This window comes from Acidobacteriota bacterium, from assembly GCA_003225175.1.
Classification (GTDB): domain Bacteria; phylum Acidobacteriota; class Terriglobia; order Terriglobales; family Acidobacteriaceae; genus Gp1-AA112.
In genome coordinates this window covers 1-57,671 of record QIBA01000034.1, presented here as the reverse complement: position 1 = coordinate 57,671, position 57,671 = coordinate 1, and the positions used below count along the sequence as shown (strand labels likewise).

Sequence of the window (57,671 nt, the reverse complement as noted above, 5' to 3'; positions counted from 1 at the left end):
TTTGAGAGCCACGCCGCAGAAGTGAATAGCTGCTGGTGCTCTCAATCTTGGTTTGCGCTATTCATAATCAGAAGAATCGGCAGGACCAACAACTGGTAAACCTGTCAGTGATGAACTGGAGCATCCTTGCTTCGCAGTTTCAAAAGGGGACAAAGCAGTCCCACGCGCAGGCAGAGCTCAGCCAAGCCACCCCTCCCGCAAGTTACTCTCGACCTGCTTCGGAAGATCTCCCGTATCTGTGCCTAAGCAGCAGAACTCCGCGCCACGCGCTTTGGCTGTTCAATACCTTTGCCGCGACCGCCGGCAGCTTCGAGATACGCTGGCGTGAGCAGTTTCAAGCCAAGCGCCGCAGCGAATCCGTGGATTTCTTTGACGTCCAGCTTGCGCATAAACTCGATCGTTTCCCGATTGATCACTTGGCCGGGAACCATGATCGGAAATCCAGGCGGGTAGGGAATCACAAAGTTGGCAGAGACCAGCTCGGGACCCTCCTTCAGACGCCGATCGATTTCCGCACTCGAGAGCTTCACATGCTCACACTGTTCCTCGCGATATGCTCCGAAGAAAGCAGAGCGCATGTCGCCCTCGCTGGTTGTGCTCGCCGGATTTTGTCGGAACGTGTTGTGAAAGCTAGTGAAATTTGGAAGATCAGGCACATCCTCCATCAGAGACTTTACGCGTGCCGCGAAGGCTTGCTGTGCCTGTTTGCCGCCACGCTGAAGTTTCACGTCTATCTGTTGCGAAATTCCGACGAGGACTTTGATTAAATGTGCAATGTCGCTGCGAGTGTTATTGATGTTGGTTTGCAGCAGCACGCTATTGCGGGAGGTTTTGTTTAGCTGAATATCGTAATCTGCGGCGAGTATGTTCTTGAATTGCGTGCCGTCGAAACCGGCACTTCCACACACTAACGTCAGCCGCGTCACGTCGAGCGCAACTTCATCGTCGCGCAGGCATTTCAGACTGGTGGACCAGTTTGTGCCAGGAACCAGGTAATCCACGAATCCGGAAGCGCGGAATTCTTCCGGAATCATCTCGTCCGCTCCGGCAACATGGAAATATTTTGAAACCAACGGGTGCGAATTAACTTCACGGCGCACGTCAAGAGCCAATTGAATCGCTCGATTTACCAGCTCGTATCCCTCCAACTCCATTTGGCGGCGTGCCACATCGATCGATGCAATGATCTGGAGGTTGGGCGAAGTAGAGGCATGAGTGAACACCGCTTCATGGAACTGCTCTTCTACAGTGTGATAATCCTGATCTTTGACCAGGACCATCGACCCTTGACGCAAGCAAGACATTGATTTGTGTGTCGAGTTCGTCTGGTACACTCGCAGCCGTACTTTGTCAGGATCGGCCAAGAGACGCGTCTTTAGTACCTCTGGATTCGAGAGGTCGAGGTTATCTCCCAACTTTTTCTTTTGCTCCTCATAGGCCCTGTGATACGCGGGATCTTTAAACTTACGCTCCAGAATGGCTGCAGCTCCCATCGCCGTGCGCCGGCGATAGAACGGAGTCCATCTGGCAAATCCAAACCATGCTTCGTCCCACAGGAAAATCAGGTCAGGTTTGATGGCCAGGCATTCTTCCATCACGCGTTCAACGTTGTAGATATGTCCGTCGAAAGTGCAGTTGGTGAGGACAAGAAGTCGAGCACGGTCCAGTTTTCCTTCGGCTTTCAGTTCGAGTAGGGCTTGTTTTATGGAGGCCAAAGGAACTGCTCCATACATCGAGAATTTCCTCAGAGGATAGGCTTCAAGATAAAGAGGAAGTGCTCCAGAAAGAACCGCACCATAGTGATGTGATTTGTGGCAGTTTCGATCGACGAGCATGATATCGTCGGGACCCAGCAACGCCTGCTCAACCATCTTGTTCGACGTTGAAGTGCCGTTCGTGACGAAGAATACATGGTCCGCCCCAAAGGCTCGAGCGGCCTTCTCCTGGGCGACCTTTACGTTCCCGGTGGGTTCCAGCAGACTGTCGAGACCGCCTGTGGTAGCGGATGATTCCGCGAGGAACAGGTTCATGCCGTAGAACCTGCCCATATCTCGAATCCAATTCGACTTGAAAATCGATTTCCCGCGCGCTACCGGCAGCGCATGAAAGGTGCCCATGGGACGTTGGGCATATTTCTGTAGATTGTCAAAATAAGGAGTTTCAAATCGGTCCGCAATTGCATCCAGGATGCTGAGATGCAGCTCCAGCGGTTCTTCGACTTGATAGAAAATCCGTCGGATATATTCCGCAGCGGTGGCATCGCCTGCGATCTTTTCCACTTCGCTTCCGCTGAGAAGAAAAATGTCGAGCTCCGGACGAATCTGCTTCAGCGCTCTTGCGAGCTCCAGAGTCTGCTCGCCAGAACGCGTACTGAACGCATGAGAGGGCAGATTCGCCAGCAGAAACTCACGTAAAACCGGTGCATCATGAGAGGAGGCGAACGGAACGCCATCGGATGCGATTACCGACTCGATATTGCCGTTCACAATCGATGCGAGTACTGCGTCTTCAAAGCTCCCGACAAAGACCAATTCGTAAATGAACCTGTCCTGCGGACGACGGAGCTTTTTATACTCCTGTGCCATTTCGGGCCAGGCATCCCGACGGAGAGGTGTAACGACCAGCACTTCAAAATATGGGCGGTGAGCGGCAGCGTCGTCTCCGCCGGGAAGACCCTCTCCTAACCTGACCGGCTGTTCTTCTCCGTCCCACTCAGCCGGATTACTGCGATATGAATGCGTAAGAAGAGCAACGTGGATCAACTGGACCAATCGAACGGTTCGTCTCAGATCACCAGAGGCGATGCTTTCCTCCAGACTGCGCATCAGAATGGGACCGGGATAAGCGAAGTAATCCTCCCATTGTTTCAATTCCTGGAGGGCAGCAAACGTCGAACTTGAATCTTTCTCTTTTCCTGCCTCCCAGGCGCGCGCTGCGTCCAACAGTGTCCGCCACCGGTCAAACCGGGCTTCTGCTGCGGTAAAGAACTGATCAACACGAGTGCCTTGTGCAGTTGCTGCAATACTCATCACCTTCCTCCAGATTGTTGCGGGTTATGGTGCTTCATGGCGCAGATTCAGCTCAGCCTAGTTCGCGGTTTTCTGAGCTTTCACAAAGTTGTATTTCGCGCTCAGCATGAGTCGGGGAACATTTCCCGTTGAGCCGTCTTTCTTCACCACCCAGCCGTACAGAAATTCTGTGCCAACATGCAACGATCCAACCACATTCCAGATAACGTTTGCGGATGTGTAGTTGCTTTGGTGGAAAACAGTGCCGGGCTGGAAATTGGTATTGTCGACTTGCACAAATCCGTACATAACAGAGGACCGCACTCTATCCATCCAGAAATGTTGATAACTTCCATAAGCGGCAACGACGGGAACGGCCTTCAAATGGGGATCCTGCGTGCTCGTTACAGCAGCGTCGATGCCCAATCCGGATGTATCGTTCAAGTATCGCTCAATGCCATGGCCATATACGCCTTGGTAGACGAAAGTATCCTTACCAAATGTCTTATGCGATCCAGTGAAGTTAAATCCCCACCCAAATACCGAATCACTAACCCCGTTTGGTAAGAAGGCTCCCACACTTCGGAATAGTCCAGATAGCTGTATGTGTCCTCTTTCCATGTCATGACGAAGAGTCGCGGTTCCGTCCGGAGCTTGGTTACTGGGTAGCGCCTTGAACTCTGGAGTCGTGAAAGCGATGTCCGATGAAGCTTTTTCGAGCGCTAGCCTAAAAGTAGTTTTTTGCCCCAACGGAATGCTGTAGCGGAACTGCGGATTACGGAGTGACACCTGCGCGTTCGGACCTTGGAAATCGAGTTGATCGGGACCGGAATCCGGATCCTGGAAATTTGAGAATGTCTGGCCGATCAGAAAGTTCTTCATTTGCGCATATGCATGCCGCATGCGTGGCGTGGTTGAACTGGAGCCGAAGAGGTCTCCTTCCACGAAGAACCGTACGCTCCCCACGTCTTCCAACGGAATTAAGAAGTCGAGGTTTAGCCGAGTCGGCCGCACCGATACCGTAGAGTTCGTTCCACCCCCGCTTGTGGGAACGGGAATACTGGAAGGGATAAAGCGCTCCGGATCGCCCGCGGGCCTGAGATCGCGGATGAAGTCGCTCTTAAAGTAGCCGCCGATCTTCAAGAGCGTTTTCGTGCCGGGTAGCCGAAAATATCCAGGGAAATTTGGATCAAGCGGCAAGTTGTCCACTCGGGGAGCCGCTTGAGGATCCTGAGAGTAGGTCTCATAAGTTGCCACGGCTTCGCCCGTTTGGTGCTTCGCCTGTTTGTTCAACTCCTCAGTTAACTCTTCTTTTTTGTCAGAGGACTGCTGAGCAGCCGGGCTACCCGATGACTGTGAGTCAGTAGTGCGTGCAGAGAGCTTGTTGAGCTGATTCTGAACATCCGCCATTTGGGTCTGCAGGCTTGCGAGTTGCTGCCGAAGTGCTTCAACCGCAGCCGCCGACGGATCTGAACTCTGCGAGCACATAGCACTCGCGTAGAGCAGCAGGACAATGAGGCAGCCCAGACATGCCTTCCCTCTATTAAAGATCATGAGTGCACCTCCAGTGTTTGTGAGCCGAGTATTCTGCTGCCAACCGTCACAACAAACTGTCAAAAGTCTCAGCGATGCAGGCAGAGTTATCGGTCATGAAGCGGGGAACTGTTACAAGGTGCCCGATGTTGAAATCTGCGGACGATAGGGTCCGGTTCTTTCTCCGGCACTTGAAACTGCCCGGTTGTGTCTGGCAGGTTTGCCAGTGCCCGCTTCAGCCTTTCACCGCCTATCATCCTGTGCAGGAAACCTCGAACGGCACCTGTCTACTCCCGTGAGTTTCAGCACATAACACTCCTCAAAGACAGGCTCGGGCTGGCATTGTTAAATCTAGAAGTGGAGAAGCGTATGTCAAGAATCACTTGTTTGTCTGCTGTGCTGCTGGTGGCAATAAGTTTTGTCGGCGCACAAGACGTTCGTTATAACTTTGATAAGACCGAAAACTTTAGCAAGTTTAAAACGTATAAGTGGGTTCTGATTAAGGGGGCGCAAACTCCCAACGATATCGTAGACAAGCAAGTTAAGTCGTCGATCGACGCGCAGTTAGCGGCGAAAGGCTTAAGCAAAGTGGATTCAGATCAGGCAGATATTTTTCTTGGATATCAAACCGCGATCGGCCAGGACAAACAATTTACTTCGTATAGCACTGACTGGGGATACGGGGGCGGATGGTATCGGGGCGGCTGGTACGGAGGGATGGGCGGATCTTCCATGACTACCGGACAAACGTCAACCATATATACCGGCCAGCTCGTGGTTGACATGTATGACTCAACAAATCACACCTTGGTTTGGCGAGGCGTCGCCAGCAAGACACTCGATCCGAAGGCCAAGCCTGAAAAGCAGGAAAAAAATCTCAATAAAGCCGTGGCTAAGCTCTTCAAGAATTATCCGCCGAAAGCGAAGACATAGTCAGTACTGACTGGGTAAGATCGGATCGGCGACCACTACCGATCCGCCACACTCTCCTGTACTGCAACTACGAAGGACTGTTCCTAAGTACGAACGACGGATGAAAATACCGTCGTTCTAACGTTTGTAAACTGCTGATTTCTGGTCAAACTTTTCACACTCTTTCTTGTTTGACTCCCGGGCTTGGTTCTGGTTGCATCGTGGTCCGAGCGCGGGCAAAATGGCAGGGACGTGTGGGATATCCACTTGCGTGCACGCCGGGAATGACAGCATTCGAGCTCAAGCGCGCGACTGCGTCGGCCGCAAAGTGTCCGTCGCTGCGAGGAACCGTGCAAAATCGACCATCGCGGCAAACGTGATCACAAGATGTTCTCATTCTAGATTCGGAAATCACAAGATGTTGACTGAGTTTGCACAAACCGGAGGGGAGGGCCACGGCGCTTTGGAGTACAAAACGAACTACAACTACCTGCAGATCCCGTGGGAGCCTTGCCAGGGAGTGCCCCCACGGAAAATGCGGTTGTCAGATCTACTGACCGTGACCGAAGTTAAAGATGACTCCAGTTGTGTACCGGAAGTTATTCTGATTGGCGTTAGAGTGCGTGAAGAAGTTCCCGAAGCGGGTTAGGACGTAATCGAGCTCCGCTGCTCTAATCGACACGGTATGGTTGATGGGAAAGTCGATTCCACCGCCAAGCATCATTGCCCATCCATTGTTTGAGGGTGAGCTCTGGGTGCCGCCGCAGCTTCCGGCAATTGGCTGGCAGAGTGTCTTAAACGCGGAGCCGTAAACATTGCTGTGTGCGGCACCGGCCAACGCTTCCGTCATCAGCTCCATATGCTGGCTGCGAAACTTAAGCTGCGGACCAAAGAGATATGTAAATAAGTTACCTGACGCAGTACCATGGGCTCCAGAAGGAAGTGCTGAAGTGGCAGGAATAACGAAAGACTCCGTAAAACTGTTGTATCCCTGCAGGTCCATCTTTACGCCAAGAATGTGGTTGAGGTTATAAACGAATGCTCCGCCACCGCCATTCAGACTCTTGTTGTTCGTGAATGCCTGGGCCGGAGCGAAATGCATGTACGAGTAGTCGAAGGAAAGCTCTGCCTTTGGGTACTCCTGCGCCATTGCAGCTACTCCGAGCAGCAGAACTGTTCCGAAGGCAAAAAGTTTTGTTAAAGTCATTGTTTTCTCCGTTTGTCTCAATGCTGTTCGGAAGGCAAGCTTTGTCACCTTCCACTCAGTTTCGATATCAACAGAGTGTCGATATCAAGTGGCACTCTAGAGACCACTGAGCGTGGGTAACACTGGCAAGAGTTACAGCCTGTTGAATAGTTATCTATGGTGAAAGGAAGACAAGATCGAAGCTTCAACGAGCTGCTGAAGCGGCGTTCAGTGGTTGGGGCAGTCGTTCCGGCAACAATAACTCAGCTGCAGAGTCGTTCTTTGTCGAATCCGTAACGAGATACGTGGTTTGCGACGGGAAGGCAAACTGGGCGCCGATCTGCTGTGCGATGGCCATTATGCCGTGTAGAAGATCTTCTTGAATTCGCAAGAACTGATTCCAATCTAATGCATACACGTATGCAAATACGTCAACATTCAGGGAAAAGCTGGCCATCTGAAACAATCGCACGCGAACTGAATCCCTGTCGATGTGTGGATGGGCTGTCAGCAGATTTTCGACGCCTTCTGTCATGGAGCTTATTTGAGCAGATGTAGTCTCGTAGCGCAGAGTGATTGTGGGGTGAAACCAGAATTTGTCGCGACAAGAGATAATCTCCAGATTCATGTTCGCAAGCTGGCCGTTGGGAATAACGAGCATTGTCCGATCAAGAGTTCGGATCCTGATCGATCTCAGGCCGATATCGTCAACGGTGCCCGTGACTTCTCCTACCTTGAGAACGTCTCCCACTCGCACCGCCTCATCCATGATTAGCGAGATGCCGCCAACTACATTTTCGAGAGTCTTCTGGGCTGCCAGCGCGATTGCAATGCCACCAACGCCGAGGCCGGCCAGTGCGCCTGTCGGGCTTATCCCGAAATGCCGGAGCATGACCAGAAAACCAACAAACACGAATACCAAGTCAACGGATCGGCGTATCAGACGCTGAACGGAAGCCCCTCCCGATGCATTTCGGCTTTGCCGGCGAGCGCGAACGTATTGCTCGCTTCCGCGGTTGATCAAAATCGAGAGCCACACAGAGGCGCAGATCGTAATGAGCGTGGCCAAGGTTGACCAGAACTGCCGCGCGATGAGGGAAAGACCCATCTCCAAGAGCAGCCAACGAATAGAGGCTGCGACAATCAGTAAACGAATCGGTTGCGGTAATACTTGTCGCGGACGTTGATCTGTCCGCCGCCGGAAACGGTTGAGAAACCAGCCAACAACCGGCAACAATAAACGATTCAACAATGCCGTCAAAAAGTAGATGAGAGGAAGGCCGACAAATACAAAAACCCATTCATAGGCAGGAATTCCTAATAGGTAATTGTTCACGAAGGCTTGTGGAAAGATATCCTCAGCTGATATTTGGTGGGTCTCCTCATAGATTGCGGGAATAGCTTCCAGGGTTGCGCGGGAGAATAGCCAAATTTGGCCGCTGTCCTCTCTCTCAAAACGCTCAAGAGTGACCTCTAGATTGGTTCCGTTGATGGTGCCGACTAGATATAGATCCGGCCGAAGCAGACTTGTGGCAGTGCCCTCGGGCCGGTCGCTAATCTCATTGAGACGTGCTGGTAGCCGCCTGTTCAGGACAACATAGAGTTCGCCGGCAAGAGCAGCGGTCGCCTTTGGGCCTTCGCGAGCGTTGAGATATTGCGCAGCGACTTGGTTGTCTTTCTTGCCGGCGGCGAGCAGGAAGCCCAGAACAGTTCCGCGAGGAGTGCTGCGTCCGAGTGGATCCTTTCGTGCCAGAGCGGAAGGTGTAGCAGGTTCTCCGCTTGGCAGTTGTGCCCACGTCGAAGTGCAAAGCAGGCAAGCCAAGAGTAAATGACGGCCGATGAACCGCACTCTTATAAGTGAGAATCTCCGCAAGAGGGTGTGGCGGACAAGATACTTCACGATCTCATTGTGGTCTCACGGAGGTAAAGCGGCACTGGTAGAACTTGCAGGCTTAGGCTGGCTCTGTGTACCTGGAATAGTGTTCACCTGTGATTCTTGCCAGTACACAATTATTGGTTGCCCTCATCTATTCATGCTTAACGCCTGTCGCCCCGCGTCGAGGCCCCAGCAGGAGTGTCTAAATGTGGTTTGTGCCTAGTCAGAAACGAGCACTATCGATACTCATATTCGTATTGTTGACCTTTGCAGCTATTGCGTATGCCCAGTCAGACGTTCAGGAACTTACACTTGTGCTAAATGGTCACAGCGGGCAAATTCTCGTTTATCGAATAAACGGAGAGGCGTTTGTTGACGTCGAGGCGCTTGCGCGCATCGGCCAAGGTTCCGCAAGTGTGCAGAAAGGTGAATTGGTTCTGACGTTTCCGACAGCAGTAGCGTCTGCTCCGGCCGGCGCACCGGTTGAAGGGATGACGAGAAATTTTAAGACAGCAGCTCTCAAAGATCTCGCCATCATCAAGGATTGGCATACAACAATCGCACATGCACTGCAACGTGGTCTACCTGGAGATGGCAGCCGCCTGGTAGTGTTTCATGATCGCGCGGCCGAAGGCCTTCACCTTGCAACGGTAGATACCTCAACTCATGCCGATCAGGAATCTCTACGATTGTTGACGAATCATTTTAACCACGTCGACCGATGGAACCGCAGGCTTGTCGATGCTCGCAAATCGATGAGTACTGGACATTATTCAATGAGTACGGACGCTCTAGAGAGAGACTCTGACTATCAAGCGATCGCACGCTGCTCCGAATTCCTCAGCGCGATGTTAGCCGGAGGCAAATATGAGGACAATGATTCTTGCCATTGACCCTGGCAACGTGATCTTTGCGCCTACCTACCACGACAACAATAGACTTCTGGCAAACTTGCCAGTTCATCTTCTGCTTGCCGCAAACCAGCATGGATGCGTTCACGAATTCAGGAAGCGGGGCAGCTGGCTATGAGATCGAAATTAGTACTTTTCCTGACACTTTGCCCGATTTTCGCAAACTCAGCACCAGCGCAAATGACCGATTCCCTCCCGTCAGTGTCTCCAGACATTCGGGACAGCCGTAAGCATCTTCATGACAAAGATGACGTCGGCCGCATTGGCCACCGGAATCTCGGCCACACAGGCTTCGGCAACTGGTACTCCCTTGATAGTGAAATTGCTCTTGGCAAGGAATATTCCGCAGTCGTCGAGCGTAACCTAAAACTCCTCGACGATCCCGGGGTCACCGAATATGTGAATCGAATCGGCCAAATGGTGGTCAGTCATTCCGATGCCAAAGTGCCGTTTACGATCAAGGTTGTTGATTCTGACGAGCTGAACGCGTTCACCCTACCAGGCGGCTTTTTGTATGTGAACCACGGGGTCATTCTGATCGCTGAAAATGAAGCTGAACTTGCGGGAGTTATGGCCCATGAGATTGCACACGTGGCCGCCCGCCACGCTACTCGCCAGATGACTCGCGCTAACATGTTGAGCCTCATGTCATTGCCGCTGGACTTGGCTGGCGGAGGACTGGTAGGCCAGGCGGTTCATCTGGTTGTCGGCTTTATGAAGCCGATGGAAATGCTCAAATTCTCTCGAGGCTTCGAGTCCGAGGCAGACTATCTTGGTTTGGAATATTTGTATGCGGCCGGCTATGACCCAGAGGCATTCATCTCATTCCTGGAGCGGGCTAGTGCTGAAGAGAACAATGTCGGCAAATGGGGAGGATTACTCTCGACCCATCCGTTAATGACGAGTCGTATCAAGAAAAGCCAAATCGAAATTGCCAGAGTCTTGCCGCAACGAGAGTCGTACATTGTGAACACTTCGCAATTTGACGAAGTAAAGGCGCATTTGCTCAAGCTCGCAGGTTCGCAGAAGCCAGAAGCACAGCAAAAGACTCATGAACCGGTGCTCAGATCACGCCCTGCCAAGCTCAGGCCCCGCGTGCAATTAGCATCTCGCCGGATGATATTTTAAGAGGTAGAGCCGCAAGTACCCAGTTCAGCAATCAGCCCAATCCTCGTAACTGCCTGTTCTAGGTGCCGCAAGGTATAGCTCTACTCGCATAACTCTCGGCATGGATCAAATCCGACATTTATATACTTAAGACTTACATGGGAATGCGCACGATTAGTACAGTCCCCTGTTTAGGCTTCGAGAGAATTGATAAGGTCCCATTGAACGCAGCAATGCGTTCCTTCATGCTCAATAAGCCTAGCCCTTCGCCTTTCGTTGCTTGATCAGGATCGAAGCCCACGCCGAAATCGCGAATTGTGAGTTGAATCTCTGCGGTTGTTCCCACCAGCTCCATTTGGAACTTCCGTACTCCACTGTGCTGCACTGCATTATGTACGCCTTCCTGAGCCACGCGAAGCAGTGCGAGCGCAATTTCTGGCGGGATTGAATCCGGAACATTTCTATCGGCGAATTCGACCTTCACCTTTTGATCACGGCCTAGATTGTTGCAGAAGCTTCTCATGGCCGCAGTAAGACCCAAGTGCTCCAAAGTCACAGAGTGCAACTCGTGTGATAACGCTTGTAGATCAAAGCTTATCTCTGTTGTACGTTTGAGCAATCGCTCGATGCGCTCGTGATGCTTTGTCTGAACCATCGGCGCCGAATCAAGTTGTCGGAGCTCAATGGCCACCATCGCCAAGCGCTGGTTGATGTCGTCGTGAAGCTCTCTCGCGATCCGTTTTCGTTCTTTCTCCTGAGCGTCAATTAATTTCCTGCTGACATTGCGCAGCACCTCTTCTGCTGCTAGCCGATCAGTCTCATCGATATAAGAGCCAATATAGCCAGCGAATGAGCCATCAGAATTGAAGGTCGGCGCACCGGTATCGACAAGGCAGCGATATTCGCCATCATGCCTCCTAATACGATACACAATCGTGAACGGTACATGTTTATCGAAGGCCTTGGTGTAAGACTCTAAGAAATTCGTGATGTCTTCCGGGTGAACTCCTTGAATCCAGCCTTGGCCGAGCTCTTCCTCGAGAGATCGCCCAGTGAAGTCAAGCCAACTACGATTGAAGTATGTGCGGAGGTTGTCGGGATCTGACATCCATATCAGTACCGGAGCTGAGTCTGCTATCGTGAAAAACCGGTCCTGAATGTCTTGCACGCTTTCCTCCAAGCCTTTGCGATATGCAACATGTGGGTTGTTCCGCGGATTCCGAGTTTCCGCCCACTCACATCGCGCTCCGCTTCGCCGCGAGTAGATCTCCAGAGTTTATTCCATCGGGGCGGATAAACTCCAGATCAGTATCGGAAATGTTTCGGTTTGCCACGCTTCTACTACACTTCTTTTAAGCTGTTCTCAACTCTCAACTGTGAACAATTGCCTTAGCCTTTGTTGTCGGGCAGGACAAGATTGGAATCGTCGGATCCGATACATTTCGTCAGACCACCGCGTAATGTTATCTGAGGAATTCCAGTTCAGCTCCCGAGTTGGGCAAGCCGTTTGCGCTTCCTTCAGTTCCGATTGTCTCTCGCGCAGCTCTCCCCGATACACTTGCACCCAGTGATATTCACAGTCTGCGAACAAATGTTATCCCCGCTTTCCGGTTCTGGAGTCGCGAATTATCGTGCGGTTAGTGTTACCGCCAGTTCTTATGGGCGAGCAACTGGTACTTCTTCTAGTGAATCATCGCTGGCCTACTAAGCATAATGTGTTTCCTCGATTAAGCCGTTGCGTAAGCTGTGCTTGTATTTGTACTAGTAGTATTAGCGAAAGTAGAGTTCTACCATGTTCAAATACCCATTTGTATGTGTCCGTTATTGCGAGAGGTTGTCTGAGGAGCAGGAAAGGAGTTTCTGCGTGGGGCGTTGCGGGATTCAAATAATGTCCGGCAACATCAGCACATCCGATTTTGACTGTGACTCATAAGAGTCACTCAAGCACAAGAGGAAGGTTCATCATGAGATTATCCGAAGCCGGTGCCGCGTTGAACGCCTTAGGTCGATTGCTCGTATTCGGGCTAATTATCACGACGCAAGGAAGCGCGCAAAGCGTGCTTTTGCGGCAGGGTCTGCTAGACGAGTTGAACAGCTCGCTCAAAGAGCTTGCGGAGCGGGTGTCGCCAGCTGTAGTTGAAGTGAAAGTGTTGGGATACGGTGTAGACGACGACCGTCAAGAGAGCGACGACGACAATGGTCGCAATCTTGTGAAGCAACGGCTATCGGGAGCAGGAGTGATACTCGATTCAAATGGCTATATCGTTACGAACGCCCATCTGGTTGAGGGTGCAAAGCGCGTGCAGGTTATCCTCAATCCGACTCGCGAGGCGGAAATGCCGATCAGGACATATCTAGAGGTTCCGGGAAGAACCTTTGATGCTGTAATTGTCGGTGTACATCACGAGACAGACCTCGCTGTGCTCAAAATTCGAGCCAGTAGGCTTCCGACTCTCCAGTTTGCGAACTACGAAAATCTGCAGCAAGGCCAAATGGTGGTGGCTTTCGGTAGTCCACTCGGGATGCGAAATGCAGCAACAATAGGCATTGTCAGTTCCGTTGCAAGACAAATTGATCCCGACAGTCCGCGCATTTATATTCAAACTGACGCGGCAATCAATCCGGGAAACAGCGGTGGTGCCCTGGTAGATACAGCCGGCAACCTGGTTGGCATCAACTCGGCGATGTTGAAGGCCGAACGGGCCGGACTTGCCATACCCAGTGACACCGTCAGCTTTGTGTACGAGCAACTCCGCAAGTCTGGTCGCGTGATTGAAGGCGACATCGGAGTGAATGTTCAAACGATCACTCCCGGCATGGCAGCCGGCCTCAAACTGCCGGAAGACACAGGGGTGATCGTGTCCGATGTGCGTCCCGGGCTCTCGGCGGAAAAAGCGGGGGTTGAATCTCAAGATGTAATTACAGGGGTGGACGACCGGCCCGTCCAGAGCTCCTTACAGTTTCTCACTTCGATATATCGACGAAAGCCAGGAGAACACGTAAGACTGCGGCTACTGCGCGGGAAAAAAAACATCGATGCCAACGTCGTTGTTGTCGAGAAAGCCCCGGACGCTGATCCGCTAGGTCAGGCAGTGGATGTGGATAGGAATCTGATAGGCATCTTGGATATCGTCGGCTTGGACGTCGATAACAATGTAGCTGAGACATTGACGGGCATCAGGATGCGGTCCGGTGTTTTGGTAACGGCAAAGTGCGAAAAGCGTGAGGGCACGGAAACATCCTTAAAGGTTGGCGATCTAATTCACGCCATCAATGGGAAAACGGTTCGAAGCGTCGCCGAGATTCGTGCGGCGTTGGCGAAGCTCTCATCTGGCTCTCCTGTCGTACTGAGGGTAGAACGCCAGAAGCAATTCCTTTACTTAGTCTCGGAAGTTGAATGAGTTGCCGATAGAGCCGATCGCAGCCTAACAGTTGGATTGAAAATCAGTCTGGTTCCAATAGCACTACTCTTCAGGATCTCCGTCCCGCTGATTGAATATGATATTGCGTCGGCGCAAGGACTCGCCCGTCACTACCTTCTAGTCTCAACAGCGGATTTTCCGCTTTGAGATCGCGGACGTGCTCGGCGTCATCAGCCCGATGAGAGATGGTTTCGGGTCTACTCGAGGAACCGCGCAATCGTGACGAGTGCGACAGAGATAAACACGACGATGCCAAGTGCTCCGTGTTCAGCAATTCCCGCCTTGATCGCTGCCCACCTAATTCGACGTTTAAACGCACCGGGGCTCCCCGGCAGAAATTCACGGTAATTTGTCGCCGAATCTAAATATGAAATCTTCACACGGATCATTCCATCGGTTAGCAGAGTTGATTGGCTGGACATAAAAGACGACTTCACGGCGCGATTCATGGGTTACCTGCTGCTCGCAGCTACTGTTTATGTAGAAGGGGTCATTGGCTTACGACTGAGGATCGGCACCTCGATCTTGCGTCCAAGAAGGTTGTTGAAAGCCATTGTCTTTGCTCCGACCGATACCAACAAGTCGAGTCCAGCGCGGTGAGTAATCTTGTCTGTCCCGTCGGGCGGCGCATAAAGTACGACATACATAGTTCTGCCCACTTTGATCGAAACATCATATTTGTGAACCTCGCTGCTGTCCGTGTTGTGCGCTGCAACAGCCATGATCGTCCCAACCCGCCATTTTGAATGATGTTCTTGACAGAATAGTGGCGTCGCCGCGAGCAAAAATAGTGCGACCGCAGCGAACGCGGGTCTTTGCACAGTGTACCTCCTGAAATTTGCCGCTTAGGCGTTAAGCTTCGCAGTTCACGCTGATCCTAACCAACTCAACACATCTGAGATAACTGGCAGAACTGATAGTTTACAGCGGCTGCGAGTTCTGTGTCCTGGATTAGCCATTTCCTTTGGCGCTGCCTCTACTCTTTCATCCCATACTTGCTCAGTGAACGTTGAAGCAAGCTTAGAACCGAAGAAGAAGCGATCAGAACTAGTACTTCTTTCAGTGCCAATAAGCGAGTGGGCACGTGCTGGTACTCTATGCAAATGGGGAACGATCAGCCTCGTCTTCTACAGCATGCAGAGCTGGCAGTTTTGACGGATGCTGCAATTAAGCATGGGACGCAAACTAGATGACGCTGGCCACGAATAAGTGCCGGCCTCGAGATCAGTCAACAATCACTCCTGATCTCGAAACAGGTCACTTGTGCTTCCCGCTACGATACTGCGGTTTCCGGATCACTCGTTGTTCAAGGTGGCAATTCTTCTTGTAATCGTGCTGCTGTGCCGGCCGTCAGCCGGTCAAAGTACTCCTAGCTCATCTCAAGATGGTACTCAATCGAGTGACGCTTCAGCTTCGACCAAGAGTTCTGACCAGAAGAAACGAATATTGCGCCGCGGGGAGTTCGTGGTTGCTCCTATTCCAATCTCGAGTCCGGCATTGGGGACCGGCATCATTCCCGTCTTGGCATACATCTTTCGGCTCGATAGGGAGGATGAAGTTTCTCCTCCTTCGGTTCTCGGGGCGGCGGGCTTAATTACGAATAACGGCAGTCGCGCGTTTGCCGTAGCCGGGCAGCTCTATATGAAGCGCGACACCTACCACGCTAGCGCTGCCTTTCTCCAGGGCAATCTGAATTACAACCTGTATGGTATTGGAGCGAGCGCCGGCAATGCGGGATTCCAATTGCCTCTGAAGCAAGACGGTTCAGTGTTTTTGGGCGAATTCCTGCGCAAGCTTAAATGGAAGTTTTTCCTAGGTCCCCGCCTCCTAACGGGACATTCCTCGATCATGCGCGAACCGGGAGGGAGCGATCTCGTTCTCATTCCATCGGGACTCACTCTGAATACTAAGCTGACGGCGCTCGGGTTTCGACTTAACCGCGATAGCCGCCCTAATCGTTTTTATCCAGAATCCGGCACATTCTTCGACCTCACCTCGGATTTCTTTGCCATGGGGCTAGGAAGCAAGTACTCATTTCAGTCGTACCGCGTAAGCTTCAACAAATATTGGGGTCTGAAGAAAAAACAAGTTCTTGCCTATAACGCGTACTTCTGCGGGACCGGCGGTGCTCCTCCGTTTTACGGGAATTGCATCTATGGCACCAATAACGAGCTGCGCGGCTATGAAGCCGGGCGCTACATTGACCGCTACATGGTGGCAACGCAATTGGAGTACCGCCTGCCTTTGCCGAAACGCTTCGGGATCGTCGGGTTCGGAGGCATAGGTGGGGTTGCGCCGGGTGCGAGGGAATTTTTTTACAGCACCGCATTTCTCCCCGCAGGCGGCGGCGGGCTGCGCTTTATGCTCAGCAAGGCCTACCACGTAAACCTTCGCGCCGACATCGCGGCCGGAAAGAACGGACATACTTTCGGAATGGGAGTAAGCGAAGCGTTCTAGATAAACAAGCGCTTTCTTGTCAGGAATCAATGTTGTTGTGCGCCGGATCGACGATGTGTGAGCCGGCGCAAGTTAAGGTGAGTGATTAAATAGAGACGGTCAGCTTGGTTGCAGCGTCTGTTTATGCAACTGCCCTCGCAGCAATTTTCTCGACCATCTTGGTTGCAGTTAGGTTTTGGAGCAGACGACTCGTCCGCTCGACGAACGCGAGTTTGTCCGCAAGGCAGCTTTCAAGCAGTACGCCAACGGCGAAGTGACCCGATAGATCAGCGGCCGCGAGCCGGGATCTGTACTCGGCGATACGAAGGTGAAGCACCTGATTCGCCTTTGCAAGAATGAATAGGTTTCGGACCGTGGGATTTTGTATATCGGCCAGTTCGCTGCGGAAGTCTTCGACAAACGCGTCGTACAGGCGTCCGCTGACTTTTACTGGCTGCTCACCGATGAGTTTGAAACATTGGTCAAGGGTATCAAGAATTTTTTGGGAGACGAAAATCCGCGCTTCCAGTGCCTCCCGTACGTCTGTGTCCTGCACATTGTGGGTAAATTCCTGAACGAGCTTAGTAGCTCGCTCGGTTCCCTGCCGCAAGTTGCTCAACATATGCACAAACAACTCCCTTGGATTCTTAATTGGCATGATTCTTCTCCTTGTGTGTTGTTGTTCGGTTGGAGAGTCTTAAGTCACGCTGTTGTAGTTTTACCGTGAAACGGGCTCAGGATATGGCCGCATCATTCGGCTTGGGAAGATGTCAAAAATACCAGTGCAACTTCTTACCTGTCTTTGTCGGCCCGAAAACGGTTTTGATTCCCACGTCGCGTGTGAACAGCCTTCGACTGACAAAAGTCACAGTTGGTCCAGAACAAGAGTCGAGTCGAATATGGTGACTGCGCCCCCTTCACGAACCAACATTATGAGGAGAGTCGGGTCAAGCTTGGCTAGGCAAGATCAATGAGTCACTTGGCCAAGCGAACAATGGGTCGCGAAATCGACCGGCAGGCCAAGTGTGGGAATTAGAAACAAAAAGGAGGATGTCATGACCGTAATAATTCGGCGAATCGGACTGTGCCAACTACTTGTGTTCTGCCTTGCGTTGCCTCCAGCATTCTGTGTTAGTACCGGTCAAACAGTAAAACTTGAAGGATACGTTGTTTCGGTAAACAACGATTCGCTGACAATGAGAACCAAAGAATCCGGCGAGATCGCCGTGTTGTTGACGGAATTCACAAAAATCAGCACGCCACGAGGCTTGTTTCGGAAAAAGCAGATGCCGCCAGATAGCCTCGTCCCTGGGCTCTGGATCAAAGTGCAAGGAATGGGCAGTAGCCCCGGCCGCGTGCTTGCCAAGAATATCAACTTCTCAGGGAGCGATTTAAGAATGGCATCTGCAATTAAGGCAGGGTTAGTTCCAGTAGAGATGAAACTGACCGACACGCAGCAGCAGGTTCAAAGCAATGCGCAAACCATCCAAGCACACGAAGGCGCCATTCAGGCACACCAACAAAATATTGAGGCTAGTCAACGGCAGATCCAAACTATTAATCAGAGATTTTCAAAGCTGGCTGACTACGATGTGAAGTACTCGGTGAACGTGTACTTTCCGGCCGGCAGTGCAACTCTTTCCGAGAAGGCCAAAAGCGATCTGACGCAATTGGCACAAAGCGCTGTGTCACTCAAGGCATATCTCGTCGAGGTGGAGGGCTATACCGATTCCAGCGGGCGAGCTGACGTGAATCAACAACTCAGCATGCACCGTGCTGCTTCGGTGATTGCATTCCTGCAACAGGAAGGCAATATTCCTGTGAGACGTGTACTGATGCCAGGAGCGATGGGCGAGTCTCATCCCGCATCGTCAAATGTATCAAGCCAAGGCCGCGAGGGAAACAGACGCGCGGAAGTTCAGGTCCTGGTAAACCGCGGTTTGGCTGAGTAAGAGAATGCGTAAAGGTTCAAACCCGAACCAGTGCTCACGTGAGCGGTTGGCACGCGTGTTCGGCAACATGGTTCCCAGGCAAATCCTTATTGCGATCCTGTTGAGCTGTTTTGCAATCGCGCAGCCCCCGTCGCGAATTCAGAGCATCGTCACTGCGGGAAGTCTCGACAGCATGCGCTGGCGGAACTTCAGCGATTATCGAGTTTGGCTGCAGAAGTTCTACGAGCCGGTCGGCTACGCTCCGGCATGGCTTCAGGGAAATGCCCCAAGTTCGCAAGCTCTCGTGATGATCGAGCGATTTCGTGATGCCGCGCAAAACGGGCTCGAACCCGAAGACTACGACGCGTCACGCTGGAATGATCGTGTGCAGGGGTTGAAGGGCGCAGGCGGCGATCCTTCGGCTTTTGACGTTGCACTCAGTGTCTGCACGATGCGTTACGTCTCCGATCTTCACATCGGACGCATCAACCCGAAGCATTTCAACTTCGGCTTGGATATCGATCATAAGAAGTACGACCTGGCTCACTTCGTTCGCGAACGGTTGTTGACCGCGAAAGATATCCCTGCGCTGCTGGATACAATAGAGCCTCCGTTTCCAGGATATCGTCGCACGGAGCAGGCTCTAGATAGATATGTGCAGTTGGCCTGCCAGGATAACGGCGAAAAGCTTCCCGTTCCAGCAAAGGCCATCGACCCCGGTCAGCAATATGCAGGTGTCCCACGGCTTTCGCGCCTTCTGCGTCTGATCGGCGATTTGCCGCCTGATGCTAATCCCAGTGATCCTCAGATTTATGATGCCACCTTGGCTGAGGGAGTCAAACGCTTTCAGCGTCGTCATGGACTTGATGAGGATGGCCGACTCGGCGCAGCTACGGTCAACCAGCTGAATGTGCCTCTATCGGAGCGAGTTCGGCAATTGCAGCTCACGCTCGAACGCTGGCGTTGGCTTCCCAGTGAGTTCGCTGCGCCTCCGATTATCGTTAACGTTCCCGATTTCCACCTTCGAGCCTTGGACGATAAGAATACAGTCACTCTCGATATGCGTGTTGTGGTTGGAAAGGCGCTACGCACCCAAACGCCCGTCTTCTCGCGCGACATGACTTTTGTCGTGCTGCGTCCATATTGGAACGTTCCACCGAGCATCCTGCGTGGCGAAATCGTTCCCGCTATCAAGCGCGACCGCAGCTACATAGCAAAGAAGAATTACGAGGTCACCACCATCGACGGCAAAGTCGTCACCTCTGGCGCAATTTCAGATGAAGTGCTCGCCCAGCTTCAGGCAGGTGAGCTGGCGGTGCGGCAAAAGCCTGGATCAAACAATGCCCTCGGCCTGGTCAAGCTAATATTCCCGAATGAACACAACGTCTATCTGCACAGCACTCCATCACCCCAGCTCTTTGCGCGCACTCGCCGTGATTTCAGCCACGGCTGCATCCGCGTCGAAAAGCCGGCCGAACTTGCCGCCTGGGTGCTGCGCAACAATCCAGGATGGACGCTGGATCGTGTGCAGCAAGGAATGAAGGAAGGTAGTGACAACGTCACAGTAGGCCTCACTCAGCGGGTCCCCGTCTTTATTGTCTACGCGACTGCCCTGGCCTATGAGAACAACGAAGTTCACTTCTATCATGACATCTACGGGCACGACGCGAAGCTAGCCCAGGCACTGGCAAAGGGCTATCCGTACCCATAAGTTGGGAAATTACCAGCGGCGCAGGCGCCCGACGTCGACATGGACGAAGTCCGAGCTGGCGTAGTAGCCCACGCCACCGCGCTGCAGTGCGAGAGCTGTGTCGCGCAGTTTGGAAGTGCGCACGCCCGGTACCCGAATATCGATCGCCATCGCCTGCATGTGGAGGCTGTGCCGCGCGATGCCATGCCCATGCATCCTGAGATACTCGTTGCTCCACGGTGTCCGGTAGCCACACAATACGTCGATCTCTCCGTCTGGACGCCCCAGAGCGGCGGTCAAATCGTGTAGCAGGTCGAATACTCGCGGGTCATATTCATGAACAGTGCCGGTCCGGTGATCTCGTAAGTACTCATTCAACTCTGCGAGGGCGTCAGGATCGTACGTGTTCCCACGTCGATAAACAATGTCGAGCCTTTGGCCAGTGTGGGTGTGAAACAAATGGAGGCGATACGAGGTGTCGGACAAAGATGTGCTCTCGGCCGCGCTGGGGGAGGCTGCACCCCAAAGAGAGATTAGAAGTAGGAGAGATAATAGAAGATTGTTTCGAAACAAAACTCGCAAACTGTACTCCAAAACAAATAGATCTTCTAGCACTGATGCTAATCCTCCTACCTTAGCAGAGATGGTTGTTCAACACAGTGCTCCAGAGCAAGGAATGGAAATTAGGCCAGCCACATTTGCAACATGCGAGACTCTGCCTCGTCTTACGAAAAGGCCACTCAATTTTGGGTAGTAGGAACGAGAGAAGACAGCTGAGAAGCAGTTTGCTCGTCTTCCTCCTGCACTGGTGTCCAGGACTTGTCTGGATTGAAAAGCTCCATCTTCCTAAACTGATCGCGTGTGTTCGGTCCAAGATCCTTCTCGTAGACAACGCCGTCGTGACTGACGATAAACGTCCTCACTCCTGTCACGTCGTGCCGCGCTGGCGCTGCCACTAGAGCAAAGCCCCCGATCATCACGCCCTTTACCACAAAGTCGATTTGGCCAAGGGGCGCAGCCAGACCCTGCCCCTTCAGGATCTTGAAGTAGTAGCCGTGGTACTCCGAACCCGCCGTATAACCCTGCTCGATCGCACGCGCAATTTTTTCACCCACCGGACCGCCCCATGTGCCGTCGGCATTTTGCCAAGCCAGGCCATCTTGTTTTCCAGGAGTGCTAATGATGCGCTGAGCGTACTGATTCACTTCGTAGCCCTCCCGCTTCTGTAGGGCATACTCATCCTGCGCTTCGACGTAACCGTGGCAAAGCTGAATTGCATCCAGTTCATTCGCCCCAATTCGACGGTACACGAGTTCTTGCCGGCCAGCCTTGGCATCGAAAGACCACTTGCCTTCTCTCTTCACAAGCGGCACCGGAAAGGGCCAGTCTTGACTGCCAACCAGAATGAACGCTCGATTTCCATTCTTCGAACCTACTGAAATGGTTTTCTTTTCTCGGGCCTGAGCGGCAAAATCGGTGGCGTGCTGCCGGTCTTGCGCGGTTTCGCCTGTAACAACAATGTCTTTACCATCCGGGCCAAAAATCTTCGTCAGCGTATCGACGTCGAATTTTTCGGCTGCACCGACCAGCGCATCTGCAGCTTGCTGCGGGGTGTCAAACTTTTCTACTGAGGAACCAGCACTCATGGTCGCTGAGACCGTTTTGGGCACGGCGTCTTGCGCGGTGGCGAACAGGCCCGACGCGGATACCATCGCACAGGCGACGAGAAGGCCAATTGCGCGTGACCGAGTTCCATTCTGGGATACCGATCTCATGTGTGTCCTCCGGCAAGTTTTCGTTTTCTGCGATTCAGCCGCCGTTTACCTGCGCCGCCCACCGCCGCCTCGGAAGCCACCGCCGCCTCGAGATCCCATACTCGAAGAGCCGCGACTGCTGCTGCTGCGGGCGCTCGATCCGCTATACCCCCGGGTACCTCCGCCGAACGCATCACGGTTTCCGCCACCACTACGGGAGAGATCACGGCTTCCAATGCGATCGGCTCCGCCTCCCAATGATGAACCGCCGAGACCTCCACCACTCCGATTACTCAAACCGGCTCCACCGGCGCGGTTGCTCACGCCACCGCCAGAGCGAAAGCTGGATAGATTGCCACCTTGTCGGCCAAGCTGTTGTCGAGCACCCGTCTGGCGCTTTGCAAGTGAATCACCGCGCGCTGCTCCTCCGAATCGGTCCGCAGTGGCGCGGTCCCGATATGGAGCACCACCGCGATGATCAGGATTGTGTTGCCAGTTACTTCTGGCATTCTCGCGGCCGGCAGGAAGTGTAGACGGACTGTTACCGCGACCGCCAAGGCTTCCGCGATTGCCAAAATTGCCGCGGTCCCCAGCCGGTAACTGTGACGGCCGGTTTCCACCGATATTATTGCGGTTCCCACCGATGTTGCTATTGCGATTGAAATTATTGTTGTGGTTGATGTAAACGTTGTTTCCGCCCCACCCGGAGCCCCAGCCCCAACCACCGCTCCAGAACGCCCCCATCATTACGCCAACTCCGAACGAAAGTGCCATTCCCGCTGCGTAGTACCCGACTGGATAGTAGATCGGCGGGTAAGGATAATATGGCGCTCCCCACACAACTACCGGATCGTAAGAAGGTACATATACAACTTGCGGATTGGATTGTTCGATGACAATGACATTCTTCTTTTCGACCAACCTGGTTTCGACCGTCTGCTGCTCGGTCGATTTCAACGTGCCCCTATCCTTGGCCTTTTGTCGCATCCGCTGAACGGCATCCATTACATCGCTCTGCTGCGCTAAGAAGGCATTTCCGACGTCGGTGGTCCACTGAATGTCGTTTGCCAGGCGGTTTGCCACGTCGGGAAGAGCCGCGAGCGCCTGAATGCTGGCATCCCAACTTTGCTTCGCAACAGCGTCGACAAGCGCTTTGTCCTTAAGAGTTTTGTTTTTACCTAGCCACTGCTGAAGCTGAATGATTTCGAGAGGATAAGTGGATGCCACCAGCACTTGGGCCAACAGTGGGTCTGGATAGAGCGCAATCGGTGCGACAAGAGAATCCAGCTGCTCAGATGGAATTGCAGTGCCTTGCTGTTGTTGCCATGCAACCAGAGTCGACACAGGTGGCAACAGATACGCCAAGGTCTCTCTTGGCAAGAGCACAATTGTGCAGAGGATCGCGATTGACGATCGGAGGAGCACACATTTGCCTTCAAGCTTCATCACTGTCTCCTGAGAGTCTTATAGGTCGCAGCGGCAGCAAGGGCATCTGTCAATAATGCGAGACGCTGATCTCCCACGGCACTACTCTTCAGCAGGTAAAAGCAAACAGTTTCATCTTGGATTCAAAGGCGTCTCAACGGCCGTGTTGTGACAAAAATAGGCCGGATTGGCCCCTTATTGCGACGCCGGAGCTTCCCGCTTGAGAAAGCTTTGCAGAATGTTCTCTGGTTTACTGACTGGCCGACAAAATTCCTTTGTTGACCATCACTCTAACTTCGACACGGCGGTTTGCCGATCTGCCTTGCGATGTCTCGTTCGAAGCAGCTGGTCTGGCAATACCCATTGCTCCAGGAGACACGATGTGCCGCGGAGGAATGTTCCCTTCCTGCATGAGGTAATTAACCACCGCATACGCGCGCTCTTTGCTCAGACTCTGATTGGCGGTTGCGTTTCCAACCGCATCAGCAAATCCCTGTACTTCGACGATGTAACCCGAGAGCTTGGTCGCCTCGGCGGCAAGTTGAGAGAGAGCAGCCTTGTCATCGGCTCCGAGCGTGGATTCGCCAGAACGGAAGTAAATCTTCGCCCCAGTTTTCACTTCGTAGTCGGCCAGTTGCTCGAACCGGCGGCTCACTTCCTGTTGATTGGATGCGATCTGCGCTTTATTAGCTCCGATATTGGCTGAGTTCACGGCAATGTTTTCTTTATTGGCAGCGATGTTCTCTTGATTCGTACCAATGTTTTGCGCATTCGCTGCAACCTTCTCTTCGGTTGGCGTCAAACCTGCTTGGATCATGCTGGCAGTTTGCAAATCATCTTTGCTGAACTTGATTTCTTTAGCGATGAGATTTCCGGAAGCGTCGGGAACGGCCTTCACCTGAACTTTGAGGCCCGGGATCAGGCTGGCCCACGACATTTGCTCCTTCCGTATACCGAGTCCTTTTGGCGACTGCACTTTCGTTTCGTCGGTTAGCGTGATTGTCTGGGCCGCACCATCGGCTCGGACTGTGATTGTGTCAGCAGTACGCGCCGTAATTAATCCCTTAACCGTTCTTGTGTCACCACCGAAGGCGGAAGTCAGCGCCGTGCAGGCAAGCGTGAAGATTAAGGCAAGGGCCGAGACATTGATTCTCTTCATGCGTATTGCTCCTTGGAATCTTCTGCCCAAGCTATATACGCCGTTGATCCCTAGGCACTGGCAAAAATACCGGAGACTTAGTACGACCCTGTCCAACTCTATTTAGGCTTCGCTGGCTAACTCTCAATAGTGACAGGTTCTTACTCCTCCAGTGCTCTCTAATGTGCTCACAGGACACCTGTGCGGACGAACGTATTTGGATGTCGCGTTTAAATCGGAGGATCAATGAACCTTTTCAAGAGCCTGATGGCGATGTTTCTAGTCATCATGGCGATCACGAGCGCAACGGCTCAAAAAATAAAAGTAGGATACGACAAGAGTGTCGACTTCTCGCGATACAAAACCTACACGGTAGCGGAGCCGGGCATCCAGCCAACTCGTCCGTTGCTGCACGCGTCCATTGTCGGCTCACTCGACCATGAACTGAAATCTAAAGGTTTCGCCAGAACGGAAAGCGATGGCGATCTCATCCTAATTCCTGAGGGAGGTACGGAATTTGGAGTCAATCAAGCTGCGGGCGTACCGATCTCGCCGACTTACGCCGGCGCGCCGCCCGCAATAAATGCCACGATGTGGACGGGTGCCGCTGGTTATGCTGCTTCGTCGGCTACCTACGTTCCAGAGGGAACACTTCGAATCGACTTCATCGATCGTGCGGCGAACAAAGTGGTGTGGAGCGGAACGGCTAAAGTAAAACTGGATGTCGAGCGCAAGTCAAAGTCTCTTGAATTGATCGACAAGTCAATACTCAAGCTGCTAAAGGGATTTCCTCCCGGCACGAACTGAACCCTAATTGCCAGCTTACTGTCTCTTAGCATTGCATCTGGACCATAGCACAGGCCCGTCGGCGGCGAACAGCCCGCCACCAGTCCCGGCAGCCCAACGTATCCGTTGGATATCTCCGCCGCATTCACCGGCGATCGCAAGTTTCTGACAATAGCGATCGTCAATCCGACACAAGAGCCTCAGTCTCTCAACTTACATCTCGAGGGTGCGCAATTGGCGAATGAAGCTCACATGTGGCAAATGACGGGACCTACTCGCGACGCTGCCAACGCGCTTGATAAGCAGCCGGAAGTCGAGGTTAAAGAAACAGGACTGTCGTCAGTACCAGAAACACTATCCATCGCTCCTGCGAGTATTACCCTTTATCGATTTGTGGCAGCAAGCGTTGCCGCCGCTAAGCCTCACATTGAGGACCACATACTCTCTACTCAGGTGCCTGAACCAGGCAGATAGGAAAAGCGTGAAAACGAGAATCCATGTTGCGGTTACGTTTGCACTGACGTTTTGCGTTGACCTCCGCCACGTCGAAGATGGCGGCACAGAACGGCGCAGGTTCCAATGTTTTCTCCGCAGCGACCGGCCGGTCCATGTGACGTCTACGCTGCCATTAACGGACTGTCCCTGGGGGCCACCCAAATTGGGACAAGTCCGGGGACAGGGGACCTGTGCTGCAACCAGCTGACTACAACTTGAGAGAGGATCAGAAGTGAGGTAGTAGAGGACGCTTCGCTCGAGTCTTGCGCTGACACGTGACATCGGTTTCTTCGTCTGTCAGTGTTAATTCGCTGGACTGGGCAGGAGAAACGGTGAGCAGCACGGTTTCCCTGCGGGTTGGAACTCCATCAATTCCACTCGAATTCCGTCCGGGTCGTACAGGTTGAATTGCCACTTCCCGTCGCGCCCAATCTGCGCCTGAGAATGCCGGGCCGTAAGTCTGTCGCCCTCATACAAGAGCGTGACCGATTTTTCCATGTTCTTTACGCCGAGAGAAAAGTGGTCCAACACGCCGAATGCTTCCTGTGACATTGACGCAGGAATACCGGTTTTCTCCGCTCCATGTACCAGCATGTATTCGAGCCAGTCGCTGCCGTCAGGGACTTGCTGGGAGACCCAGTCCGTCACGCCTTCCTTCATGCCGCCGTGCCAGTACGGGCGAAAGCCGAGCAGGGTGCGAAAAAACGTATCCTCGGCCGCAGGGTCGTGCACGAGGTATCCGATATGAATGACGCGACTGCTAAGCGGATTCTCAGACACGGGCACAGGATGGGCGGCCGGCTGCACGAACTGAATCTTGTTCCCTTCAGGATCCTTCACCTCGAAATATTGGCTTCCATCGCTTGCGATCGTTACCGCCGAAGGCTCTTCGACACCCTGCGCGTGGAGGTACTTGCGCATTGTGCCTGTATCGGACGTGTTGAATGCCGCATGATCTAAACGATCGACCGACGTGGGACCCGCCGGCAATGGCAACACTTCCACAAACTGAGCAGCGCTGAAGTAGTACCGGACGTCCGCGGGATTCTCCGGGTCCGGTCCTTTTACCGCGCCCAGATCATGGACATAAACCTTTGCGCTTTCGCCGGATCGGTGGTGTAGACAGCGATGTGCGAGATGCTGGTAACCTTAGGCCGCTCTTGACCGGTCGCGCCGTCTGCCAGCGACAAAAGCGTGACAATCATCAACGCCGTTAATACTTTCATCGTTGGCTCCCTACTTTCATCTGTCCAGAGCGCACTGAGTGCCCCATTGTGCTCAGGCAATCGGCGCTCCTGCTGCTTTGTAAATAGCTTCGATGGCGAGCATATCCTTCAACCCTTCTTCGCCCGGCGCCTCCGGTTCCTGGTTGTTGCGGATGCAGTCGGCGAAATGTTCCGCCTCAATCGTAAATTGATACGGATGTCTTTCATCGCTCACCTGCTCGATCTTCTTTCCGCCGATTTCACCATGCAGCCGGACACCTTCGTAGTTAAAAGCGGGTTCCATCACTAGATAGCCGGTCTCGCCGTTGATACTAAGAATGCTTGGCCCGCGTTGACCGTATGAACACCCACAGGATGCGATGATGCCGGAGGGCAGCTTCATCGTCCATTCCATCGACTGTTCCACATCGCTGAAACGGCCGCTGCGCTCACGCGTCGCGATGACAGCAGTGAAATTCGTCGGCTCCTCGCCGGTGATATGACGAATCGCGTTGAGCGGATAAATCCCCAAATCCAGCAGCGCGCCACCGCCACCGAAAGCCTTTGTAAGTCGCCATGCGCCCGGTCGCTGCTGCCCGAAGAAGCCACCATGCAGCGATTCCAACTGCCCGAGCTGGCCCGATTGGATGATCCGGATCGCCTGCTTCCACAATGGCTCGTAGTGCACGCGGTAGCCGATCATCAGTTTGACCTTGGCTTGCCGGCAGGCATCGATCATTTTGTGGCATTCGGTGCTCGAAATGGCCATCGGCTTCTCGCATAAAACATGCTTTCCCGCTTGCGCGCCGCGCACGGTGTACTCGCAGTGCATGCTGTTCGGCAAGCCTACGTAAATCGCATCGACATCCGAGTTCTCGCGGATCCGATCAAACGTCTCGTACGTGTAGATCGAGGTTTTGGGGACGCCATACATCGCCGAATACTTCGCGCCCTTCGTGTCGGGATGTCCTGTGACGAGCGCGGTGATCTTCGCGGTCTGCGAGCTTGCGCATGCTCTCATGAAGATGTCAGAAATAGTACCCAGCCCGACGGCCGCATAGCCGATCGGCTTGTTTGCTCCGCTGTAGGCGTGGATGGGCAGGTATCTCCCTGCCAGAGCAAGAGCGGAGAGCTTCGTGAATTCGCGACGATTCATGGTGCGTCACCTCGGGCGCGTCCCATCACGATAGCAAAGGCGCTTTGAAACCAAGAAGGCTACGCGGCTTTTTGGTTATTTCGGCCTGTACTCAAGGGATACGAAGACTTCAAAACCTATTCCGCTGCGTTTATAGACCAATTCGGGCATCGTCATTAGTCGGGAATGTGCTGTTCACATTGTTGACGGGGGCCGGCGCTTCGCTGAAGGGTCAATGATTGTTGAAATTGAAAGCTTCATCAGCATCGAGGTTTTTTACATCCTTGCTCGCACGGCGGCCATGCGTGGCTAGTACCACGCGTGGCTAGTACCACTTCACGAATGAGGGTAGCCGCACCGACAGCGGCCGTACGCTGCAAAAAGGCCCTTCGAGAAAGAGCTCTCTTCATAACCTCCCCGATACCGAAATTGTGCAAATGATCTAAATTTAACGGTCGGCCCATCGCAATTTTTCGGATTCGCGAGGGTTCAACTGTGGATGATTCCAACTCGGTTACCGGGCCCAAGGACAATGCAGCTTCGGGCGTCACAATGATGAAATATCGGTATGAATGTTTCGCGAACTGCAGCGCGAGAATCCTTGGGATTCTCATCTGCGAATTGTATTGTTGCTGACGATGCTCCGGCAGATATCAAGGCGGGAAACGGCGCTGGCTCCCGCTAATCGCTTTTCCCACGACTGTTACCATGCGGAGCTACAGAAGGCTAGACCAGACTGGATTGTCGAAAACTGTAGTGCATTAGCGTTGCAGTCAGTAAACGACCAGCTGAAATTTCACCTACAAGAGCTTGCTTCCAAATGAAGTCCAGGATTATTGACGCGGCTGCGAGAAATCTCCTCAAACCCTTGAATACGAGTCGCAGGAGTAAGATCGCGTGGCTCATTCTCCTCGAGTTAATGGTTGCCGTGGCTGCACACGGACAAGAGCAGATATCCATCCGAGTCGATGCGTCGCAACCAATCGGGTCCTTCAGACCGATCTATTCCTATTTCGGATACGACGAGCCAAACTACACCTACACTGTGAACGGAACAAAGCTGGTGAATGAGCTTGGAGCACTGAGCAGCTCTCCGGTTTACATTCGCACACATTTTCTCCTGGCGACTGGTGATGGCGGCGCTGGACTCAAGTGGGGATCTACGAACGCCTACATCGAGGATTCGGCGGGAAAAGCAATCTACGACTGGAAGATCATCGATCGCATCTTTGAGACTTATCTGCTGGCGGGAGCTAGGCCGTTTGTAGAAATTGGATTCATGCCACAAGCGCTGTCATCAAAGCCCGAGCCCTATCGCCCAACTTGGATTCCGGGCGCGGCGAATAAGGACTATGCCATCGGTTGGTCTTACCCCCCTCGTGATTACCGCAAGTGGGAAGAACTTGTCTATCAGTGGGTGCGACACTGTGTAGAAAAATACGGCCAGCAGGAGGTTGAGTCGTGGTATTGGGAGGTGTGGAACGAGCCCGATATTTTTTATTGGCACGGAACGCCAGAAGAATACGAAAAACTGTACGACTACACTGCAAGCGCTGTGAAGCGCGCTCTTCCGTCGGCCAGGATCGGCGGTCCCGCAACGACGGGACCAGCGAGTCCGCAGGCAGCGGCATTCCTCAGGCACTTCCTTGAACACTGCGATCACGGCACTAATTTCGGGAATGGGAATGCTGGTGCTCCACTCGATTTCATCACTTACCATGCAAAGGGTCGCCCTTCGGTTGTCGATGGGCGCGTGCGAATGGGAATTGCGAAGCAATTGCAGGATGTTCGCGAAGGTTTCCGGATTGTGCGCTCGTTCGCAAAATTTCGCGATCTGCCTATCATACTGAGCGAATCGGATCCTGAGGGATGCGCGGCATGTTCGGCGCGCGTTTATCCGCAGAACTCGTACCGAAATGGGACGCTCTATCCGGCGTACACAGCTGTGATGTTGAAGAACATCTTCGAATTAGCCGATCGTGAGCAAGCCAACATTGATGGCACGCTGACCTGGGCTTTTGAATTTGAAGGCCAGCCCTATTTCGACGGTTTTCGCACTCTGGCGACTAATGGCATTGATAAGCCGGTGCTGAACCTTTTTCGAATGCTGGGAATGATGCAGGGCAGTCGGGTGAAAACAGAGAACAGCAGGCGAATACCTTTGCTCAGCATGCTCGCAGAGGGTGTGCAGAAGCCGGATGTCGATAGCTTGGCGGTTGCTCGGGATCGTGAGGTTTCAGTCCTGACGTGGCACTATTGTGACGAAGATGTAGTCGGAGTGGCGACGAAAGTACGATTGATCATCAGTGGCCTTCCTAAGAACGCGAAGCGACTTTTGCTGCGGCAGTATCGCATCGACGAGGACCACAGCAATTCTTGGACTACGTGGAAGAGTATGGGATCGCCACAATCGCCATCACCAGAGCAATACGCAACGTTGGAGGCCGCAAGTCAGCTTCACCAGAGTGATTCTCCCATTTGGGTATCCTCGAAGAACCGAGAGATGACTGTAGACGTTACCCTTCCGCGACAGTCTGTGTCTCTGTTGCAACTGAGCTGGTGACGCGGCTACCACCTTCCGGCTCACTTTGTACTACAACGGGAATTGATTCCCGAGAGCGGTCAACCGGTAAAACACGTCATTCCAGCGGAGCTCTTTTTTGAACTCCGAAATAGTGGTTTTTGCATCAATCAACAGAAATTCTATATCGGCAATCGAGGCGAAGTCTTCTAAGTGCTGCGCAGTTAAGGCGAGGCTGAATCCAGTGTGGTGCGCTCCGCCGGCCAGAATCCATGCCCCCGCACCGACTTTCAGATTTGGCTCTGGAATCCAAACCGCTCTCGCCACAGGCAATTTACGCAGCGGATGCTCAGGCGGAACCGTGCCGACTTGATTGACGATCATACGGAAGCGATCTCCTATGTCAACGATCGATGCGTTGACCGCCGGTCCCCGCCCGGCATCAAAGACTAGACGCACAGGATCTGCCTTCCCGCCGATGCTCAGAGGATGAATCTCAAGAGACGGTCGTCCGTCGGCAATCGAAGGGCAGATCTCCAGCATGTGCGCGCCCAGCACCATGCCGCCATTCTTCAGATCGTAGGTGTAATCCTCCATGAACGACGTTCCGCCTTTGAGTCCGGAGGCCATCACTTTCATTGCGCGCACCAGAGCCGCCGTTTTCCAGTCGCCCTCGGCACCAAAACCGTACCCGTCGGCCATGAGACGTTGCACCGCAACTCCGGGCAACTGCGGCACGCCATGCAAATCTTCAAACGTATCGGTAAAAGCTTTGAAGTTGCCGTCTTCAAGGAAATGGCGCAGCCCCAACTCGATTCGCGCCGCCTCTCGCAATGATGGGCGCTTTTCTCCGCGTGTCCGTAGCGGCTCGGTGACGGCATATGATTCCTCATACTGGGAAATGAGTCTCTCTACATCGGAGTCGTTGACACGCTTACAGTGGTCAACCAGATCGCCCATTCCGTATCCGTTCACCGAATATCCGAGGCGCATCTCGGCTTCGACCTTGTCACCCTCTGTGACCGCGACTTTGCGCATGTTGTCGCCGAAGCGCGCGATCTTCAGATGCTGCGCGTCGTGCCATGCGCTCGCCGCACGCAGCCAGGTTGCGAGTTCGCGGGTGACATCTTCGTCTTGCCAGAATCCGACGATTATCTTCCGCCGCCTGCGTCCGCGGCTGGTGAGAAATCCAAACTCGCGATCGCCGTGTGCCGACTGATTCAAATTCATGAAGTCCATGTCGATCGTCGCCCATGGCAGCTCGCGGTTGAATTGCGTGTGCAGATGCACAAACGGCTTGCGGAGTGCTCTCAATCCCTGGATCCACATTTTTGCCGGCGAGAATGTATGCATCCACATGATGAGGCCAACACAGTTTGCTGAGCTGTTGGCTTCGAGGAAAAGCTGGTAGATCGACTCCGGCGTAGTGAGCAGCGGTTTGAAAACGATCTTCACCGGCACAGTGGATGACCTGTCCAGCGCTGCTGCGATCTCTCGCGAATGCGTCGCGACCTGATCCAGTGTCTGCTGCCCATAAAGATGCTGGCTTCCCGTCACGAACCAAGCTTCGAGGTGTTTAAGATCAATCATTGCCCCATTTTTTCCCGTGAAGGCGTGTCTAAGAGGCAATAGTGCATAACGTAGAACTCTCTCAGTGTTCGTAAGTTGAAGACACGCTTTTGGCGAATGCTATCATGCGGGCGTAGATAGGCTGGTTCACTTCCTCAGCATTCCAACCACAAACCGGAACGATTGCGTTTGTGTCGGAGACCAACCAAAAAAATGAGTGAGTCCGAGAAGTACGTTTAGAATGTCACTGCTTAAGTGCTCTTAGACGTCGTCGCACTTTAGTTGCGGATAACACGAAAAAAGCAAAATGCGAATCTACCTGGGAGTGGCGGAGGATCATCCAGGGAGACGAAACTCATGGTCCAGCTATGGTCCAATTATGATCCACGAATCCTTTCTACCCGCGCCGAAACTGCTTTAGGTAGCCACTCGTGTCGCAGTTTTTCAATCAGTTCCAACAGGGTATCGGACTTTCACGGCGGTAACACGGGTTCAAATCCATCGCTGAGTTCTAAACGAACCTGCTGTATTCGGAAAACATAAAAGGCTGATCCGCCACTATCAGCCTTTGATTGCGCCCAATTTTCTTGGTGTCAAATTTGGTGTCAAACTAGGGCGATTCTGCCGGTTTCTTGACATCAACCCCGCTTTATCGCCCTTTATCATCAATAACTTATCTGGTTTCCAGCACCATTGCATGGAAGAGGTCTCGTCTCGATCGCGACGACATCCGCCAGGTTCGTGAGGTTCTTGAGGGCAGAGAAGCTTCATTCGCTTACTCATTTAGTGATGTGATCGGCGCGTTTACGGGAAATGGCCGGAATTGTTTGCGGAGTCTTCTTGCTCCGAAGTAGGAGGAAAGTAACATTTGGAAATAGGCATAGCGAGCTGTGCCGAGAAATGCCAGGAAGTCACTTCAATCAACATCGACCATTAATCCAACAGGTCCAAATTCAAAAAATGTCTTCCCCTACTGGGACCAGCTGTTTACACGTTTCTTGCGGTACAAGAACGGTACAATGAAAGTCCGTGCCCTGCCGGGTTTGCTGCTCCTTACCAGGCATTGTTGAACGACCCGTGCCTTGTATTTGTTAACTGATCTAGCTTAAGGGCCGCTTTCACGGCGGTAACACAGGTTAAAGTCCATCGCTGAGTTCTAAACAAACCTGCTGTATTCGGAAAAATACAAAAGGCTGATCCGCCACCAGCTCCTGCCAAGCGTCCAAGCGTATGTCACGTTGAGTGAAGGTCCAGATTTGTTCGCAATGAAGTCAGACTTCAGTTGCTTCCACCTGGGTGTCGCGCCAGTTCTGGTCTTCGCTCCTCCAAACTCCTCGCTCGGGGCAGATAAGCGAATGCATCGTGATTGTGAGCCGACTCGGCTTCCAAAGAAATCCATTTCCGCAAACGGGAAGAAAAAAACCGTTGCTTCAGAACACAATCACCGTACAATAAACGTACAATGAATTCGGGATTGCTGGAAGTTCCGGCATTTTGCGAATTGTAGGATGCAGCGAAATCAATTACTCGCCTGTTTTCAAGGTAGATGGCGCGCCGATCCCGACTAGCTCCACCACGTTTTCAACCACTTAGCGCGCTCGCTTGAGGCAATCACGCTGGATTTTCCGTTCCAAATCGTTCCAATTCAGTTGACTCGCGTGCTCTCGAACTGCTGCAACTGAGCTTGTCGTGTTTCCACCATCGTCATCGTGCGCTCAATCGCCCGCCGCTGACTCTCGGGAACGTACTGCGCATAGATGTCCATAGTGGTGGGAGATGCGAGCGTGTCGCATCTGTCCTTGTACATCCTTCGGGTTTGCTCCGGCCTCGACCATCCACGTGGTGCAGGATGTTCGCAGTGAACGCCAAGTGGCCTTCTTCGGATCCAGGCCGAGCTTTATGGCTGCGGGGCGGAGGTGGCGCCGCAGGACGTTGCCGTCGCTGAGCGGAGCGCCTCTGCGGAGCGATTGGAAGATCTTTCGGCCCGTCGGATCGCACCAGCTTAAAGCGCTTCTTCGCTCCCTTTCCTCCCCAATGATTTCGACTTCCATTTTCTTCAGTCGTTGAATGCGAGCGATGACCGATGGCGTATAAGCCAACCCGCAGCTCGCACCTGCTCTCATAATTCGTCATGCCCGGCAGAGTTGCCGCCGCCGCCTTACTTATCGTTCTTAGCGCCTGGATCTTCGGATGCCGTGGAACTGCGAACTCCGATGCAACTACCGAGCAGGGAACGAATCAAGACGCTCCTGCTATTGAGAGCGTGTGGGCCATGCATTACGACAACGACTCAAACACTTCACAATTGCAAGCAGTGCTCATAGCCAGCGCTTCCGTCAACGTGAGTGACACAGTCAAATTGTCGGGGTTGTTTTTGCCTGGGGGAACTGATCCCAAGGCGCAGTTGATGTTTGGACAGCTGCGCTCAAGCGTCGACTGGATTCACGCCAGCCGTCAACTGCTGGCATTTCGCTACGACGGCAACTCAGCGCATCTACTCTCGGCCGCTGAAGTTCCTATACCAGCGGGCGAGGTTGCCGGAAGTATCGCAGTAGTGCCGGAGCTCAAGGCCGTTTACCTGATTTCATACGTTTTCGGAGGCTACTTCGATACGCCCGGCCACCTCCTGCTCTTTCACTACGATCCAGACGGAACCATCACAGGGCCGACCGACGTTACACCATCCATTGATCGATATTCAGTTCCCACCTTCAGCGATCTGGCATATGGCGAGAAAACACAGCTCCTCTATGGCACGTCATACATTTTTGCTCACACCCAACCCGGTCCCTTGCCGGCTTTCGCCACCGTAAGCAAGGACGGAGTTCCTTCAAGTTTTGCTTCGTTCAAGCCGGGAGGCCAGCCTGCGCCTGTGCTTACAACTGCCAACTTTTGTTTAATTTCGGGCGGTTCACAACCGTTGGCATACACTCGCGATGGAAGCTTCCAAGTCAGCTACAACAGCGAGCAGAACGCACTGACAGTGATGTCCATCACAGGCGAAGGAGTAGCAGGCTTCGCCGCTCGCACTGAACAGTTCGGAACAGATTGCTCGGGGCCAGTTGTGCGTGGCGCCGCGCTCGACGAGCCGCACAATGCTTTGTACGCCGTTTTGCAGATGCTGGACGCAAAGATATCGACCCCACTTTCGGCGGTGCTCGCACGGTTCACCTTCGATCCGATGACCGGAGCGATCAGCTCGGCGCCTGTCCAGCAAATCCCGGTTGGCGCAACCGACCGCATTTACATTCCACGCTATGGCTCTCGGATATTCGTGCTTGGTAAGAGCTCAAGCCTGATGATTTACGCGCTCGCGGATGAGCGACCAACAAATCCGCAAACTGAGATCCTCGCATTCACACCTGATCTCCTGTTCGGAGATGTACCCAAGCTTTGAATTCAAAGCTAATTGCTAATCGCTACTTTTCGAGCTAATTCTGCTTTCGAATCGCTGCTTTTCAACTAGCATCTCCAGATGCGGCTCTCAATTCTGCTTTTTGCTTTAGTCGGTCCGCTGGCGGAAAGGATTCCTGGTAATCCGCTCGAGCATCTTCCTGCTAACGTCGAGATCCTGACCCATTTCGGCGAACGTGCGGACATCTCCCCGGACAATCAGCGAGTCGCCTTCATGGCTAAGAGTTTTGGCGACGCTATGGTCGTCGACCTGAAGTCGCGCATCATTCAATGTTTGACGTGTAATGTTCCCGGCGCCGCCTTCCTCCGAGTCATGTATCTGGTGACCGGGGACTACCTCCTGATCGGCCCCGATCGCTTCGAAGATACCCACATCAGTCGGACCCGCGACAACGAACTCTGGTTCTTGAGCAAAGAGCGCGGAGCCAAGCCGGTGAAGCTAGGCCAGAAGATGAGTGAGGGCGCAGCGATTTCGAAGAAGAATCTAAAGATTGCGTTTTCACAGGTCGCTGCCCAATCCCCCGATCTTGCGCCCGAGGCTTCACGGCTAATGATGGCGGACTTAGATCCTTCCGGCGCGCCCAAGCTGATCAACAAGAGAACGGTGTACGAAAGCAAAGACCGAGGGTGTGTACTCGAAGCCCAGGACTTCTACGACAACGATACCAAGATGACTTTCACCTGCTATGAACCAGAGGGACATGCGTCTGTCATGGGCATTGATCTCGAAAGCGGTCAGGTGACGAACTTCTCAAAAGCTCCGGGAACGTATAACGAAGTGGAAGGCATCTTCCCGGATGGACTCTACACGACGGTCGAAGCCGACCGTCAGTGCGAGCAGCTAGGCGGCAAGCGCGGCTCCGGCAACATTGACATCTGGAAGCTGAAACTCGACGGAGCCGGAAAGGACTTTACCCGGCTAACACACTTCAACGATTACGAAGGCGGAAAGGCATCGAACCCGGTAATTTCGACTGATGGACGGTTCATGGCCTTTCAGTCTGCAAGGACGAGCGATCCTGCCGGCGTGGGCTACGGCATTCTCCTGTACTGGTTCAAACGCTAGCAATTAGCTGGAAAGGCAGCAATTAGCAATTAGCTACGGCAACGGCTTAAAGCGGCAATTCGCGATCAGCAATTAGCTAAGACAAAACCGGACAAAATCGGATAGCCTGCACGGCTAGCGGCTTCCCGCTAATCGCTGCGTTTCGAGCTAATTGCTTATTGCGAATTGCTTATCGCTGCTTCTCCCGGAGCCCCAGGATTCATCCGAGGAGCGAGGCTTTCCAGCCTCGCGACAAAGCGAGACGAACAGACGATGCGTTTTAGCGCTGGCCCGCGCCCCATCAGGGGCGGGCAAGTGCCGCCCATAATGGGTCTACAATTCAGTTCGCGTCGGTGGCGCCGTGTCCAACGAGGATGTCGTTCACGTCGATGTTGTCGAGGACAGCCGCACCAAAGAAATCAGGCCCGGTGTCGGTCCCCTCGTCAAAGACAATCTGAATTCTCTGGACCTTAGCGCTCGCCGGAATCCCCGCAGCCAGCAGTTCGGGGGCGCCCCAGCGCATGCGTATCCAGGCATTGCTGAATAACTGAATCGTGCCGGTGTTGCAGCCAAGAAAGAAAAATCCCATATCGGTGCTGATGTTCCAGCGCGGCGCTCCCCCACCGCAATGTGATCCTTGCGGGCTGGAGGTCCCGCCGAGCGTGGGACTCTTTCTGATGTCCCAACCGAGCTCGGTGAGAACAGTGCCTTTCACCTTCTTCAACTCGGCAGTGGCTGAAGCAAAGTTCTCGCTCGGGCCGGTTTTCACAAGCAGAAGACCTTCGTTGTGCTGGTCCTTCACATCGCCAGTCGGGCAGCCCGGGTCCGTAGATGTGTGAAAACTTGCGATTCCCGTGCCAGTCGCGTTCGCAATCGCAATTGTCGCGTTCGTAGGGCAGCCGATCCCATTGAGCCAGGCCGACTGCACCAGATTGGTATGCCCGGGGTCGAACTCCTGAGGCTTCACGCTGTGAAACTGCTCGTTTGGATCCGATACGGGATTCCCAGATGCGTCGAGCACCACGTTTCCATTGGCGTCAAGCAGCGGGTCGTCGGCTGGCTCGGGAATCGCACTCATGATCGCCAACGAGCTCTGCAGCAGCCTAGTGACTTGATCGGGGGACAGAGTGCTTTGAGCTGTGGTGGTAGGAGTTGTTTGGCCCAGGGTCTGTGCCCTCAGGAACAGCGCAAGACCCAGGCAGGCCGCGACGGTCACTAAACCAAGTAGCTTCTTCATGGCAACTCATTCTTTTCTCCAGGGGAAAAGTTGATTAATGAGAGAGTTGTAGGAAGTAAAAGGGGCGCTTCGAAAGATGCCGATGGTGGGAGGCACGTTGCCAGAGCGGGTGAAGCCGATTCCCAATATGGCACTCACGTACCGGCAGGTCGGGCCAGCACACACTTTTGATCTGACTCTGTCCAATTTCCGGACAATTCCCGCTGCATGCAGGATGATTCCCAATCTGCGCTCAAGCTACGGGCAGGTAGGGCCACACACACTTGATAACTCTGCTCAATTGTTAGACTGTCATCGGCTCACTTTTCTGTCGTTCCATTCTCCGTCGGCTTTCGTAAGGTCGGAGCGGCACTCTTCCCATTTCCAGGAACAAAGGCCAGAGAACCCGGACACCTCTCCCCAGAGTTCCCAGCTGGGTTGTCGTTTGTACACCAAAGATCTTCGGCGTCTTCTAGCGGCTCCCGGGTACCAGCAGCCAAGAGCTCGCGGCCAATCGCTTGTCGCGAATTGCTGCCTTCCTGCCGTGTGTCGGTTTACGGTGTAAGCTCTGGTCTTGGGGTGTGGCTCTCGGGTATTCGTACTTGGTAAGAACTCAAGCCTGGTGATTTACGCGCTCGCGGACGAGGGACCCACAAATCCGCAAACCGAGGTCCTCGCATTCACACCTGATCTCCTGTTCGGAGACGTACCCAGGCTTTGACTTCAGAGAATACGACTCTTCGCGTGAAACCGGATTCCGTGTGCAGTGAACTCGCACGAGCACTCTTGGAATCCTCAAATCCTTTGTTCCCCGAGGTACCATTTCGGGATTCATCACATCAGCGCATGAACCCGCATTCTGGGTTTGAAGTTCAGTCGGAGAGCGATGAGGCAAACAGCGCAGCTCCGAGCTTGAATTACGTTCCAATTGAAAGGTGTTCTAAGCGAGCCAGGTAATTGATAATGTTGGAGGAGACCGCGTGACAACATCTTTCGCAACGAAGAAGTCATGCGCGCAAGACTGCACGAGCGCACATGACATATGAAGGCCAGGTTCCCAATTTAGCAATAAGAGTTAACAGTCTGCGGTGAAGTGGAATACGAACTGATTTCGAAACTCTCGACTCGCAGCGATTCCTTCCTGCGCGAATCGCATCCAGAATTGTTCCATTTTGAGCCACACCACCGCGTCCCAACTGGTAGACCTCAGCCGTCCATTTTGAGCGCAGCTGGCGAGATGCCGTGTCGTGGCACAAACAACAATGAGAATTCGGAAGGAAAGAATACGATGGGAGGAAAAATTAAAAGGGCTGCGACATTGGTTATGCTCCAGCCAGCAACTCCTGCGAGGGAGTTACCGACGTGGATACATGTACCGTCACAGCCCCTGATGCGATCACTGCTTTCGCAGTTCCAAACCCCGGCTGCACCTCGCAGTGTCCGCCGGTTTTTTCGGGTCTGGTCACCCTGTGGATCGCTCCACCGGGTTGATCACCCAGCCTACTTCGGTTCAGCAACTTGATAGGCACTGAACCTTTCAGCCGTCGACGCGACTTAATCTAAAGATCACGACCATAAGTGTCAACGCTAATGATTGGTGCATAGGCAATTTCAAAGCTCTGGAAAACTGACAGGGCAAAACACTGACGAACCACCACTTATGCCAGCGATTTTGATTACGTACTCATTTTTCACATTGTTTCCACAAACTCAAATCGCAAGAACTTTGGGACGAGTCCAAACATTCACTTGACCGCCGAGCAGAGTTGACGCATTTTGTGAGTAGAACGAAAGCAGATGTCAATTTTTCTTGCACATGTTGATGGTGGTTCCCACGGCAGTCCCGGACCTTCCGGGATTGGCGTCGTGCTCCAGGACTCTCAAGGCGAGAAGATCCGGATCTCAAAGTGGATAGGGCATCAGGACAATAATGTTGCCGAATACGTCGCCTTGCTCGAGGCTTTGCAGCACGCTCTGAAGCTGAAGGCTAAGGTGCTGCACGTTTTCTCCGACTCTCAGGTGGTAGTCCGTCAGATGACAGGCGAGTACGCATGTCGCAGCCCGCGCCTGTACTCCCTCCACTGGACCTGCCGCAAGCTGGCCCGTTCCTTTGATTTCGCGATCTCTCACATCAGCCGCGAGTCGAACCGCGAAGCCAACCAACTCGCTCACCATGCCGTCCACTCCCGAGGGTAAGAAAGTTCAAAATTGAACCGACTACGATCAGCCACCTGGCCACACTGACCGGCGGCTACGTTGATCCCGGGAATCGCACAGCTAGTGATTCATACCGCAAGCGGAATCTTTCTTTCCGCGCGGAAGGCCTTGCCTAGAGCTATTACGCCGAAGCTAAAAGCCGTTTTAGCCAATCCGCATCAACAATTTGCAGCTCTCTCGTATGTATTCTCGTTCTGGAATCCCGAGGGCCACGAATTCGAAGCCATATTCCGTTCCATATTGGTAGCAAACGCGTGCGGGAAGGTGCAGAGGTTCGGGAGCCAACGGGATCTGCAAATGCACAGTGTCGCCTACCTGAAGCTTGGTGCTGGTGCTTATGCCGGCGCCTCCTTCAGCCAAATCGACTCCCCTTCCATCTACGTAGGTAGGAATTTCCCCTCTGCTGATACCGATTCTGACGTTCTCGTGGAACTGAAATCTCGGAAAGCGACGCTGGGGGGCTAGAGTCACGTTTGTCCAAGAGAAAATTGGGCGGAAACCCGGGGGAACCCACTTGCAGCAGCATCATGCGTTCTGCGGTAACTTGCTAATTACTGAAGGACATGTCCGCATAACCGTACGGACATGTCCTATAGGACAAGGGCCTCTCTTGAAACTTAAACAGTCTCCTGAAAAGTTTCAAAAGAGAAAATGCGTCACCGCGAATGCCTGTTGTTAGCTGTAGAAGTAGAAATGCAAAAACTTCGCAAAAGGATGCACAACCCTGCGTGCATCAACTCGCATCTGTTTTCTTCACGGAGGCACTCTGGTTTTCCAGAGTCTCCATAGCCGTTTGCTGCTCCGAAGCGGTGGCAAGTCATCGGAGCCGCTGGATTTGCGTGGCCTTCGTGCAATTGTGAAGGCTCTGAGTTGGCGACCGGGGAATCGAGTATTTGTCCTTTCTGCTTCAGGGTGTTTTCAACTGGTAAGACTCTAAGCCTAAGCAGCACGGGCAATGAGTTGATTCTGCTTTGAATACCAGTTCGCACCTCTCTGTGGCATTGTGTGATTGCGTTCGAGCCAAGAAGGTACGTTCCTTTGTTCGCATGGCTGGAGTTCCCGGTGCGCTCTACTTAGGACCGAGGATTTGCAGAGTTAGTCCCTCAAGAAAGAGGTTCTTGCAATGAGCGGTGCCACTTGGTCTTCGTCTGCCGCCCAGAAAGAAGCCTGCGCGCCGGTTGCGCCCACTCCCGTCGCCCTCCCGCCTGCTGAAATTCCTCTCATTGAGGGGATCGCCGAGGGCTTGTTCTTTGTCTGTCACAGTCGGGCGATGCGCGAAGTTCGCTGCATGGTGGATCTCGTCGCACAGACTAATCTGCCGGTGCTGATTCTGGGAGAAACCGGAGCAGGAAAAGAAGTCGTCGTTCGCCTCATTCACCATGTCTCGTTGCGCAAAAATCGGCCATTCCTAAAAGTTAACTGCGCCGCCCTTCCGGCGGAATTGCTTGAAAGCGAACTGTTTGGCTATGAGGCTGGAGCGTTTACCGGCGCGACGAAAGCCACGGCGGGAAAGTTCGAGGCCTGCAATAAAGGCACAATTCTTCTGGATGAGATCGCCGAAATGCCGCCGGAACCACAGGCGAAGCTGCTGCAGGTATTGCAGGACGGCGAGTACTGCCGGCTGGGAAGCGCGAAGCCTATTCGTGTCGATGTCCGTGTGTTGGCAGCTACGAACGTTGATATTGCTCGTGCGATAAGAACGAAAAAGTTTCGGGAAGATCTCTACTATCGACTGAATGCGTTCTCGCTGCAGATCCCCCCGCTTCGCGAGAGGATAGAGGACATTCCGGTTCTTCTTCAGCATTTCATCTCTGCACAAGCAGCTGTACTCGGTTGTGAACCGCTGCCGCTCACGCCAGACCTGCTAAAGGCGTGCTTGCGCTATTCCTGGCCGGGAAACGTGCGCGAACTCGAGAATTTCGTGAAGCGCTATCTCATTGTGCGCGATGAGAAAAAGGCAGTAGCTCACTTGCTGCCCGAAACATACCGCGCGAGCAGCTCGCAACAGAGCGCCACCAGCACATTTTCAATGAAGGCCACCGATTTGAAATCGCTTGTTCGCGGACTGAAAGAACAAGCCGAGCGGCAGGCGATCATTGGAGCTCTGGAATTATCGCGCGGAAATCGCAAAGATGCTGCTCGGATCCTCAACATCTCCTCGCGAGCTCTGATCTATAAAATGCGCGAATACGGCATCGACGGAGCGAAGGAAAACTATCCCACCGAGCTCTCCGCATAGCTGAACGGCACGCGTCGGCAAAGCTTTTCCAATTCCTCAGTATTCCTCGTGTGCTGCTGTTGCATCGATCTCTGAGAACAGAACTTGCATTTGAATTTCTGTCTCGTTCGTTTCGGCACTCAGCGCCTGCAACTTTGAGTTGCAGGGACGGACCGGCAAAGCTACTTTCTGGTTCACGTAATAAACCCAAGCCGCAGCTCTCGTCAGAAAATTTTTGCGCGCGAAAATCTTTTCACTTCACCTCGCTGCGAAAACAGCATAAATATTGATTCTCATGAGGTTGGCACAAATCGTGTCAATTTATCGCAAGTCGTTGCGCATGCCGATACTTAGCCGAGAAACAGGTGCGCAGCCATCGCGAATCTCTGACTCCAAAACGATTTGGAATCCAACATGCTCTGATAGGCGCGATCGCAAACGTATCAAGCGAACGCGATATTCATGGCGCCCTCTTCATTGACTACGAGTTCATGGCCGCATCAGGAACTCAACCAATTGCCTCCTGACACAATCTTCTTCGGTCATTCCGAACACATGAAGGCACTGCAGAGTCGAATTGAGAAAATAGCCGCTTTGGATATGCCGGTGCTGATAGAAGGAGAGAGCGGCACGGGAAAGGACATTCTCGCGCGAATGCTGCACCAGCGATCGCCATGGATGTCGGGAGTGTTCGTAAAGCTGAGATGCTCTAACATCCCTGAGAGCTTTGATGACTTTCTGGAATCTTATGCCGAGGCTGTAAAAGGTATACCTCGCGCTACTTTAAGTTCCGCTCACTCTGGTTGTCACGGCACTTTATTTCTCGACGAAATATCTGAGACGAGCGCAAGCCTGCAGGCAAAACTACTACGGCTACTGCAAGAGGGTAGGCTTTGTAGCGTAAATCTCAAGCGATGCAAACTGAACCTCCGACTGATCTGCGGGACCACTTGTGCGTTGGAGAGTGCGGCAGAGCGAGGCGATTTCCGCAGGGACTTGCTTTATCGGATTAACGTACTCACACTGCGTGTTCCTCCTTTGCGCGAGCGGACCGCCGATATACCAGATCTCACCGCGCATTTCCTGAGTTTCTTCAGCAACGCATATGCCGGCGAGGCCAAGCGTCCGTCGCAGGAAATGATGCACTTCTTACTCAATTATTCATGGCCAGGAAATATTCGTGAGCTCGAGAATTTGTTGAGGCGCTATGTCCTTTTCGGCTGCGAAGAAGCCGTTTGCCAGGAACTCTTGGGACGAGCAAGTGAGCAGAATACGAAACAGCTCTCATCGCCTGGCGCAGTATCGCTGAAGGAACTGACGAAGAAAGCCGTTCGCGAGCTTGAACGTGAAGCGATTTTGAAAGTGTTGCATGCAAACAAGTGGAACCGCAGGCGAGCGGCTTGTGCGCTGAATATTAGTTATCGTGCGCTGCTTTACAAACTGAAGGATGTTGGCATGGCTGCCGCTGCGCCAGGAAAAGCTGACTGGCAAGCTGGCGTGCAGCAGACGCGATAGAGATGTAAGCAGTGTTTGGAATAGGAAGCGACCTCGCAAAACGAGAGCGCTTCCCGCAGCCGGTGAGTTTTGGCGAGTTTGCACCGGTCATTTAGCAACAAGGAAAGTGAGGTTCTAATCAGGGTCCGAGCGATGGGACTTAGAGGGCGAAGCTATGGGCAGCGTACAAGTCATACCACACGAAACGACGATTCCAACGTTGCCTGAGGCTCAATGGTACGCAGTACAGACGCGTCCACGCCATGAAAAGAAAGTCGTCACGGAACTAAGCGAGAAGCACATCGATTCATATCTGCCAGTGTTAAATGAAGTGCATCACTGGAGTGACCGGCGCAAGGTAGTGCAAGTGCCTTTGTTCCCCGGTTATGTGTTTGTTCATGCGCACCTCCATATCAATGCTCGTCTCGCCATTCTGCGCACCTGGGGGGCTTTGGGTTTTGTTGGACCGCAGCGCGAAGCTATCCCCATTCCAGAAAGCGAGATCGAAGATATTAAGACTCTGCTAATGACGAAGATTCCTCTCTCACAATATCCGTTCCTCAAGATAGGACAGCGTGTGCGAGTGCGTGGCGGCGCACTGGACGGATTGGAGGGTATCTTGATCACAAACGGGCAAAAGAAACTAGTAATTTCGGTCGCAAGTATTCAACGCTCACTGTCCATCACCATTGAAGGCTACGACCTCGAGCCGGCATAAGAAGCTCCAGCAACTGCTGAAGTGACTAATATGGGATCAAATTACTTTCTGCGACCGGCCACAATCGCGATTGCTCTGGTTCTTTCCCTTTATCTTGCTGGTCAAACAGGCAAGAGCGGTATTGACGGCGATTCTGCCGCAGCTTCCGCAGCGGTGAGTGTACCGGTGCCTGCCAATCAGTACGTAATTGGTCCAGGCGACGTTTTGGCTGTGAATGTATGGAAAGAGCCAGAAATCTCACGAACGTTGCCTGTGCGACCCGACGGAAATATTTCGCTGCCGTTAGTCGGCGATATCATGGCGAACGGTCGCACACCAACAGAGCTACAGAACGAGATTCGGCACCAGCTTGGTACTTACTTGTCCACTCCTGAAGTAACCGTTCTGGTACAAGAAGCGAAAAGCCAAAAATTTAACATTGTTGGCGAAGTAGAGAAGCCGGGCTTATACGTGATCAGCGGCCCGATGACGGTTCTTGACGCGATCGCCATGGCAGGCGGGCTTCGCGATTTCGCTAAGGCAACGAAGATCTACGTGCTCCGCGGGAATGTGAATGGAACGCGCGTCCGGCTTCCGTTCAACTACAAACAAGTTATCAAGGGCACAGATCTTACTGCAGACATTCAGCTTCAACCACATGACACAGTGGTAGTTCCATGACGGAACTCGAATGTGCCTGAAACTCTTGATATTCGCGGCTCTCTTGCTCGTGAGTGAAGCAAGGTTGCAGGCACAAAGCTTGAGCGATCCAATTCTACCCGGCGAAATCCCATTATTCGCAACCCAAGAGGGTGGCATACGGGAAAATTCATTTTCACTCGGTCTGCGCACCTCCGTTGATTTCGACGACGACGCATTAGGTACTGCTCGAAGTAAGCAATCAGACTTGCTCACCATCGTCGAGCCTCACGTAGGATGGAATGTCTCCAGGCCAGCAGCAAAATGGGCGATTGACTATCGTCCCGGCTTCTCGAACAGCAGGGTACTCGGTACGTACAATCTCCCGTCCGAATTTCTCAATGGCAGTCTGGAACTCGCAGTCACAAAGCGCCTCAGACTACGCGCTCACGAGACATTCCTGAGGACGAACAACGCATTCGATCAGCTGCAAACCTCACAGCTCATATCCACGTCAGGCGCCGCTAATTTGCTAAATAGCAACATCATCACAACGGCAAGAATGAACAATGAGCAGGCAGGCATGGATTTAGCGTACAGCTTGGGACCTCGATCCATGGTTGGGTTGAACGGGACGTTCTACAACGTTAGTTACACTTCTTCATCCGATGCGCGGGAACTCGGCGCCGCGAGAGCCGCCAGCGCGAACACCTTCTATTCCTATCGATTGACCAGGCATAATTCGATCGGAGTGGATTGGAATGTTCAGGAACTCGTTTCAAGAGATCCTCATTCGCGGTCTCTTGTTGAAAGGGTTCTTTACACTCAGGCGATGCTGCTCACTGCTTCGAATAAGCTCACATTTTTCTTGGGACCGGAACACTCAGCTTTTCGCACTGACTCTGGCTCGAGTCTCTCAGAGACAATCAGTGCTCTTTCGCGGCAAAAGGAATGGAGCTGGACGGGCGGAGCTAACTACGTGTGCTCGCGCAAAAGTACAACCTTATTGCTGGGATGGAACCGGAGGATCAGCGATGGAGCAGCTCTAGAAGGTATTGTCCGACTCTCCAGTACGAGCGCCGAAGTGAGACAGGTGCTCACTCGTCGTTGGAAGATCAACGCGCTTGCTTCTGAGGACCATGCTCAAGGATTAGCAGTACGTACTGAGCCACTCTCCTATGTTTCTGTTGCGTTTGGCGCGACGCGCGCCATCACACCACGGTTGTCCTTGGATGTTCGTTACTGGCATGCCCATGCAACAACCTCAAATCCGGTGGCAGCAAATTTGGCAAATCACAATCGACTATCAGCGTCGCTGATTTATAACTTCACGGCTCCAGTTAGCAGGCAGCATCGATGAATAATCCGCAGAAGTCACCAGCAGGAACGCTGCAGTACTACTTCTCGGTAATTCGCCGGCGGCAGTGGTGGCTGTTACTACCAATGTTCGCAGTATGGGCGGCGGTGATGGTGGCGGCGTGGTTGATTCCCCCGAAGTACCGGTCCGAGACGGTGATTATTGTCGAGCAGCAAAAAGTGCCGGAACAATATGTTGTTCCGAATGTCGCTGTCGACCTGCAACAGCGCTTGCAGAGCATGACGCAGCAAATTCTGAGTCGAACCAGGCTGCTGGGAGTCATCAATACATTTCATTTGTACAGCAACAAACGGAATAACTCTGACGCCGATCTCGCAGTGGAAGGAATGCGGAGAGACGTCAAAATTGAGCTGGTACAAGCGCCTGGGCGCCCCTGGGAGCTCTCGGCGTTCAAGATCTCGTACTCCGCGGGCAATCCAACGTTAGCTCAACAGGTCACTCGGCAACTCAGCTCATTATTCATTGAAGAGAATTTACACAATCGGCAACAGCTCTCGGAAGAGACCACAAGATTCCTCGAAAGTCAGCTGGAACGGGCTGGCCAGAATCTGGCAGATCAGGAGGAGCGGCTTCGTGATTTCAAGGCTAAATATCTAGGGGAACTGCCGGAACAATTACAGACCAACATACAGATACTCTCCGGCCTACAGACTCGGTTACAGGCTGCTACTGAAGCTCTGGATCAGGCAAACCAGCAAAAGCTGTACCTGGAATCGCTGCTCAATCAATATAAGAGCGTGCGTTCGCAGCTTGCCGTTCGCCGCGGCGATTCCAAAGGCAATCCGCTCACGCTTGATGAGGAGCTCGACAAGCTTAGAGCAGAGCTCGCAGATATAAGCTCACGTGACACGCCTCGGCATCCGGACGTTTTGCGCTTAAAGCGGCAGATCGCGGATGCCGAGGCCCTGAAGCAGCAAGTAGACGCCGAATCGAACTCTAGTAAACGCGACGAGGAAATGGAAATAGCTGGACGGCCACGGACTCTCTCCGAGTTGCAAGCGATCTCGCCGATGTTACAAATCGAAGGGCAGATCAAGTCCAACAAACTTGAGATTGCTAATCGCCAGCAGGAGATCAGCCGACTGGAAGCCCAGCTTGATGCATATCAGAGTCGCCTGAACCTCACTCCTGTGCGAGAGCAGCAGCTGGCTGCCATCACTCGTGACCACGAACAATCTCGCACGAACTATGAATCATTGCTGAACAAAAAGATGCAGTCGGAAATGGCTACCAACCTGGAGAAGCGCCAGGAGGGTGAGCAGTTCCGCATCATTGATCCAGCGAACTTTCCTCAGAAGCCGTATTTTCCTGATCGGCTGAAATTCAGTCTGCTGGGCCTGATCTTAGGTACTGGGATTGGCGCGGGCGTAACCGTATTGGTCGAGGCAATGGACGAACAGATTCATTCTGGAGAAGACTTGCTCACCATTACACCAGTTCCAATTCTGGTCTCAATTCCCCTCCTTCAAACCGCTGAAGAGCAGAGTAGAGCCTGCTGGCATCAGCGATTGCAGACGGGTGCCGCGTTACTTATCTTTGCTGTAATCCCAGTGGTGACCGTACTTTCCTACTACAAGGGTTAAAAGAATGAATAAGATTTTCGCTTTGAATGGCGAGGCGGAGGTACTGCGGGAGTTCGATACAAACGCCATCGAAGTGGATCACGTTCCAGTGATTCAGCTGGTTGTACAGCCACAGCACCTGGTGGCATTCACCGACCAGGCCAGTCCCGGCGCTGAAAAATTTCGCGTACTGGCTCTTCGCCTGCGAAATTTCCAAAAACGGCAGCAGCTGAAGAAGCTCCTGGTTACGAGCAGTATTAAGGGGGAAGGGAAGAGCGTGATATCGGCCAATCTGGCTGTGACGCTGGTGCAACAAGGGCAGCGAATCTTGCTTATGGATTGTGACATGCACCAGTCAGGGTTGCGGGATTTGCTGGGCAGCCATACTCAGCCAGGTTTAAGCGATTGGTGGAACGACTCAGAGGGCATCGTTAGCTTCTTAAGAAGGGTAGAAGGCCTGTCACTCTGGTACTTGGGAGCTGGTCGATGCAGTGAGTCGCCAATGGAAATCCTGCAATCCCAACGCTTCGCGGATATGCTGAACCAAGTCGCTTCCTGGTTCGACTTCGTGATCATCGACTCGCCCCCTCTAGTGCCAGTTGCGGACTCTACCTTCCTGGCCGGCTTGTCCGATGGAAGCCTGGTGGTCGTGCGTCAGGCACGAACACCGAAGCCCCTCCTGAAAGAAGCGTTGAAGACGGAAAACTTGAAGCCACTTGGAATCGTCGCTAACGAATGGAACGATGCAGAGCATCGGTATTATGGCCAGTACTACAAAACTTATCCGCCTGCCAAAGAAGTAGAAAGATCCGTCCCAATATCTGTAGTCAAGTCAAACTAGATTCGAAGCTTATAAGTACTCACAATAGATCCAATGTGCGGAATTGCAGGCATTGTCGGCGCTGACCAGAGTTATCTAGCCGAGGCGGCGCAAGTCCATCGCATGTGTCAGGCCATTGTCCATCGAGGACCTGACGATGAAGGCATCTATGCGAAAGGCTGTGCCGGCATCGGCATGCGACGCCTGAGCATTATCGATCTATCTACGGGAAACCAGCCGATCCACAATGAGGACAGAACGATCTGGGTTGTCTTTAACGGAGAAATCTACAATTTCCCAGAGCTGCGGGAAAAGCTTGAAGGCCTTGGTCACGAGTTTTACACCAACACGGATACCGAGGTGATCGTTCATTTGTACGAAGAATACGGAACGGCCTGCGTACGTGAACTGCGGGGAATGTTCGCGTTCGCAATCTGGGACGAGAACCGTCAGAAGCTCGTGCTTGGGCGCGATCGCTTCGGTAAGAAACCGCTTCATTACGCCGTCAGTGAAGGCCGGCTGCTGTTCGGCTCTGAGATCAAGGCCATTCTGGCAGTTGCGCCTGAGCTGCTAGAGATCGATCCTCGGGGAGTTCTTCATTTCTTCCACTTCGGTTACATACAGGATCCACTCACTGCCTTCACAAAGATCCGCAAGCTACCACCTGCTCACGTGATGGAGTGGAGTAAAGGCCGAATTCACATTCGCCAATATTGGGACTTGCCACCTCTTGGCTCGTTTGATCCGAAATCGGAAGAAGAATGCTTAGAGGAATTGGAAGCGCGTTTTAGCGAGGCCGTGCGAATCCGCCTGATGAGCGATGTTCCCTTGGGTGCGCTTCTGAGCGGCGGCGTCGATTCTTCCGCAGTGGTGGCCATGATGGCCCGATTCAGTTCGTGCCGTGTAAGAACATTTTCGATTGGCTTCTCGCATGCAGATTTCAATGAAGCGAGTCATGCACGCCTTGTGGCGCAGCGTTTTGATACTGAACACCACGAACTGTTTGTTGACCCGCAAATCGAAGAAACAGTCAACCAACTAACCTGCCATCTTGAAGAGCCGTTTGGTGATTCATCCATCGTTCCTACATTTCACGTTTCCCGAATGGCACGCCAGCATGTGACTGTAGCCCTGGCGGGAGATGGTGGGGACGAGCTTTTCGCCGGGTACGATCGGTATACCTCACACATCCGGCGCCAATGGATTCTTCCCTTCCCTTTTCGGACCGGGGAATGGTACAGAGCATACGTCCATCCGCATGTTCCCACGGGATGGCGGGGTCGCAGATTCTTGTTCAACCTATCGTTGCCATGCCGCGAGCGTTACCTGGACAGTGTGTCTTTGCTTCCTACTTGCGTTCGAGAGCGCCCTCTATTTAGCACCGGCTTTGCTGAATGGGCAGATAGTGTTGAATCGCCCTACAACTCATTTCTCGACTACTTTGCCGGACGACCTGCTTCCGATCCACTGAGCGAGGCGCAATATCTGGATACAAAGACATACTTGCCCGGGGACATTCTGACCAAAGTGGATCGAATGAGCATGGCGACATCTCTCGAAGTTCGTGCACCCCTGCTCGATCATTGTCTTGCAGAGTGGGTAGCTGCTCTATCACCAAAATGGAAACGGCGCTTCGGACAATCGAAATACATGCTCAAGAAATTGGCGGAGCGACTCGGAGTTCCGCGCGAAGTGCTATATCGGCCCAAGCAAGGCTTTTCTATGCCGCTGGTGCACTGGTTTCGGCAGGATCATTCTCCTGCGCTTCTCGACATTTTGGTTGAGCCGAAGACCACGCAGCGAGGGTACTTCAACGAGCAGGAGGTCCGCCGGAGAATACAGGAGCATCGTAAAGGTATTCGAGATCGTTCCTGGGAGCTGTGGCACTTACTGATCTTTGAGCTGTGGCATCGGAATTTTTTGGAACCTGCGGCTCAGCTACACTCTTTTGCTGTCCCCATGCGCAAGCCTTTTCTCAGCCCAAGCGTGATGGCTGTAAGCGGAAGAAGGACAGCGGCAGCCGAAGTGGCCTGACGCAGGCTAAAAACAAGCATTCCTTTTTCAGACATGCGGCCATCCAGCAGTTGCGTGAAGCGTGTACTACTTCTTGTAGACACGCTGAATCTCGGGGGCACGGAAACGCAGTTAGTAAACACTGCCATTCGGTTGAATTCGGATTCATATCAGGTGACTGTCGGCTGTCTTCGGGCGGAAGGCCCACTGCTTCAGACTCTGCGGCAAGCTGGTATTCAAATTGTAGAGTTTCGAAAAGAAAAGACACTGTTGTCGCTGAACGGTTTGTATCAGCTGTTTCGACTGATCAAGTTTCTTCATCGGGGAAAGTTTCACGTACTCCATGCTTACGACTTATGGGCAAATCTGCTGGGAATCCCAGCAGCTCGGTTAGCGCGAGTGCCAGTGATTATTTCCAGCCGAAGATATCTTGCGGATCACGATTGGTATACGACGCGGAGGAACAAGATACTTCGGTTTCTCTATCGAATGTCAACTCATGTTGTAGTGAATTCGATTTCGGTTCGTGAGCTACTGGTAAAGCGAGACAAAATTGCGCGCCGAAGGATTCGTGTCATCTACAACGCCATAGAGGCTGATCGCTTTGCCTGTTCCCGTAGGAAGAAGATTGAAAAGCTGCCAAATATCTGCGCAAATTCCAAGATCATTGCAGTCCTGGCAAACCTGTACGCGGTGAAAGGTCATGCTCATTTGATCACGGCAGCGACGACGGTCTGCGCCTCTCACCCTGGTACCGTATTTCTCCTGATCGGGGATGGACCTGAACGAGTGAAACTGCAGCAAATGGTAAAGGAGCTTGGACTCGAAAAGAATGTGCTCTTCCTCGGATGCCGCGAAGATGTCCCTGAGCTGTTGGCTTGCTGCGATCTCTCAGTTCTTGCTTCGGAATCAGAGGCGCTTCCCAACTCAGTTCTCGAGACAATGGCGGCTGGCCTGCCGATTGTGGCAACTCGCGTGGGGGGAATCACCGAAGTCGTCCAGGACGGAGTTAACGGCGTGCTCGTTCCGCCCAATAATGCGGAAGCGCTGGCAAGAGCCATCTCGCGATTGCTGCGAAATCCGGAATGCGCCGCCAAACTCGGCTCCGTTGCGCAAGAGCGGGTGCGAAGAGACTTCAGCTTCGAGCGGCTTATCAGTCAGACGAAACAGCTCTACGACGGCTCGGACAATGCAGTAACTCTGGAAGTCGCTCGCCTGCGCCCCTCTCAAAGTCTGCATAAGCGGCAGCCTGCCTGAATCGGAATCGTTATGAAATCAATCAGTGTGTTTGGTCTTGGATACGTCGGTGCCGTCACTGCAGGTTGTTTCGCGAGCGTAGGGCACAATGTCATTGGCGTGGATGTTAGCCCGGAAAAAGTGGAAATGTTGCAATCGGGCAAGGCGCCGGTCATGGAGCCCGGGCTCAATCAATTGATAGCAGACGCTTCCAAAGCCGGCCGCTTACGGGCAACTCTCGACGCGGGCCTGGCCGTACGTGAATCGGAGATCTCGTTCGTTTGCGTTGGCACTCCGAGTTTGCACAACGGTTGCCTGGATTTAAGCAGCGTGCAGTATAGCTGCGAGCAGATTGGCAGAGCCCTGCGGACGAAAGAAGAGTTTCACTGGGTCGTGCCTCGTAGCACGATGCTACCCGGTACTGCAAAGTCGAAGATCATCCCCGCCATCGAAGGCGCCAGCGGAAAAAGGGTGGGGATTGACTTTGCGGTTTGCGCCAATCCAGAGTTCACCCGCGAAGGGTCGGCCGTGGCTGACTTCTTGAATCCGGCGATTACCGTTTTGGGAGCCGATGATCCAGCTCACCTTGCGCCTCTGCGCGAGCTGTACAAGGAAATCTCCGGTCAAATCTGCGAAACATCGCTCCCGGTTGCCGAGATGGTGAAATACGTCTGCAACGCATTCCATGCACTGAAGGTAGCGTTTGCGAATGAGATTGGATCGGCGTGCAAGGAAATGAAGGTCGACGTAGATGCAGTGACAAAGATCTTTCTTTCCGACACGCGGCTCAATATTTCCCCAGCCTACCTGACGCCAGGATTCGCTTTTGGCGGCTCATGTTTACCGAAGGATCTGCGAGCACTCACATACCGTGCCAAGCAACTCGACCTCGATCTGCCGTTATTGCGGGCCATTATGCCAAGCAATCAGGCTCATCTTGAGCGTGCTATCGATACCGTACTTGCCACCAGGCACAAGAAGATTGGTATTTTGGGTTTGAGCTTCAAGTCTGGAACGGATGATCTGCGTGAGAGCCCTTCCGTACAACTAATCAAACGCCTCCTGGGCGAAGGATGCCAAATACAGATCTGGGATCGCGATGTTTCACTCGGCCGTTTGGTCGGCTCCAATAGAAAATTTATCGAGGACGAGATTCCTCATATTGGGATGCTCCTCTCGACAGATTTGGAAGAAGTAGTTCGCGGCAGCGAGGTTGTGGTCATTGGCACAAAATCTATCGACGAAGAAGTAGTCTCGACGCTTCTCAGGGCGGAGCAAATGGTGATTGACCTGCACTCTCCAGCCCAGTCCAGAGTCTCGATCCCTGTGAATCAGGAAGCTTCCGTCCATGAGTCGGCCCCCTCGGCGCTCTTCGGGGAGCCCGCATATGCTGCATCATGAAGTGATGCCCTCTAGCGGCACGGCATGTCACTTCCCGCGAGTAGATGAGGTTCAGATCTTATGATCGATGGACAGCTAGCGTTAAACGGTAATCCTGACCTCAAGGATTTTGAACGCAGCATCGAATCGTACCGTCGAGATCGACGGCTCGGAATCGTAATCCTGCTTATCCTAATAATTGGTACGTTTTACTTGCTAACTATACGATCGGGTCAGCCTTGGGGTGATGATTTTGCGCTGTACATTCAGGAAGCGGCAGATATTGCTCATCACTCAAGTTACATGAAATCGAATTACCTGTTTAATCCACAAAATCCAGGCGTGGGTCCAAAGGCTTATCCCCCTGTTTATCCACTACTTCTTTCTCCGATTTATGCAGTCTTTGACCTGAATCTCACAGCAATGAAGGTCGAAAACGTAGTGCTCTTCATCGCGTTTCTTGCGATCTTCTATTTCTTTATACGCGACGAGCTTCCATTTCCTTACGTCGTTGCGGCAATCGCGATCGTGGGAGTTAATCCGAACTTTTGGTATATCAAAGATGGCATTCAATCTGAAGTACCGTTTACTTTGTTCCTGTTCACAGCTTTCTTCGCCATTAAACGCGCTTACGAAAAGGAGTTGGAGCGCGGCTGGATCAGCCGTGCTGTCTTATTGGCGGTCCTGATTTATCTCTGCTACGGAACCCGCACCACGGGAATTCTGCTCATTCCGGCTTTGCTCGGTTATGAAGTGGTTCGCTTCAGGCGAATCACTCGACTCGGTGTGACCATCACGGGCATCTTTGTTGTGCTCTGGTTAGTGCAGAATGCGTTTGGCTCTAGCGATGCAAGTTATGTAAGTACGTTGCCGAAAATCTGGACCAACCCAAAAATCATTTTGCAAAACACAGTTGAATATACGAGGGCGCTTTCACTTTTTTGGGCAAGTGAAACTGATAAGCCGATTCGCTATATCGTTTTTCTCCTTCTTTCATCGCTCGCGGCAATCGGTTATCTGAGGAAGCTTCGCAGGCCAGCCGTCTGGGACCTGTATCTGCCGTTGCATTTATCTCTGATTCTGGTTCTCCCTTATCCGGCAGGCCTGCGGTATCTGCTTCCAATTGCGCCGCTGTATGTACTTTACGCGCTTACCGGATTCCGTGAATTCACATGGAAAGGCTTTGCAGTGAGACAGGCGGTTGTATTTCCCATTGTGATATTGCTCGTTGCGCTCTCCTACACGGTGCTATATAGACGAATGGACTTTGGAGCCTTCCCCGACGGAATTGCGAAGAAAGAAACCGTGGCATTTTTCCAGTATGTGAGGAATAACACAGAACCGACGGCGGTTTTTATATTCAGGAAACCGAAAGCCCTGGGATTATTCGGACAACGGCTAACATCGGTTTACCCCGCGGAGGGAACCGATGGCCAGCTCTGGCAATACATCGAAAGCATCCATGCGACTTATCTCGTCAAGTCCCCTATCGACGAACCGCTTTGGCATACATTCCTCAATCGGAACCGAGGCAGGCTGATCGAGACTTATTCGAATGCGGATTTCAAAGTTTATAAGGTTCCGAAAGATAACATTCAGGGCCAGCCGAATCTATTGCAAACCGCCCTTCATTGATCTGCAAGAACTCTGAGAAGCGACTTTACGGGAAAGAAGACCCATCCACCGACACGATCGAGTGTAGGCGTTGAGAAGCCTATCGGACCTCCGCTCTCAGGGAAAGGATCATTACATCATGACCGCCATTAGCTCTCCGCTGCTCGTTGCTGAAGCAGGGAAACTGCCTGTTCCCATTGCTCCCGAAGTCTCAGTAGTGATGCCTTGTCTGAACGAGGCAGAGACACTACGAACTTGTATCGAAAAGGCGCTGCGCGCATTTCGAGAGACGCAAATCGACGGAGAAGTCGTCGTGGCTGATAACGGAAGCACGGATGGTTCTCCTGAGCTGGCGCGATCGTGCGGAGCTCGTGTGGTCCATGTCGAAAGCCGAGGTTACGGAGCAGCCCTGACGGGAGGAATTGACGCAGCGCGCGGCAAGTACGTCATTATGGGAGATGCCGATGACAGTTATGATTTTGGGGATTTGCCGGTTTTTCTCCAGCAGTTGCGCGCTGGTTTCGATCTGGTGATGGGCAACAGGTTCAAAGGCGGAATAAAGCCCGGTGCGATGCCGGCGCTACACCGATATCTTGGCAACCCGGTTCTCACGCGAATCGGACGCCTATTTTTCAAATCTCCTTGCGGGGATTTTCATTGCGGACTGCGAGGCTTCAGTCGAGTTGCCTGGCAAACAATGGGACTCCGGACGAGCGGAATGGAATTTGCAAGCGAAATGGTAGTGCGGGCTACGCTGCTCGGCATGCGGATTACAGAAGTGCCGACGACTCTATCACCGGATGGGAGGAGCCATCCGCCGCATCTCCGCACATGGCGAGACGGCTGGCGCCATCTTCATTTTCTGCTTTCGTACAGTCCACGCTGGCTTTTCTTTTATCCGGGAATGCTGCTCATGGTAATAGGTGTACTGGCTGCGACTCTCGCGCTCTCAGGACCACATCATTTCGGGAACGTATTGTTAGACCATGGCTCTGTCCTTTGCGCGCCTCTCGCGTTGCTTCTCGCTGTGCAGGCAATTGGGTTTGCCGTGTTTACAAATATATTTGCTATTTCTGAAGGGCTGTTGCCGCGCAACAAGAGATTCAGTAGCGTACTTCGCTTTCTGACACCAGAAGTCGGTTTGCTGTTTGGTTTAGCTCTTGTTCTCTGGGGCGTTGGTGGATCTTTCATTAGAGCTAGAACACTCCAGCTTGGGTCGCTTGACTATGCAGCCACGCAACAAATACTTCAATCTCTAATGCCCTACATACTTCTTCTTAGCCTGGGTGTTCAGGCGATTTTGTCCAGCTTCTTTGTCAGCGTATTACCTTTAAAAGCCGTATTGGCTGAGTCGGAATTGTCGGAAGTCGTGCAGGATGCGCCTTCGGAACACAGTCTGCTGCAATCTACTGGATCTTAATAAGATAGACATCGGTGCAAGCGGTGGAGACGTGCCAGTTTCCGCTACAGCCGTTGGGATGAGCCATGTTGCTGTCGAAGATGACGTATTTGCCATCGCGACTAATGGCGGCATGAGGCTGGGCTCCGAAGTCCTCCATGGCGCGAGTACGGGCATGAGCCAGACGATAGATTTTCGTGCTGCTGTTGTTGGCATCGATGCGCGCCAGAATGAGCTCGTCCTCGTATAGCGCCCAGTTGCTGGAAGAAGGCGCTTGGTAATTGCCGTCGTTGGTGAAAAATTCCGGTCCCGGTGTGTTGCCTTGGAAGAAAGAGATCACCGACCAGGGCTGCGAGGCGCTGCCACGATAACTGATATGCCAGGCTGGCTGATTATCGAGCAGGCATATGGCGGACGAGGTGTTGTTCATCTGGCGTACATCAAGTCCCCAGCCGCTGGGACACGGGTTGGTGATGCCGGCCAGGGTAGTGGAATTGCCGCTCTCCAGATAGACCGGGTTGCCGTTCAGATCAGAACCTACATCGATATGGTTGGTGAAGTCCTGCAAATGAATCAGCGAGGAGCCGTTCCACAGACGATCGCCCTGTTCGGCTCCGCTGCCCTCGGCGCCAAAACCGATGACCGGCAGATTGTTGGCGGCAAGCAGCAGCCCATGTACACAGCCCGGCTGGTTGGTGCCGGTGACGCTGCCGGAGATAGTGCAGGAAGTGGTGTACTTGGAGGTTTTGCTTTGCAGGCTCAGCGACCAGACAAAGACATCCATGGTGTTGTTCGCGTTCTGCCCCACCAGCAGGATGTGATCTCCGTCTTTAGAAAGATCGGCGTTATCGGGGGAGTTAATGCCAGCGCTGTACTCGGTAAAGGTGTGCACCACTGTCGAGACTACCGAACTGCCGCCCACCGTTCCCTTGTAGAGGGTGTTACCGCTGGTGTAGTAGAAGACGTTGCCATTGCTTGCGTCCCACAGCGGGTGGCCGTTGTTCATGCCCGGCATGTTGGCGGCCGAGACCGCTACGTTGCCAGTTGTATCGCGGATCCTCAAGGTACCGTCGCTACCCCAGATGAAGACCAAGGTGTCGGTGCTGTTAAGCGGAGTGTAGGTGGAATAGCCGTGGGTGAGTCCGAGATGAGCTCCATTGCTGTCGGTTTCGTCGATGCTGCTGTCGGTCAAGCGTTTCACGGCACAGCCGAAGGCAGGATCGGTATAGCTCTGGCCCTTGGCCGGCGGTACAAACGTCGCCCAGTTCGTAGGAATATGCACTAGCCCG

General features: G+C 53.0%; 44 protein-coding genes and 1 pseudogene. 25 read left to right on the top strand and 20 right to left on the bottom strand.

Going from position 1 to position 57,671, the window contains the following annotated elements:
• Positions 1–242 precede the first annotated feature (242 nt).
• On the bottom strand, positions 243–3,029 hold the full coding sequence (locus tag DMG62_05505) for a decarboxylase (protein PYY23910.1): 2,787 nt from the start codon (positions 3,027–3,029) through the stop codon (positions 243–245).
• Positions 3,030–3,086: 57 nt separating this feature from the next.
• Complete coding sequence (locus tag DMG62_05500; GenBank protein ID PYY23909.1) at positions 3,087–4,562, bottom strand: hypothetical protein; 1,476 nt, start codon at positions 4,560–4,562, stop codon at positions 3,087–3,089.
• A gap of 348 nt (positions 4,563–4,910) precedes the next feature.
• Between DMG62_05500 and DMG62_05495 the strand changes: the two genes are divergently transcribed.
• Positions 4,911–5,474, top strand: coding sequence for a DUF4136 domain-containing protein (locus tag DMG62_05495; protein PYY23908.1), 564 nt, complete (start codon positions 4,911–4,913; stop codon positions 5,472–5,474).
• A gap of 529 nt (positions 5,475–6,003) precedes the next feature.
• Here DMG62_05495 and DMG62_05490 read toward each other — a convergent pair.
• On the bottom strand, positions 6,004–6,660 hold the full coding sequence (locus DMG62_05490) for a hypothetical protein (protein PYY23907.1): 657 nt from the start codon (positions 6,658–6,660) through the stop codon (positions 6,004–6,006).
• Between the two features lie 184 nt (positions 6,661–6,844).
• The gene (locus DMG62_05485) at positions 6,845–8,488 is read right to left on the bottom strand and encodes a hypothetical protein (protein PYY23906.1); all 1,644 of its coding nucleotides are present in this window, start codon (positions 8,486–8,488) and stop codon (positions 6,845–6,847) included.
• 287 nt (positions 8,489–8,775) lie between these two features.
• On the opposite strand from DMG62_05485, the gene DMG62_05480 reads away from it, so the two are divergent.
• The gene (locus tag DMG62_05480) at positions 8,776–9,408 is read left to right on the top strand and encodes a hypothetical protein (GenBank protein ID PYY23905.1); all 633 of its coding nucleotides are present in this window, start codon (positions 8,776–8,778) and stop codon (positions 9,406–9,408) included.
• Between the two features lie 96 nt (positions 9,409–9,504).
• Positions 9,505–10,554: a peptidase M48 gene (locus DMG62_05475; protein PYY23904.1), complete on the top strand. Its 1,050-nt coding sequence runs from the start codon at positions 9,505–9,507 to the stop codon at positions 10,552–10,554.
• A gap of 133 nt (positions 10,555–10,687) precedes the next feature.
• Here the strand turns inward: DMG62_05475 and DMG62_05470 are convergent, their stop codons facing one another.
• A complete protein-coding gene (locus DMG62_05470) occupies positions 10,688–11,713 on the bottom strand; it encodes a hypothetical protein (GenBank protein PYY23903.1) in 1,026 nt (341 codons plus the stop codon).
• A gap of 784 nt (positions 11,714–12,497) precedes the next feature.
• Between DMG62_05470 and DMG62_05465 the strand changes: the two genes are divergently transcribed.
• Positions 12,498–13,934, top strand: coding sequence for a peptidase S1 (locus DMG62_05465; GenBank protein PYY23902.1), 1,437 nt, complete (start codon positions 12,498–12,500; stop codon positions 13,932–13,934).
• A gap of 218 nt (positions 13,935–14,152) precedes the next feature.
• Here the strand turns inward: DMG62_05465 and DMG62_05460 are convergent, their stop codons facing one another.
• Complete coding sequence (locus tag DMG62_05460) at positions 14,153–14,404, bottom strand: hypothetical protein (protein ID PYY23901.1); 252 nt, start codon at positions 14,402–14,404, stop codon at positions 14,153–14,155.
• Between the two features lie 27 nt (positions 14,405–14,431).
• Entirely contained in the window at positions 14,432–14,677 is a 246-nt protein-coding gene (locus DMG62_05455; protein ID PYY23900.1) for a hypothetical protein, read from the bottom strand.
• A gap of 541 nt (positions 14,678–15,218) precedes the next feature.
• Between DMG62_05455 and DMG62_05450 the strand changes: the two genes are divergently transcribed.
• On the top strand, positions 15,219–16,412 hold the full coding sequence (locus DMG62_05450) for a hypothetical protein (GenBank protein ID PYY23899.1): 1,194 nt from the start codon (positions 15,219–15,221) through the stop codon (positions 16,410–16,412).
• Between the two features lie 121 nt (positions 16,413–16,533).
• Here the strand turns inward: DMG62_05450 and DMG62_05445 are convergent, their stop codons facing one another.
• On the bottom strand, positions 16,534–17,049 hold the full coding sequence (locus DMG62_05445) for a hypothetical protein (GenBank protein PYY23898.1): 516 nt from the start codon (positions 17,047–17,049) through the stop codon (positions 16,534–16,536).
• 397 nt (positions 17,050–17,446) lie between these two features.
• Between DMG62_05445 and DMG62_05440 the strand changes: the two genes are divergently transcribed.
• The gene (locus DMG62_05440) at positions 17,447–18,343 is read left to right on the top strand and encodes a hypothetical protein (GenBank protein PYY23897.1); all 897 of its coding nucleotides are present in this window, start codon (positions 17,447–17,449) and stop codon (positions 18,341–18,343) included.
• A 4-nt stretch (positions 18,344–18,347) separates the two neighbouring features.
• Positions 18,348–20,033 carry a murein L,D-transpeptidase gene (locus DMG62_05435; GenBank protein ID PYY23896.1) on the top strand — a complete coding sequence of 562 codons (1,686 nt, stop codon included), beginning with the start codon at positions 18,348–18,350 and terminating at the stop codon, positions 20,031–20,033.
• 9 nt (positions 20,034–20,042) lie between these two features.
• Here the strand turns inward: DMG62_05435 and DMG62_05430 are convergent, their stop codons facing one another.
• From DMG62_05430 to DMG62_05415, 4 genes are all read right to left on the bottom strand, one after another.
• Positions 20,043–20,594, bottom strand: a complete 552-nt coding sequence (locus DMG62_05430; protein ID PYY24021.1) for a twin-arginine translocation pathway signal protein — start codon at positions 20,592–20,594, stop codon at positions 20,043–20,045.
• Positions 20,595–20,752: 158 nt separating this feature from the next.
• Positions 20,753–21,787 (bottom strand): DUF2950 domain-containing protein, encoded by a 1,035-nt coding sequence (locus DMG62_05425; GenBank protein PYY23895.1) that lies wholly within the window; start codon positions 21,785–21,787, stop codon positions 20,753–20,755.
• Positions 21,788–21,832: 45 nt separating this feature from the next.
• Entirely contained in the window at positions 21,833–23,212 is a 1,380-nt protein-coding gene (locus DMG62_05420; protein ID PYY23894.1) for a DUF3300 domain-containing protein, read from the bottom strand.
• Positions 23,213–23,441: 229 nt separating this feature from the next.
• Positions 23,442–24,350 (bottom strand): hypothetical protein, encoded by a 909-nt coding sequence (locus DMG62_05415; protein PYY23893.1) that lies wholly within the window; start codon positions 24,348–24,350, stop codon positions 23,442–23,444.
• Positions 24,351–24,575: 225 nt separating this feature from the next.
• Here DMG62_05415 and DMG62_05410 point away from each other — a divergent pair, with 225 nt between their 5' ends.
• Together DMG62_05410 and DMG62_05405 are read left to right on the top strand one after the other, a co-directional pair.
• Positions 24,576–25,136, top strand: coding sequence for a hypothetical protein (locus DMG62_05410; GenBank protein PYY23892.1), 561 nt, complete (start codon positions 24,576–24,578; stop codon positions 25,134–25,136).
• Positions 25,137–25,241: 105 nt separating this feature from the next.
• Positions 25,242–25,589, top strand: a complete 348-nt coding sequence (locus DMG62_05405) for a hypothetical protein (protein PYY23891.1) — start codon at positions 25,242–25,244, stop codon at positions 25,587–25,589.
• A gap of 324 nt (positions 25,590–25,913) precedes the next feature.
• Here the strand turns inward: DMG62_05405 and DMG62_05400 are convergent.
• The 3 genes and pseudogenes from DMG62_05400 to DMG62_05390 form a co-directional block, all read right to left on the bottom strand.
• Positions 25,914–26,815 (bottom strand): annotated as a pseudogene (locus tag DMG62_05400) (glyoxalase).
• Positions 26,816–26,888: 73 nt separating this feature from the next.
• Positions 26,889–27,971 (bottom strand): gfo/Idh/MocA family oxidoreductase, encoded by a 1,083-nt coding sequence (locus tag DMG62_05395; GenBank protein ID PYY23890.1) that lies wholly within the window; start codon positions 27,969–27,971, stop codon positions 26,889–26,891.
• Between the two features lie 239 nt (positions 27,972–28,210).
• Entirely contained in the window at positions 28,211–28,564 is a 354-nt protein-coding gene (locus DMG62_05390; GenBank protein ID PYY23889.1) for a hypothetical protein, read from the bottom strand.
• Positions 28,565–28,869: 305 nt separating this feature from the next.
• Here DMG62_05390 and DMG62_05385 point away from each other — a divergent pair, with 305 nt between their 5' ends.
• A complete protein-coding gene (locus DMG62_05385; GenBank protein ID PYY24020.1) occupies positions 28,870–30,513 on the top strand; it encodes a beta-xylosidase in 1,644 nt (547 codons plus the stop codon).
• 30 nt (positions 30,514–30,543) lie between these two features.
• On the opposite strand, the gene DMG62_05380 is transcribed toward DMG62_05385, so the two are convergent.
• The gene (locus DMG62_05380; GenBank protein ID PYY23888.1) at positions 30,544–32,061 is read right to left on the bottom strand and encodes an L-arabinose isomerase; all 1,518 of its coding nucleotides are present in this window, start codon (positions 32,059–32,061) and stop codon (positions 30,544–30,546) included.
• A gap of 1,694 nt (positions 32,062–33,755) precedes the next feature.
• Positions 33,756–34,163, bottom strand: a complete 408-nt coding sequence (locus tag DMG62_05375; protein PYY23887.1) for a hypothetical protein — start codon at positions 34,161–34,163, stop codon at positions 33,756–33,758.
• A gap of 8 nt (positions 34,164–34,171) precedes the next feature.
• Here DMG62_05375 and DMG62_05370 point away from each other — a divergent pair, with 8 nt between their 5' ends.
• The gene (locus DMG62_05370; protein PYY23886.1) at positions 34,172–35,437 is read left to right on the top strand and encodes a hypothetical protein; all 1,266 of its coding nucleotides are present in this window, start codon (positions 34,172–34,174) and stop codon (positions 35,435–35,437) included.
• A gap of 78 nt (positions 35,438–35,515) precedes the next feature.
• Positions 35,516–36,520: a hypothetical protein gene (locus DMG62_05365; protein ID PYY23885.1), complete on the top strand. Its 1,005-nt coding sequence runs from the start codon at positions 35,516–35,518 to the stop codon at positions 36,518–36,520.
• A gap of 319 nt (positions 36,521–36,839) precedes the next feature.
• Here DMG62_05365 and DMG62_05360 read toward each other — a convergent pair whose 3' ends face one another.
• Positions 36,840–37,736 carry a hypothetical protein gene (locus tag DMG62_05360; protein PYY23884.1) on the bottom strand — a complete coding sequence of 299 codons (897 nt, stop codon included), beginning with the start codon at positions 37,734–37,736 and terminating at the stop codon, positions 36,840–36,842.
• Positions 37,737–39,512: 1,776 nt separating this feature from the next.
• Here DMG62_05360 and DMG62_05355 point away from each other — a divergent pair.
• A complete protein-coding gene (locus DMG62_05355) occupies positions 39,513–39,911 on the top strand; it encodes a ribonuclease H (protein ID PYY23883.1) in 399 nt (132 codons plus the stop codon).
• Positions 39,912–40,076: 165 nt separating this feature from the next.
• On the opposite strand, the gene DMG62_05350 is transcribed toward DMG62_05355, so the two are convergent.
• A complete protein-coding gene (locus DMG62_05350; GenBank protein ID PYY23882.1) occupies positions 40,077–40,421 on the bottom strand; it encodes a hypothetical protein in 345 nt (114 codons plus the stop codon).
• A gap of 634 nt (positions 40,422–41,055) precedes the next feature.
• Here DMG62_05350 and DMG62_05345 point away from each other — a divergent pair.
• The 12 genes from DMG62_05345 to DMG62_05290 all read left to right on the top strand — a co-directional run bounded on the left by DMG62_05345 (position 41,056) and on the right by DMG62_05290 (position 56,403).
• On the top strand, positions 41,056–42,171 hold the full coding sequence (locus tag DMG62_05345) for a sigma-54-dependent Fis family transcriptional regulator (protein PYY23881.1): 1,116 nt from the start codon (positions 41,056–41,058) through the stop codon (positions 42,169–42,171).
• Between the two features lie 441 nt (positions 42,172–42,612).
• Positions 42,613–43,665 carry a sigma-54-dependent Fis family transcriptional regulator gene (locus tag DMG62_05340; protein PYY23880.1) on the top strand — a complete coding sequence of 351 codons (1,053 nt, stop codon included), beginning with the start codon at positions 42,613–42,615 and terminating at the stop codon, positions 43,663–43,665.
• 154 nt (positions 43,666–43,819) lie between these two features.
• A complete protein-coding gene (locus DMG62_05335; GenBank protein PYY23879.1) occupies positions 43,820–44,362 on the top strand; it encodes an antitermination protein NusG in 543 nt (180 codons plus the stop codon).
• A gap of 30 nt (positions 44,363–44,392) precedes the next feature.
• Positions 44,393–45,022 carry a sugar transporter gene (locus DMG62_05330; protein PYY23878.1) on the top strand — a complete coding sequence of 210 codons (630 nt, stop codon included), beginning with the start codon at positions 44,393–44,395 and terminating at the stop codon, positions 45,020–45,022.
• A gap of 10 nt (positions 45,023–45,032) precedes the next feature.
• Entirely contained in the window at positions 45,033–46,340 is a 1,308-nt protein-coding gene (locus DMG62_05325) for a hypothetical protein (protein PYY23877.1), read from the top strand.
• The gene (locus DMG62_05320; GenBank protein ID PYY23876.1) at positions 46,337–47,941 is read left to right on the top strand and encodes a hypothetical protein; all 1,605 of its coding nucleotides are present in this window, start codon (positions 46,337–46,339) and stop codon (positions 47,939–47,941) included. Before DMG62_05325 ends, DMG62_05320 begins: the two co-directional genes overlap by 4 nt.
• A gap of 4 nt (positions 47,942–47,945) precedes the next feature.
• On the top strand, positions 47,946–48,761 hold the full coding sequence (locus DMG62_05315) for a hypothetical protein (GenBank protein PYY23875.1): 816 nt from the start codon (positions 47,946–47,948) through the stop codon (positions 48,759–48,761).
• Positions 48,762–48,794: 33 nt separating this feature from the next.
• Positions 48,795–50,774 (top strand): asparagine synthase (glutamine-hydrolyzing), encoded by a 1,980-nt coding sequence (gene asnB / locus DMG62_05310; GenBank protein ID PYY23874.1) that lies wholly within the window; start codon positions 48,795–48,797, stop codon positions 50,772–50,774.
• A 33-nt stretch (positions 50,775–50,807) separates the two neighbouring features.
• Entirely contained in the window at positions 50,808–52,010 is a 1,203-nt protein-coding gene (locus DMG62_05305; GenBank protein ID PYY23873.1) for a hypothetical protein, read from the top strand.
• Between the two features lie 12 nt (positions 52,011–52,022).
• Entirely contained in the window at positions 52,023–53,390 is a 1,368-nt protein-coding gene (locus tag DMG62_05300) for a GDP-mannose dehydrogenase (GenBank protein ID PYY23872.1), read from the top strand.
• Positions 53,391–53,450: 60 nt separating this feature from the next.
• Positions 53,451–55,004 (top strand): hypothetical protein, encoded by a 1,554-nt coding sequence (locus DMG62_05295; GenBank protein PYY23871.1) that lies wholly within the window; start codon positions 53,451–53,453, stop codon positions 55,002–55,004.
• Between the two features lie 118 nt (positions 55,005–55,122).
• Positions 55,123–56,403 (top strand): dolichol-P-glucose synthetase, encoded by a 1,281-nt coding sequence (locus tag DMG62_05290; protein ID PYY23870.1) that lies wholly within the window; start codon positions 55,123–55,125, stop codon positions 56,401–56,403.
• On the opposite strand, the gene DMG62_05285 is transcribed toward DMG62_05290, so the two are convergent.
• On the bottom strand, positions 56,390–57,671 hold a 1,282-nt coding region (locus DMG62_05285), incomplete at its 5' end, for a hypothetical protein (GenBank protein PYY23869.1). The genes DMG62_05290 and DMG62_05285 overlap by 14 nt on opposite strands.

What these genes read in the sequence shown, in the direction of transcription:
- DMG62_05505 (PYY23910.1), bottom strand. Translation starts at nt 3,029, where the DNA reads ATGAGTATTGCAGCAACTGCACAAGGCACTCGTGTTGATCAGTTCTTT.
- DMG62_05500 (PYY23909.1), bottom strand. Translation starts at nt 4,562, where the DNA reads ATGATCTTTAATAGAGGGAAGGCATGTCTGGGCTGCCTCATTGTCCTG.
- DMG62_05495 (PYY23908.1), top strand. Translation starts at nt 4,911, where the DNA reads ATGTCAAGAATCACTTGTTTGTCTGCTGTGCTGCTGGTGGCAATAAGT.
- DMG62_05490 (PYY23907.1), bottom strand. Translation starts at nt 6,660, where the DNA reads ATGACTTTAACAAAACTTTTTGCCTTCGGAACAGTTCTGCTGCTCGGA.
- DMG62_05475 (PYY23904.1), top strand. Translation starts at nt 9,505, where the DNA reads ATGCGTTCACGAATTCAGGAAGCGGGGCAGCTGGCTATGAGATCGAAA.
- DMG62_05465 (PYY23902.1), top strand. Translation starts at nt 12,498, where the DNA reads ATGAGATTATCCGAAGCCGGTGCCGCGTTGAACGCCTTAGGTCGATTG.
- DMG62_05460 (PYY23901.1), bottom strand. Translation starts at nt 14,404, where the DNA reads ATGAATCGCGCCGTGAAGTCGTCTTTTATGTCCAGCCAATCAACTCTG.
- DMG62_05455 (PYY23900.1), bottom strand. Translation starts at nt 14,677, where the DNA reads ATGGCTGTTGCAGCGCACAACACGGACAGCAGCGAGGTTCACAAATAT.
- DMG62_05445 (PYY23898.1), bottom strand. Translation starts at nt 17,049, where the DNA reads ATGCCAATTAAGAATCCAAGGGAGTTGTTTGTGCATATGTTGAGCAAC.
- DMG62_05440 (PYY23897.1), top strand. Translation starts at nt 17,447, where the DNA reads ATGACCGTAATAATTCGGCGAATCGGACTGTGCCAACTACTTGTGTTC.
- DMG62_05435 (PYY23896.1), top strand. Translation starts at nt 18,348, where the DNA reads ATGCGTAAAGGTTCAAACCCGAACCAGTGCTCACGTGAGCGGTTGGCA.
- DMG62_05425 (PYY23895.1), bottom strand. Translation starts at nt 21,787, where the DNA reads ATGAGATCGGTATCCCAGAATGGAACTCGGTCACGCGCAATTGGCCTT.
- DMG62_05420 (PYY23894.1), bottom strand. Translation starts at nt 23,212, where the DNA reads ATGAAGCTTGAAGGCAAATGTGTGCTCCTCCGATCGTCAATCGCGATC.
- DMG62_05415 (PYY23893.1), bottom strand. Translation starts at nt 24,350, where the DNA reads ATGAAGAGAATCAATGTCTCGGCCCTTGCCTTAATCTTCACGCTTGCC.
- DMG62_05410 (PYY23892.1), top strand. Translation starts at nt 24,576, where the DNA reads ATGAACCTTTTCAAGAGCCTGATGGCGATGTTTCTAGTCATCATGGCG.
- DMG62_05395 (PYY23890.1), bottom strand. Translation starts at nt 27,971, where the DNA reads ATGAATCGTCGCGAATTCACGAAGCTCTCCGCTCTTGCTCTGGCAGGG.
- DMG62_05390 (PYY23889.1), bottom strand. Translation starts at nt 28,564, where the DNA reads ATGAGAATCCCAAGGATTCTCGCGCTGCAGTTCGCGAAACATTCATAC.
- DMG62_05385 (PYY24020.1), top strand. Translation starts at nt 28,870, where the DNA reads ATGGTTGCCGTGGCTGCACACGGACAAGAGCAGATATCCATCCGAGTC.
- DMG62_05380 (PYY23888.1), bottom strand. Translation starts at nt 32,061, where the DNA reads ATGATTGATCTTAAACACCTCGAAGCTTGGTTCGTGACGGGAAGCCAG.
- DMG62_05375 (PYY23887.1), bottom strand. Translation starts at nt 34,163, where the DNA reads ATGAGAGCAGGTGCGAGCTGCGGGTTGGCTTATACGCCATCGGTCATC.
- DMG62_05370 (PYY23886.1), top strand. Translation starts at nt 34,172, where the DNA reads ATGCCCGGCAGAGTTGCCGCCGCCGCCTTACTTATCGTTCTTAGCGCC.
- DMG62_05365 (PYY23885.1), top strand. Translation starts at nt 35,516, where the DNA reads ATGCGGCTCTCAATTCTGCTTTTTGCTTTAGTCGGTCCGCTGGCGGAA.
- DMG62_05360 (PYY23884.1), bottom strand. Translation starts at nt 37,736, where the DNA reads ATGAAGAAGCTACTTGGTTTAGTGACCGTCGCGGCCTGCCTGGGTCTT.
- DMG62_05355 (PYY23883.1), top strand. Translation starts at nt 39,513, where the DNA reads ATGTCAATTTTTCTTGCACATGTTGATGGTGGTTCCCACGGCAGTCCC.
- DMG62_05345 (PYY23881.1), top strand. Translation starts at nt 41,056, where the DNA reads ATGAGCGGTGCCACTTGGTCTTCGTCTGCCGCCCAGAAAGAAGCCTGC.
- DMG62_05340 (PYY23880.1), top strand. Translation starts at nt 42,613, where the DNA reads ATGGCGCCCTCTTCATTGACTACGAGTTCATGGCCGCATCAGGAACTC.
- DMG62_05335 (PYY23879.1), top strand. Translation starts at nt 43,820, where the DNA reads ATGGGCAGCGTACAAGTCATACCACACGAAACGACGATTCCAACGTTG.
- DMG62_05330 (PYY23878.1), top strand. Translation starts at nt 44,393, where the DNA reads ATGGGATCAAATTACTTTCTGCGACCGGCCACAATCGCGATTGCTCTG.
- DMG62_05325 (PYY23877.1), top strand. Translation starts at nt 45,033, where the DNA reads ATGTGCCTGAAACTCTTGATATTCGCGGCTCTCTTGCTCGTGAGTGAA.
- DMG62_05320 (PYY23876.1), top strand. Translation starts at nt 46,337, where the DNA reads ATGAATAATCCGCAGAAGTCACCAGCAGGAACGCTGCAGTACTACTTC.
- DMG62_05315 (PYY23875.1), top strand. Translation starts at nt 47,946, where the DNA reads ATGAATAAGATTTTCGCTTTGAATGGCGAGGCGGAGGTACTGCGGGAG.
- asnB (PYY23874.1), top strand. Translation starts at nt 48,795, where the DNA reads ATGTGCGGAATTGCAGGCATTGTCGGCGCTGACCAGAGTTATCTAGCC.
- DMG62_05305 (PYY23873.1), top strand. Translation starts at nt 50,808, where the DNA reads ATGCGGCCATCCAGCAGTTGCGTGAAGCGTGTACTACTTCTTGTAGAC.
- DMG62_05300 (PYY23872.1), top strand. Translation starts at nt 52,023, where the DNA reads ATGAAATCAATCAGTGTGTTTGGTCTTGGATACGTCGGTGCCGTCACT.
- DMG62_05295 (PYY23871.1), top strand. Translation starts at nt 53,451, where the DNA reads ATGATCGATGGACAGCTAGCGTTAAACGGTAATCCTGACCTCAAGGAT.
- DMG62_05290 (PYY23870.1), top strand. Translation starts at nt 55,123, where the DNA reads ATGACCGCCATTAGCTCTCCGCTGCTCGTTGCTGAAGCAGGGAAACTG.